We start from the raw sequence: 49,235 nt of genomic DNA on the forward strand, positions 1-49,235 counted from the left end.
CAGGGGTACCGCAAGGCCTCGCTGCGCGAGATCTCGGAGGAGGTCGGCCTGACGCAGGCGGGGCTGCTGCACTACTTCGACTCGAAGGAGGAGCTCTTCGCCGAGGTCCTCCGCAAGCGCGACGACACGGACCGCGCCGTCTACGACCTGGAGAAGAAGGGCGACCAGGCGATCGAGGAGGTCGTCAGGCTGATCCGGCACAACAGCGAGGTGCCCGGTCTCGTCCACCTCTACGCGACGCTCTCCGCCGACGCGACCGACGAGTCGCACCCCGCGCACGAGTTCTTCATCGAGCGCTACCGGACCGTCAACGAGGTCTTCGCCGCCCGGGTCCGCGAGGACCAGAGCGAGGGGCTCATCGCCGCCGACATCGATCCGGAGCTGGCCGGCAAGATGATCACGGCGCTGTCCGACGGACTGCAGGTGCAGTGGCTGCTCGACGACCGGGTCGACATGGGCTCGATCGTCGAGACCTTCTGGTCGCTGCTCAAGCGGGTCCGCTGAGATGCAGGACCGCACGCGCCCGTGAACGACGCTCTGACCGGCATCCTCGCCTTCGTCGTGAGCGTGCCGCCCGTCTGGCGGACCCTGCTGGCAGGCCTCGCCGTCTTCTTCGAGACGACGATCCTCGCCGGGCTGATCGTGCCGGGCGACACCATCGTGATCGTCAGCGCGACCGGCGTGACCTCTCCCCCGCAGTTCGTCGCGCTGGCGATCGCCGTGATCATCGGCGCGCTCTGCGGCGAGTCGGTCGGCTTCTACCTGGGCCGCTGGTTCGGACCGCGCATCCGCGGGTCGCGCCTCGGCCGCCGCCTCGGCGAGAAGAACTGGCTGCGGGCCGAGCGCTACCTCGCGCGCCGCGGCGGCATCGCCGTCTTCCTCTCGCGCTTCCTCCCGGTGCTGCACTCCCTCATCCCGCTCACCGTCGGGATGAGCGGCATGAGCTACCGGACCTTCATGGCCTGGACGACGCCCGCGTGCATCCTCTGGTCGTTCGCCTACGTCGGCGTCGGGGCCGCCGCGGCGGGCGGCTACCGCGAGCTGTCGGACAGCCTGCACTACGCGGGCTACCTCTTCGTCGGAGCGATCGTGGTCTTCGTGCTGGTCGTCCTCGGCGTGAAGAAGCTCCTCTCACGCGCGGAGGCGCGTCACCTCGACGAGTGACGCGCCTCCGGGCCTGAGCGGTTCGGGTCAGCCGAGGAGGCCGGCCGAGGTGAGCCACTCGGTCGCGATGGCCGCGGCCGACTTCTGCTCGTTGACGCTCTCGGAGTTCAGCGCGACGAGGTCGTCGGCGGTCAGCTTCGCGCTGACCCCGTTGATGATCTCGGCGGCGTCGTCGTCGACCTTGTCGGAGACGATCGGCACCACGTTGTCCGCGACGAACAGGCCGTCGGGGTCGGCGAGGGGCAGCAGGTCGTTCGACTCGATGTTCGGGTCGGCGGTGTAGATGTTCGCCATCTGGATCTGGTTGCTGGCCAGCGCGTCGACGGTCGTCGATCCGCCGCTGTCCTCGATCGCCTGGAACGTCGTGGCGATGCCGTACTTCGACTGCAGAGCGTCGGGCCCGTAGGGACGGGTCTGCAGCTCGGAGTTGCCGCCGAGCACGATCGGGTCGGTGACGTTCTTCAGCGAGGCGATGTCGGTCAGGTTCCACTGGTCGGCGAAGGCCTGGGTGACCGTGTAGGAGTTCTGGTCGCTCGCGTCCGCGGCGTCGAGCGCGCGAAGTCCGTCGGGCAGGGCGTCGGTGAGCGCCGAGTAGACGTCGTCGGCCGTGGTCGCGGTCGTGTCCGGCTCCAGCGCCTGCAGGAGGCTGCCGCCGTACTCGGGGAACACGTCGATCGAGCCGCTCTCGATCTCGGGCAGGTAGATCTCGCGCTGACCGATGCGGAAGTCGCGCTGCACGGTCATCCCCCCGTCCTCGAGGGCCTGCGCGTAGATCTCGGCGATGATCTCGTTCGAGTAGTAGTCCTGCGAGCCGATGACGATGGTGTCGCCGCCGGCGGTCGCTCCCGATCCTTCGTCGAGCGGATCGCTGGACGAGCACCCTGCCAGCGCCACCACGGCGCCGACCGCGAGTGCGCTGAGAACGACACGGCCCTTCTTGGTTGCTGTGAACATCTCTTATTTCCCTTCGTCGATGGGGATTCCCACCACCGCGCGGCGTCGGAGTGACGACGCGCGGAAACCTGAGCGCTCGGTCCTGGCGCGGCCGAGGCCGAGCACGACGCCGCGGGGCACGGCGATCCGCTGGAGGACCGCGAACAGCACCTCGCTGAGCAGCGTGAGCACGATCACGATGATCGAGCCCGCGAGCATCTGCGGGTAGTCGCCCGCCTTGACGCCCTGGAAGATGTAGCGGCCGAGACCGCCGGCGCCGATGTAGTCGGCGAGCGTCGCCGTGGCGATGATCTGCAGCGCCGCGACGCGGAGACCGCCGATCAGCAGCGGCAGGCCGAGCGGGATCTCGACCTTCGCCAGGATCTGCCACTCCGTCATGCCGACGGAGCGCGCGGCGTCGACGGTGCGGCGGTCGACCGCCTCGAGCCCGGAGTAGGCGCCCGCGAGGATCGACGGGATCGCCAAGATCACCAGCGCGATCAGCGGGGCGCCCAGGCCGAGGCCGAGGCTCATCGCCGCGAGCACCAGCACGCCCAGGGTGGGCAGCGCGCGGAGGCCGCCGGCGACGGGCACCGCGATGCCCTTGCCCTTGCCGGTGTGGCCGATGAGGTAGCCGAGCGGGATGGCGATGGCCGCGGCGATCACCAGCACGATGAGGCTGATGCCGAGGTGCTGTGCGACGCGGGTCGGGACGCCGTAGATGCCCTCCCAGTGCGTCGGGTCGCCGATCCAGGCGAAGGCCTGGGCGATGAGGTTCACGCGGTCACCGCCTTCGCGCTCGCGGCGCTCCTGCGGCGGGAGCGGCTCCGGTCGAGGGTGGTCCACGGCATCAGCAGTCGCCCGAGCAGGACGAGGAGTCCGTCGAGCACGAGGGCCAGCACGATCGTGAGCACGATGCCGGTGATGATCTCGCCCTGGATGCCGCGCTGGAAGCCGTCCGTGAAGAGCAGGCCGAGGCTCTGGATGCCCAGCACCGCGCCGACCGTCACGAGACTGACCGTGCTCACCGTGACGACGCGCAGGCCCGAGAGCAGGACGGGACCGGCGAGCGGGAACTCGACCTTCCAGAACCGCGCCCAGGCCGAGTAGCCCATCGCCGTCGCCGACTGGGTGACGTCCTCCGACACCGCCGAGAGCGCGTCGGAGGTGGTCCGCACCATCAGCGCGATGCCGTAGAGCGTGAGGCCGATGATGACGTTCGCCGTGGAGCGCAGCGGGATGCCGAGCAGCGCTGGCAGCAGGATGAACATGGCCAGCGACGGGATGGCGTAGAGCACGCCGAGCCCGGTGAGCAGCGTGCCGCGGCTCCAGCGGTAGCGGTTGGCGATCCAGCCGAAGGGCAGCGAGATCACGAAGCTGAGCAGGATCGGCGGGACCGAGAGCGCGAGGTGCGCCAGCAGGTTCGCGACGATCTGATCGGTGTTGTTGACGACCCAGTTCACGCGCCGACGCCGTCCTGCGCGCGCAGGACGCCGGTCGGCCGTCCGTCGCCGTCGACGACGATCCGGGCGCCGTCGCGCTCCTCGATCGAGAGCGAGCGCTTGCCGCGGTCGGCTCCGACGAAGCCGGCGACGAACTCGCTGGCGGGGTTCGCGAGGATCTCGGCGGGCGAGCCCTTCTGCGCGATCCGGCCGCCCTTCTCGAGGATGACGACCTGATCGCCGAGCAGGAAGGCCTCGTCGATGTCGTGGGTGACGAAGACGACCGTCTTGTCGAGCTCGCGCTGCAGGCGGAGCGTCTCGCGCTGGAGGTCGGCGCGCACGAGCGGATCGACGGCGCCGAACGGCTCGTCCATCAGCAGGATGTTGGGGTCGACGGCGAGACCGCGCGCGACTCCGACGCGCTGCTGCTGACCGCCGGAGAGCTGGCTCGGGTACCGGGTCGCGAGGGAGCGGTCGAGCCCGACGGTGTCCATCAGCTCGAGCGCGCGGTCGTGGGCGGGCTTCTTCGCCACGCCGTTCAGCCGCGGCACGGTCGCGATGTTGTCGATCACCCGGCGGTGCGGCAGGAGGCCCGAGTTCTGCATGACGTAGCCGATGCGGCGGCGCAGCGACACGGCGGGGAGCCGCGAGATGTCCTCGCCGTCGATCTCGATCGTGCCGCCGGTCGGCTCGATCATGCGGTTGATCATCCGCAGGATCGTCGTCTTGCCGCAGCCGGACGAGCCGACGAAGACGGTCGTCTGCCGGGAGGGCAGCACGAGCGAGAAGTCGTCCACCGCCCGCGTGCCGTCCGGATACTGCTTGCTCACTCCGCGGAATTCGATCACGGTCCTGCTCTTCCCTGTCCCGTGGTCCCGGTCAGAACCTGGCGATCAGCAAAACATCATTCGGAGACGCGTGCCAACCCGGATGGCGCAGTGTTGCACCGGAGCGTGGAAAGAGCTAGGCCGCCGGCGGCCGTCGCGGTCAGGGCTCGATCGGCCCGTAGTGCATCGAGAGGTAGTTGCGCAGCAGCGCCCGGGCCTCGTCGATGAAGCGCTGGTCGCCGGCCGGGTCGATGAGGAAGGCGCGGGTGAGCATCGCGTCCGCGACCTCGATCACGACCTCGAGGCGGAACGACAGCTGGGCGCCGCCGGGCAGGCCGTACTCGGAGGCGAGGATCTCGGCGAAGCGGCGGGCGAAGAAGCCGGCCTCGAACGCCTCCCCCGCGACCTCGGGGGCGTGGATCGTGTCGACGAAGCGGATCGAGCGGAAGCCGGCCTCGGTGCGGTGCATGTCGCAGAACGCATCGACCGCGCAGTCGACGGCGCCCCACCAGTCCGCCGGGTGCTTCTCGCGGATGTCGGTGATGACCTTCTTGCGGAAGCGCTCGAGCGCGCGCTCGCGCAGCGCCTGGAGCACGGCGATGCGGTCGGGGAAGTAGCGGTAGACGGTGCCGATCGCGGCGCCCGCGCGCTCGGCCACCATCGCGGTGGTCAGGCGGTCGAAGCCGACCTCGTCGACCACGGCCGCGGCGGCGTCGAGGAGGGAGGCCAGCCGGGCCGCGCTGCGGACCTGGACGGGCTCGTTGCGGACCTGAGGCGACTCTCCGAAAGGTCGATCGACGAGGTTTCCAAGCGGCACGGCGAAGCTCCTTCGGTATCGGTTTCTACAATCGTACGCACGCGGACGTGCCGTTCGCGTCGAATCACCGAATGTCTCTCGCTTTCTTCGCCCCGCGTAGGGTGGGCGCGCAGCGGCACCCCAGGAGGACCCATGTGCGGACGCTTCGTCCTCTCGCAGACCAGCGCCGACCTGGTCGCGCTCTTCGACATCGACGAGCCCGGCGCGGATCTTCCGGGCCCGTCCTGGAACATCGCGCCGACGCAGCGGATCGCCGTCGTCGCGGAGTCGATGAAGGGCGTCGAGGAGGGCGAGCCGCCGCGCCGCCGCCTGGCCGGCGCGCGCTGGGGCCTGGTGCCCCGCTCGGCCGCGGATCCGTCCGGTGCGCCGCTCTTCAACGCGCGGATCGAGTCGGTCGCCGAGAAGCCCTCCTTCCGCGAGTCCTTCGCCGCGCGACGGGCGATCGTGCCGGCCTCCGGCTGGTACGAGTGGCGGGTCGGCGCCGACGGCGCGAAGGCCCCCGTGTTCGTCTCCCCGGGCGGCGGGGCACTCGTGCTGTTCGCCGGGCTGTACGAGTGGTGGCGCTCGGCGGAGCCCGGGGCGCCGTGGCTGCTGTCGGCGACGATCCTGACGCGCCCGTCCGCGGGCGCGGTGGCCGAGGTGCACGAGCGGATGCCCGTGCTGCTGCAGCCGGAGCTGATCGAGGACTGGCTCGACCCGCTCACCCCGGGCGACGGCTCGCTGCTGCGCGCGGCGTCCGACGGCGCGGCCGAGCTGGCCGAGGAGCTCGACGTGCACCGCGTCGGCGCCGCGGTCGGCAAGGTGGGCAGCAACGGGCCGGAGCTGATCGAGCCCGTCGAGGACTGAGCCGGACCGGCGTCCCTCCTCCGGCGCAGCGCGGCGCCCGCCGGACGGGGGCGTCCGGCCGTCGGGGCCGTCTGGCACACTGGGCGGATGCCGCTGACGCCTGAGAGCAAACCGATGAGCGCCGGGGCGGCCGAGGTCCTGCACCGCGCCGCACGCATCGAGGACCGGATCCACGCGCTGCGCATGCGCCGGGTGACGCGCAAGGGCTACGTGCCGCGGATCATCCCCTACACCGGCTACGGCACCACCGAGCAGCTCCGCGTGCTCGCGCGCGTCCTCTACACCCGGCCCACCCCGCCCGGGGCGGAGGAGGTCCAGCCCGTGGAGAGCGTCCGCGGCTGGCGCAGCTTCACGAGTCTCTACATCAGCGGCGCGGTCGTCTCGGTCTCGGTCGACGGGCAGAGCCACCGGATGGTCGCGGACCGCGGCGGCGTGATCGACACCGACATCCCGATCACGCTCGAGCCGGGCTGGCACCGCATCACCCTCACCGTCGAGGGCGGCGCGCCGGTCGAGGCCCCCGTCTTCATCGTGCGGCCGGAGGCGAGGATCGGCGTCGTGTCCGACGTCGACGACACGGTCATGGTCACGGCGCTCCCCCGGCCCTTCGTCGCCGCCTGGAACACCTTCGTGCTCGACGAGCACGCGCGGATGCCCACGCCGGGGATGGCCGTCTTCCTCGACCGCTTCTCCCGCCAGAACCAGGGCTCGCCCGTCATCTACCTCTCCACCGGCGCCTGGAACGTGGCGCCGGCGCTGACGCGGTTCCTGTCGCGGCACCTCTACCCGGCGGGCGCGCTGCTCCTGACCGACTGGGGGCCGACGCACGACCGCTGGTTCCGCAGCGGCAAGCAGCACAAGGAGGAGAACCTCCGCCGCCTCGCCATGGAGTTCCCGGACGTCCGCTGGCTGCTGGTCGGCGACGACGGGCAGCACGACGAGGAGATCTACTCCGACTTCGCGCACGAGCACCCCGAGAAGGTCGCGGCGATCGCGATCCGCCAGCTCTCGAACGGCGAGGCGGTGCTCGCGGGCGGTCGCTCGAAGGCGGCCGACCTCTCGGAGACGAGCGGCACCCCGTGGGTCTACGCCCCGGACGGCGCCGGCATCTCCGAGCAGCTGACCGAGCTCGGCATCCTCTAGCCCGGTGCGGCACGGCCGTGCCGACGCGCGGGTCTCGGGCATGCAGAGCCGGCCTCGGCACGCGGAGACCGTGCGGAACGACGAGCCGGACGTGGAATCGCGAGCCGCGACTCCCGCAGCCCGAGCTTCGGCTCGCGAAACTTGCCTGGGCACGCGAAAACCGCGCAGAACGACGAGCCGGAGCTGATTCCGCGAGCCGAAGCTGCTCGACGGCGAAGTCCGGCTCGCAGAATCCACCTCGGCACGCGGGAACCGTGAGGAACCGCGAGCCAGAGGTCGAATCACGAGCCGAAGATCCTCCCACCGGACCTCCGGCTCGCCGAACATTCCTCGGCATTCGGAAACCCCGCCAGACCACGAGCCGTACGCGTAATCGCGAGCCGAAGGCCTCGCCGCCCAAGCTCCGGCTCGCGAGAACCGCCCAGGCACGCGGAAACTGCGTAGAACGACGAGCCGAAGATCATTTCGCGAGCCGACCGTCGAATCGCAAACCGGAGGGCTTCCCACCCGAGGTTCGGCTCGCGAAAACCGCCCCGGCACGCGGAAACCCCGCAGAACCACGAGCCGGAGCTCGAATCACGAGCCGAAGCTCATCGCGCCTGACGTGTTCGGCTCGCGGAAACGTCCTCAGCACGCGGAAACCGCGCAGAACGACGAGCCGGAGATGATTTCGCGTGCCGAAGGTCCTCCCGCCGGAGGTTCGGCTCGCGAGAACCGTCTCGGCACGCCGGAACCCCGCAGAACTACGAGCCGTAGGCCGGATCACGAGCCGGAGGTCCTCCCGCCGGAGGTTCGGCTCGCGGAAACCGCCTCGGCACGGGGAACGGGGCGGAATCACGAGCCGGAGGTTCTCCCGCCAGAGGTTCGGCTCGCGGAAACCGTCGCGGCGCGCGGAAACGGGGCGGAATCGCGAGCCGGAGGGCGAATCACGAGCCGGAGGTTCGGCTCGCGGAGACCGCCTCGGCACGCGGGAACCGGCAGGAATCGCGAGCCGGAGGTGGTTTCGCGAGCCGGAGGTACCGGGGTGGCGGAGGGGTGGAGTGGCGGAGGGGTGGCCTGGAACGACGGAGGCCGCCCGCTCCCCGGTGGGGAGGGGCGGTCTCGGTCGTGGTGGGACGGACTACGCCTGGTGCGCGGCCTGGAGGTCGAGCGTGATGGTGACCTTCTCGCCGATGAGCACGCCACCGGTCTCGAGGGCGGCGTTGTAGGTGAGACCGAAGTCGGTGCGGTCGATGGTCGCCTTGGCGGTCAGACCGGCCTTGTAGTTGCCGTAGGGGTCGGAGCCGAAGCCGCCGAACTCGACCTCGAAGGTCACGGGCTTGGTGACGTCCTTGATGGTGAGCTCGCCGTCGACGAGGAAGTCGTCGCCGTTCGCGCGGACCGCGGTCGACACGAAGTGGATCGAGGGGTACTTCTCCGCCTCGAAGAAGTCGCCGGTGCGGAGGTGTCCGTCGCGGTTGGGCTCGTTGGTGTTGATGGAGGCGACCTCGGCGGTGGCCTCGACCTTGGAGTCCAGCGGGTTCTCGCCGGTGGTGAAGGTGGCGGTGAAGCGCTCGAACTTGCCCTTGACCTTGCTGATCATCAGGTGGCGGACGCTGAAGCCGACCTCGCTGTGCGTGGGGTCGATGACCCAGGTGCCGGCGCGGTATCCGGGGATGGTGGTGGTGTCGCTCATGGTTTCTCCTCGAGAGTGTGAATCGCGCGGGAAGCTCGTCCCCGTCCGATGTATGCAAGCGCATCGACGGATCGAGTATTCCATGTAGCGACAACCTTTTTCGACACGGGACCCCTGTCCGACGACTGATGGACACTTCCACGCCGCCTTCCACCCTCGGAAGGGGCACAGACGGTCGCCACGGCGCGGGCGAGTCCGCGCGGAGCACGACGAAGACTGAGGACGGCCCCGCAGCATCCGCGCGATCCCCGGCCAGAGCCGGCGCCCCTCCGGAGGCGCTCTTCGACAGGAGACACCGATGACCGACGCCCCCACCCCCGCCGACGCCCTCCGCCGCCGCACCGTGCTGGCCGGCGCCTGGGCCGCTCCCGTGGTCGGAGCCGCACTCGCCTCCCCCGGCGCCGCGGCCTCGACCACGGAGATCACCGGGACGATCGTCTTCACCCCCCGCCAGTACCGCGGGACCCGCGTCGGCGACCGGGTCGAGTTCCCGCCGCTGACCGGCACCGTCACCATCTCGCGCGGTCCGATGCCCTCGAAGGCCTTCGTGAACTTCTCGGACCCGAACGAGCGCGTCGACCTCCGCCGCGACGCGGGCCGGTTCACCCCGGTCGATCCGGTGACCGGCCGCTTCTCCTTCGACGGCGTCTACAACGCGATCGTCGACGGCGAGAACCCGTTCGGCTTCGCCTACGCCGGCATCGCGGAGGAGGACGCCGACGGCGCGATCTTCGGCTACGACGTCGCGGAGCTCGACGGCTGAGCCGTCCGGGGCGGCCGACCTGTCAGCGCGCGGCCGTCGGCTCCGCGTCGCGCATCGGGTTGCAGATGCCGAGCAGCGAGACCAGCCCGCCGAGGAAGAGCAGCACGGCGGTCGCGATCGCCGCGCGGCGGAAGCCCTCGGCGTCGAGCGTGTCGCCGACGATCAGGGTGGTGGCGGCGATCGCGACCAGCCCGGCGATCCGCGAGACCGCGTTGTTGATGGCGGAGCCGACTCCGCTGTGCCGGCTGTCGACCGCGCCGAGGATGGTGGAGGTGAGCGGGGCGACGGTGATCGCGAGGCCCAGCCCGAAGAGCAGGATGCCGGGCAGCAGCTGGGTGGCGTAGTCGGCCGGCGGACGGACGCCGGCCAGCAGCAGGAAGCCGACGCCGGCCACCAGCGGGCCGACGCCCATGAAGAGCCGCGGCCCGAACCGCGCCGTCAGCGAGCCGGCGACCTGCGAGAGCAGCAGGAGCAGGATCGTCGGCGGCAGCGTGGCGAGGCCGGCGAGCGTGGCCGAGAAGCCGAGTCCCTGCTGCAGGTAGAGACCGAGGGCGAAGAAGCCGAACGAGAGCGCCCCGTAGACGAACGCCGTCGAGACGTTGCCGACCGTGAAGTTGCGCGAGGCGAACAGCGAGAGCGGCAGCATCGGGTTCGGCGTCCGCCGCTCCCAGAGCACGAAGGCGACCAGGGCGGCCAGACCGCCGATCAGGGCCACGAGCACCAGCGGGTTCCCGAAGCCGAGCCGCTCCTGCTCGATCAGCGCGAACACCGGCCCGCCGAGGCCGATCACGCCGAGCACCGCGCCGACGCCGTCGATCGGCACCCGGGTGCCGGAGTCTACGTGGCCGAGCCGGCGCAGCAGCAGCAGCGTCACCGCGATCGGGAGGAGGTTGAGGGCGAAGACGTAGCGCCAGGAGCCGGCGTCCACCAGCAGCCCGCCGATCACCGGGCCCGCGATCGTCGCCGTGCCCGTCCACGCGGTCCACGCGCCGATGGTCTTCGCCTGCGCGGCGCCGTGGACCGTCGCGATGATCAGCGCGAGCGAGCTGGGCACGAGGATCGCCCCGGCGGCGCCCTGGAGCATCCGCGCGACGATCAGCACCTCCGCCGTCGGCGCGAGCGCGCAGAGCAGCGAGGTGACGCCGAAGCCGATCAGGCCGATCGTCATGCTGCGGGCGCGCCCGATCCGGTCGGCCAGCGAGCCGGCGACCAGGATCAGCGCGCCGAGGGTGATCAGGTAGCCGTCGACCACCCACTGCTGCACGGCGAGCCCGCCGCCGAGCTCGCGGGTGATCGCGGGCAGTGCCACGTTGACGACGGTGCCGTCGAGGAACGCCACGAAGGAGGCGAGGATCGCGACCACGAGGACCGCGCGCGGGCGGCTCGTCGCGGTGTCTGCGGGGGTGCTCATCGCTGCTGCCGGCTCATCCGCTCACCGTACTCCGAGCCGACGCGGCGCAGCGCGGCACCGCCGGTACAGACTCGTCGCCTACTCTCGTAGCCATGTCTGCGCAAGGAACCGCCCGCAGCGGCGTGCTCGCCCGCGTCCTCGGTGTCGTCGGAGCGAGCCTGGCCGGAGGGCTGCTGATCACCGTCGGCGTCACTCCCGCCCTCGCCGTCACCGGGCTCGCCGCCAACAACCCGATCGGCCTCTTCGAGACCGTGCCCGAGTACCTCGAGCTGGGCCAGCTGGCGCAGAAGACCGAGATCTACGCGAAGAACGCCGACGGGACCGACGGTCTCCTCGCCTCCTTCTACGCGCAGAACCGCGAGGAGGTGGCCTTCGACCAGGTCAGCCAGTTCGTGAAGGACGCGGCCGTCTCGACCGAGGACCCGCGCTTCTACGAGCACGGGGGCGTGGACCTGCAGGGCACGATCCGCGCGGTACTGAGCAACGTGGTCGGCGGCGATCTGCAGGGCGGGTCCTCGATCACGCAGCAGTACGTCAAGAACGTCCTCGTGCAGAAGGCCGAGGCGCTCAGCGACACCGACGCCGCCGCCTCGCAGGCCGCCTACGACGAGGCGACCGCCACGACGCCGGCGCGCAAGCTCAAGGAGATGAAGCTCGCCGTCGACCTCGAGAAGAAGTACAGCAAGGACGACATCCTGCTCGGCTACCTCAACATCGCCGGCTTCGGCGGGCAGGTCTACGGGATCCAGGCCGCGGCCGAGTACTACTTCTCCAGCACCGCGGCGACGCTCTCGCTCGCCCAGGCCGCCAGCCTGATCGCGACGGTGAACAACCCCAACGGCCTCCGGATCGACCAACCGGAGAACATCCCCGAGAACAAGGTCCGGCGCGACTACGTCCTGGACCGGATGCTCGAGGAGGGGAAGATCTCCCAGGCCGACCACGACGCGGCGGTGGCCGAGGAGGTCGTCCCCGCGATCAAGGAGACGCCCACGGGCTGCCAGCAGGCCGGCAACGCCGCCTTCTTCTGCGACTACGTGACCCGGGTGATCCAGAACGACCCCGCCTTCGGCGACGACGAGAACACCCGCTTCGCCAACTTCCAGCGCGGCGGCTACAAGATCTACACGACGCTCGACCGCGAGCTCCAGGACGTCGCGACGGCGGCCACGAACGCCGCAGTGCCGAAGGTGCCCACGAACGACGTCAACATCGGCAGCTCGACCGTCTCGATGGAGGTGGGCACGGGCCGCGTCCTGGCGATGGTGCAGAACAAGGACTACGACGCCGCCGGCTCCGTGAACGGAGCGAACTTCTCGGCGATCAACTTCAACACCGACACGGCCTACGGCGGTTCCGCCGGCTTCCAGGTGGGGTCGACCTACAAGGTCTTCACCCTCGCGCAGTGGCTCGCCAACGGGCACACGCTCTATGAGACGGTGAACGGCCGCGAGCGCGGCTTCTCCGGTTTCACGGCGAGCTGCGACCCGAACGGCGGCGAGGACCTGTCCTATCCCGCCGTCGGCAACGACGACAACGAGAACGGCACCTACAGCGTCCTCGAGGGCACGATGCGCTCGATCAACACCGTCTTCGTCTCCATGGCGCAGCAGCTCGATCTCTGCGCGATCCGCGACCAGGCGGTCGCCTTCGGAGTGAAGGCGGCGGACGGCGGCGTGATCGACTACAAGCCGTCCTCGATCCTCGGCTCCGACACCCTGATCTCGCCGATCTCGATGGTCACCGCCTTCGCCGGATTCGCGAACAACGGCTCCGCCTGCTCGGCCATCGCGATCGACTCCATCACGGATGCGACCGGAGTCGGCGTGCAGCCGCCGACGTCGACCTGCAACCAGGCACTCTCGCCCGAGCTGACCGCCGTGGCGAACTACGCGCTCCAGCGCGTCGTCACGTCCGGTACGGCCGCCCAGTCGGATCCCGATGACGGGATCGAGCACATCGGCAAGACCGGAACCACCGACAACGCCGAATCCACCTGGATCGACGGCGCGAGCTCTCGCGTCGCGACCGTCGTCTGGGTCGGCAACATCGACGGCCACGTCTCGATGCGCGAGGTGCGCTTCCCGAACTCGGACCTGGAGTCGCGGCCCTACGCATCGAACATCCGCCACTACATCTGGAACAGGGTGATGACGGCCGCCGACGAGAAGTACGGCGGAGACGACTTCGCCGAGCCGAGCAGCGCGCTGCTGAACGGCCGGCAGATCGCCGTGCCGAACGTCGCCGGGCAGTCCGTCGACGACGCGACCGAGGTCCTCGAGGACCTCGGCTTCGACGTCGAGGAGGGCGCCACCGTCGACGCCGCGACGCCCGCCGGAACCGTCGCCGGCACCGACCCGGGCGCCGGGACGACGATCGCCCGCTACTCCAGCATCACGCTGCTGGTGAGCAACGGCGCCCTGGTGCCCGCTCCCGCGACGCAGGCGCCCGCTCCGACGGCGACCACGGCTCCGACCGCCACGGCCGAGCCCACCGCGGAGCCGACCGCGACTCCGACGCCGCCGCCGACCGCGACGCCCACCGTCACCCCGACGGCGGAGGTCGACCAGTGAGCGGCTTCGATCCCGGCTTCCTCGGCGCCCCGCTGGCGGCGCCCCGTCCCTCCGGCGACCGCGTGGTGCGGCAGCTGCCGTACACGCACTTCGAGGTGCTCCTCGACCCGGAGCGCCGGCTCGCGCTCTCGACCGCGGTGAACATCGACGGGGCGCGGCTGCTCGACCTCGGCCGCGGCGACGACTGGCATCTCGACGAGCGCGTGCCAGCGAGCGAGCAGACCGGGCCGGAGGTGTACGCGCGGAACGACTTCGACCGCGGCCACCTCGTCCGCCGCCGCGACCCCGTCTGGGGCGACCCGGCCGAGGCGCGCGCCGGCAACGTGGACAGCTTCTGCTACACGAACGCGGCGCCGCAGGCGAGCGGCTTCAACCAGTCCAAGGAGCTGTGGCTCGGCCTCGAGGACCTCGTCCTCGTTTACGCGCAGGCGAACCGCGCCCGGATCGACGTCTTCACCGGCCCGGTGCTGGCCGAGGGCGACCCGGTCTACCGCAGCATCGGCATCCCGCTGCGGTTCTGGAAGATCGCGGCCTGGAGCCCCGACGGCACGACCCTCGCGGCGACCGCGTACCTGCTCGACCAGACCGCGCTGGTGCGCCGGATCGTCGACGGCGAGGACCGCGAGGGCCTCGCCCCGCTCGGCGCCTACCGGACCTTCCAGGTCGCGGTGTCGAGTCTGGCCGGGCCGACGGGTCTGGACCTCGACGCCCTCGCCGCCGTCGACGTCCTCGGCGCGGCCGGAGCGCGGGCGGAGTCGCCGCGCGAGCTGCTCACGGCCGAGGACGTGGCGCGCGGTCTGACCGCCCGCTGAGCCGCACGCCGCGCCGCCCCGCGGTCCAGGATGGGGGCATGACCTCCCCCGTCCTCGTCGAGATCGACGACTCCGGCACTCCCCTGCTCCGCGATCCCGGGGCCGGCCTCGTCCGCGTCGACGAGCCGGGCTATCTGCGCGGCGACGGCGTCTTCGAGACACTGGCAGTGATCCGCGGCCGTGCCCGCGGGCAGGAGGAGCACCTGGCGCGCCTCGCGGCCTCCTCCGCGGCCGTCGGGCTCGAGATCCCGTCCGCCGAGGTGTGGTCCGCGGCGATCGCCCTCGCGGTCACCGAGCACGACGCGGTCGAGGACCTCAGCATCCGGCTGGTCGCGGGCTACCGGGACACCACGACGGCGCGGGCGACGGTCCGCGCGGAGCCGACCACCGACTCCTCGGAGCTGCGTGACCGGGGCGCCGCCGTCGCCGTGCTCGACCGCGGCTACCCGCACGGGGTGCAGGAGGAGGCCCCCTGGCTGCTCAGCGGCGTCAAGACAACCTCCGGCGCCGTCACCCGCGCCGCACTGCGCGAGGCGAAGCGGCGGGGCGCCGACGACGTGGTCTGGCGCACGAGCGACGGCCTCCTGCTCGAGGGCGCGACCTCGAGTCTCGTCCTGCTCGCGGACGGGGTGCTCGTGACGCCCGCCGCCGGCGCCGGGATCCTCGACGGGACGACGGTGGCGAGAGTGCTGGCGATCGGCGAGGGGCGCGGCCTCTCCTCCGCGCGGCGGGACCTGCCCGTCGCGGCGCTGGCCGGCGCCGACGCGGCCTGGCTGGTGTCGAGCACCCGGCGCGCCGTGCCGATCCGCTCGGTGGACGGAGAGCCGCTCACCGTGGACCGTGCACTGACCTCGGCCCTCGAGCAGGGACTGCTCGCCGACTGACGTGTCCCGGGCGCTCAGGCCGCGTCGGCGAGCTCGCGCGCCGTCCAGGCGCCGACCCCGACCGACTCCGCGTGGCGCAGGTCGTCGACGGTGTCGACGTCCAGCCGAAGCGTCGAGGACTCGGGCAGGCCGAGCACGCGGTAGCCGGCAGCGACGTGCTTCTCCCGCGAGTCGAGACCGAAGGCCGGCTCCGGGCCGGCCCCGCCGGGCAGGAGCAGCGCGGTCGTGCCGCTGCCGGCGCGATCGCCGACCATCGCCGGGGTGTCGCCGGCGGCGGCGAGCGCGGCGTCGAGATCCGCGGCGGTGAGCGCGGGCAGGTCGGCGGTCAGCGCGATCACCGGCGAGCCGGGGCGGTGGTCCTGCGCCGCCGCGATGCCAGCGGCGACGGCGGGATTGAGCTGTCCGGGATCGCCGACGACGTGCAGGCCGGGGTGCTCGAGCGCGGCCCGCTCCGCCGCGGACATGTCGGAGGTGATGAGGACGACGGCGCCCACGGCCTCCGCCGCGCCGACCGCGGCCAGGGTGTCGAGGAGGAACGCCTCGGCGAGGGCGGAGCGCGCGACGAGCTCGAGGCGGGTCTTGGAGGTGCCGCGGCCCCGGTAGACGACGACGGCGGTCCAGGCGCCGCTCACGACGCGACCCGCCCGGCCGCTGCCGCGAGCCCGGCCGCGTGGCCCTCGGCGTAGCCCTCCGCGTGCGCCTCGTCGGCGCCGACGCGGAACATGTCGTCCGGACCGGTGCGGGTCAGCGTGCGGGCGCCCGGTGCATCGAGGCCGCTGACGAAGCGGTCGAGGCCGCGGACGACGGCGACGGGGTGCCCGGTCGCCTTGCCCTTCACCAGGTCGCCGAGCGCGGCGATCTCGTCGGCGACCGCGGGCATGGTCACCGCGAGCGTCCGGCCGAGCGCGTCGACGGCGCCGCGCAGGTCGTCGATCACCAGCAGGCCGGCCGCGCCGATCGCGGCGTCGGTCTGGCCGACCCGCCAGGCACGTCCGAGCGTGTCGCTCACGACGACGCCGACGCGCGCACCGAGCCGCTCGCGCAGACCGGCGCAGAGCGCGCGGGCCGAGGCGTCCGGATCCTCGGGCAGCAGCAGGACGGTGCCTTCGGCGACGTTGCTGGAGTCGACCCCCGCGGCGGCCTGGACGATGCCGAGGCGGTTCTCCACGATCCGGGTGACCCCGTGCGCGTGCGCGCGGGTGGCGACGACGCGGACGGTCTCGGCGGTGATGGCGTCCTCGCGGTCGTCGGCCGCGACGACCCGGCCCTCGGCCTTCGAGACCACCTTGCTGGTCACCACGAGGACGTCGCCGTCGACGGGACGGTCGGTTTCGGGAGCGGCCGCGACCGCCGCGAGGATCAGCTCGAGCAGGTCGTCCCCCGGGACCACCTCGGGGATGCCCTCGAGGACCCAGGCCGCCACGCGCATCGCACTCATTCCGCCATTGTCCCAGGCGCCGGAGACGCGGAGCGCACGCCCCCGGGGCGCTTGCGGCCCGGGCCCGGACCATGCGAGCGGGCGGTCAGGAGGCGAGGTACGCCGCGACGGCCGGCGGCACGTAGGGCGAGACGTCGCCGCCCAGTCCCGACACCTGGCGCACCAGCGAGGAGGAGACGTGGGCGTGCGCGGGGTCCGGCAGGAGGAAGACGGTCTCGACGTGCGCGAGGTTGCGGTTCACGATGGCCATCGGCGTCTCGTAGGCCACGTCGACCTGCGAGCGGATGCCCTTCACCAGGATGCTCGCGCCGACGTCGGTGCAGTAGTCGACGAGCAGTCCCATGCTCCAGGAGGCGACGACGATCGACCCCTCGATGCCGGCCTCGGCGATCGACTGCTCGATCAGCGCCACGCGCTGCGCGATCGGCAGCAGCGCGGTCTTGGACGGGTTGTGCACGACGACGACGTGCAGCTCGTCGACGAGGCGCGCGGCGCGCTCGATGACGTCGAGATGCCCGAGGGTGACGGGGTCGAACGAGCCGGGGACGACGGCGATGCGGGCCATGCCCCCAGCGTATCGGGCGCCCCGGCGGGCCGGCCGGGCCCCGACCACCCCGTCGGGGGTCAGCTCTTGCCGAGGAATTCGCGGTCGCGCTCCTGCACGCGCCGCTCGAGCGCGGCGCGCAGGCGGTCGTGCGTCGCGAGCACCGGATCGGTCTCGAGCAGCCGCTCGGCCAGCACCCGCGCCTCGAGGATGAGCCAGGAGTCCTGCACGACACGCAGCAGGCGCAGGGAGGAGCGCCCGCCGGACTGCGAGTCGCCCAGCACGTCGCCCTCGCGGCGCAGCTCGAGGTCGGCCTCGGCCAGCTCGAAGCCGTCGAGGGTCGCCGCGACGGTCTCGACCCGCTCGCGCGCGGTCGTGCCGGCCTCGGCCGCGGTGACGAAGAGGCAGACGCCGGGCACGCCGCCGCGCCCGATCCGGCCGCGCAGCTGGTGCAGCTGCGAGACGCCGAACCGCTCGGCGTCGAGGACGATCATCATCGACGCGTTCGGCACGTCGACGCCGACCTCGATGACCGTCGTCGAGACGAGGACGTCGATCTCGCCGGCCGCGAAGGCCCGCATGACGGCGTCCTTCTCCTCCGCCGTCATCCGGCCGTGCAGGGCGGCCGAGCGCCGCTTCCCGAGCAGGGCGTGCCCGCGGACGCCCTCGATCGTCTCCGACACCGTCGACAGCGGGGTGGCCGCGGGCTCGTCCTCACCGGCGAGCGGACCCTCCGCGGCCTCCCCCGGCTCGATCGCCGGGCAGACGAGGTAGACCTGGTGGCCCTTGCGGATCTCCTCCTCGGCCCGCTCCCAGGCCCGGGCGATCCAGGCGGGGTGATCGGCCAGCGGCACCACGTGGCTGGTGATGCCCGGTCGGCCGGCCGGCAGCTCGCGGATCGTCGAGACGTCCAGGTCGCCGAAGACGGTCATCGCGACCGTCCGCGGGATGGGCGTCGCGGTCAGCACGAGCACGTGCGGCGGCTGCGCCCCCTTCCGCCGCAGCGCGTCGCGCTGATCGACGCCGAAGCGGTGCTGCTCGTCGATCACCACCAGACCGAGGTCGTAGAACGAGACCTTGTCGCCGAGCAGGGCGTGCGTGCCGACCACGATCTTCGCGGTGCCCGAGACGATCCGCAGCAGGGCCGCGCGCCGGGCCGCGGCGCCGAGGCCGCCGGTCAGGAGGGTCGGCGAGAGCTCCGCCGCCAGCTCGGGCCCGAGGGTGCGCACGATCGAGCGCAGGTGCTGACCGGCGAGGACCTCGGTGGGTGCGAGCAGCGCGGACTGCCCGCCGCTCTCGGCCGTCGCGAGCATCGCCCGCAGCGCGACCAGGGTCTTGCCCGAGCCGACCTCGCCCTGCACGAGCCGCGACATCGGCGACTCGGCCGCGAGGTCGCCGGCGATCTCCCGGCCGACCGTCCTCTGGTCGTCGGTCAGCGTGAACGGCAGCGCGGCGTCGAAGCGCTCGAGCAGACCGCCGGGCTCGGCGACCCGCCGGGTGCCCGGGGTCGAGCGCGCCGCCGCCCGCCGCTCGAGCAGGGCCAGCTGCAGCAGGAACGCCTCGTGGAAGCGCAGGGTGTCGCGCGCCGGGACCTCCTCGCCCTCACGCTGCGGCCGGTGGATCAGCTCGAGCGCGGCGCCGAGGTCGAGCAGCTTGCGGTCCGCGCGCACCTCGGCGGGGATCGGGTCCTGCACGTACTTCAGGTCGTCGAGCACCACGTCGATCGCCGCCTGTAGCTGCCAGCTCGCGATCGTGCTGGTCGCGGGGTAGATCGGGATCGGCCGCTCGGTCCAGTCCTTCGTGAGCGCCGACTTCGCGATCGGGCCGTGCGCCGTGACCTCCTCGTCGTCGAAGAGCCGGTAGTCGGGGTGGGTGAGCTGCTTCGTCTCGCGGAACATCGACACGGTTCCGGCGAAGATGCCGCGCACGCCCCGGCGCAGCTGCGCGGCGCGCCAGGGCTGGCCGAAGAACGTCAGCGAGAGTGTGCCCGTGCCGTCCGAGATGATCACCTCGAGCAGTCCGCCGCGGCGGTTCTTCATCTCGCGCGAGCGCACCTCGCGGACCTCGGCGACGATCGTCACGTTCTCGCCCACCGGCAGCCGCGACACGTCGGTCAGCTCGCCGCGCTTGGCGTAGCGGCGCGGGTAGTGGCCGAGGAGCTCGCCGACCGTGCGGTAGCCGAACGCCTTCTCGATCGGCTTGGCCGTGCGCGGGCCGATCAGCGGCGCGAGCGAGGCGTCGAGGGGGTCCGGGATCACCCGACGATCATAGGTCGGACCTCGGACGCCGGACCCGCGCGAGGCCCGGGAGGACCGATCGCGGCGCGACGGCCGCGCTCAGGCGGCGGCCGGTGCCGACGGAGGAGCGCAGTCCGGCGACCACCGTCGTCGCCGCGCGCCAGCCCGCGGACTGCTCCGCGAGCACCGGCGCGTAGCGGACGCGCTCGACCCCCTGCCGGAGCTCCCGCAGGGCCGACCGTGCGCCCTCGTCCTCGCCGAGGGCGGCGCCGATCAGAGCCTCCTGGGCTCGTGGCGACTCGCCGTCCTCGACCGGGACACCGAGGTCGCGCGCGCTCGCCACCAGCTCGGCCCAGGCCGGCTCGAGCGAGCCGTCGGCCGCCCGGCGCCGGCGGACGGCGCGCTGGACGACGCGCAGGAGCCAGGGCACGAGCAGCAGCAGGACCAGCAGCGACCAGAGCGTGACGACCGGGGCGGTGGACGCCGTGGAGCCGCCGAGGGCCCCGGGCGTCGCCGTCGCGGTGGACGCCGTGGGAGTCGGCGTCGCGGTCTCGCCGGGCGCCGCGCCGGGCGCGGCACTCGCTGCGGCCCCGGGAGTCGTCGACGGGGCGGAGGTCGTCGCGCTCGGCAGCGTGTACGAGGCCGGGGCACCGCGGCTCGGCGTCGGCTCGAACGGCAGCCAGCCGACGCCCTCGAAGTACAGCTCCGGCCAGGCGTGCAGGTCGGACGACTGCACGCGGTAGCTGGTCAGCTCGGTGCCCGGCGAGGGCACGACCGAGCCGGGCTGGTAGCCGATGGCGAGCCGGGAGGGGATGCCGAGCTCCCGCGCCATCACGGCCATCGCCGAGGCGAAGTGCACGCAGTAGCCCTCGCGGACCTCGAGGAAGGAGGCGAGCACGCCGACGCCGTCGCCGTCGTAGCCCTCCTCGGCGGGGGTGTCCTCGGAGTAGCGGAACTCGGACGAGCGGAAGAAGGTCTGCAGCGCGCGGGCCCGGTCGTAGGCGGTGACCTCGTCCGCCGTGACCTCCGTCGCCGTGCTGCGGACGATCTCCGGCACGTCCTCCGGGAGCGAGAGGTAGCGCTCGAACCCGGTGGGCACGGGCGCGTCGAGGAGCTGCTGGGGATCGGGCTCGAGGCGCAGCGCCTGCACCTGGTACTCGTCGCCCGCGCGGGTGGTGGCGTCGCCGCGGATCGAGCCGTCCTGCACGTCCTGCAGCCAGCCGTCGCCGACGCCGCTGAGCTCGGAGACCGGGTAGGGCACCGGCAGCCAGCGGCTGCGGAGGGTCTCGACCGAGACGTCGACCTCCTCGGTCTCGCGCGGAACGGCCTCGCCGAGACCGGCGGGAGCGATAGGAGCGGCGATGTCCGCGGTCTCCTCGGTGTCGCTCGGCGCCCAGTCCTCGCCCTCGAAGTCCGAGACCGTGAGCACGCGGAGGTAGACCGGCAGGTCGGAGTCGGTCGAATAGCGCAGCACCGTCACCGGGTTGGGGCGGCGGAGGTCGGCGCCGAGGGCGACGACCGGGTCGATGGAGCCGTTGAAGAGCGTGCCCGAGACGCCGGACGGCGTGGAGACGCGGGTGAAGCCGCCCGCGGAGCCGGCGACGAGCCCGGCGGCGATCACGACGACCCCGGCCATCGCGATCGACGGCACGGCGGCGCCGAGCGAGCCCCCGCGCGGTGCGCGGCGCTCGGGACGGGCGCTGACCGCGAGGATCCCGAGATAGACCAGCGCCGTGAGCAGCAGGCTCGGCCAGGAGACGTCGGCCGGGTCGATGACGGCCGGCACCGCCAGCAGGGTGGCGGGGAAGAGACCGGCGAGCGCGGGCAGCCGCACCGAGAAGGCGAAGAGGTCGGCGGCCCAGGCCAGCACGACCACACCGCCGACGAGGAGGAAGGCGATGCCGTTGTCGGCGACCGCCGGCAGGCCCTGCTCGGCGATCGAGGTGAAGCCGGCCTGGGCGAGTGTCTGCGCGTCGGCGATCGCTCCCGGCGTCGGGACGAGGAAGAGCAGCGCCCGCCCGGGCACGAACATCGCGGTGAGCACGCCGACGGCGGCCAGGGTGCCGAGGATCGGCGGGACGACCGGGTGCGCGCGGACGGCGCGCGCGGCGGCCGGGACGGCGAGGACGACGCCGACCGCGACGGCCAGCTGGACGAGCCAGCCGATGCCCTCGAGCAGGCGGCCGATGCCGGAGGACGCGGTGACGAGCGAGAGCCAGAGCAGGACGGAGAGCAGGACCGAGCCCGAGCGGGCGTCGCGCCCGCGGCGGCTCACGCGACCACCCGGAGCGCGAGGGCCTGGGCCCACGCCTCCTCGACGGCGGTGCGCGGGGTGACCGGGACGGGGTACCAGCCGAGGGAGGCCAGCGCGGCCTCCTCCTCGGGCGTGCCGCCGACGAGGAAGGCGACGGCCGGGCGGGCATGGGCGGCGAGGGAGGCGAGTGCGGCGAGGTCCTCCTCGTGCAGCCGGGAGAGGACGGCGAAGACCGGGCGGCTGCCGCCCGCATCGCGCATCTCGGCGGCGATGCGGCCGACCGCCTCGACCGACTCGGCGGCGGGGGCGAGCTCGGCCAGGCGCAGCAGCACGTCGTGCGCGGCCTCGCGCTCGTCCTCGGAGCGGACGGGCTGGTCGGGCGCGCCGGTCTCGATCAGGTGCGTCTCGAAGCCGCGCTCGAGCAGGTGCACCGCGAGCGAGGCGGTCATCGAGACCGCCCACTCCAGGCGGTCGTCGCCGCCGCGCTCGTCGAGGATGCGCGCGGCCCGCGTCTCCAGCAGGATCCAGGCGTGCGGGTCGGTGTTCTGCTCGTCCTGGCGGACCTTGAGCTCGCCCGAGCGGGCGCTCGCCCGCCAGTGCACGCGGCGCATGGCGTCGCCGGGGCGGTAGTCGCGCGGGATCACGTCGTCGGTCCCGGCCCCGGCGGTGGCGTGGGCGACCGGGCTGGAGCCGCCGGCGCCGTGGGCGTCGAGCACGTCGCTCTGCAGCGGGACGGCCCGCGGAGTGACCACGAAGGGCTGCGCCGCACCCGCGATCGTCTCGCGCACGGCCAGGCCGAAGAGGTCGCCGCGGAGGAGCCGCAGCGGACCGATGCGGTGGATGCCGCGCCGCCCCGCGGGGAGGCGGTAGCGGGCGCGGACCCGGCTCGAGCCGCTCCCCCGCTGCGCGACCGCCGGCAGGGTGAAGGCGCCGCGGGCCACGGTGCGGCCGGAGACGAGACCGCGCTCGACCCGGTCGAGCCGGTCCTCCGCTCGGGCACCGGCCCGCAGGGCCGCGCCGCGGTTGTCGAGGACGACGTCGACGTCGACCACGTCGCCGACCGCGACGACCTGCGGGGCGAAGCGCCGCTGCACCTGCAGCACGGGCGTCACGGCGAGCAGCGCGAGGACGGCGGCGACGGGCAGGCCGAGGAGGACGATCCCGACGAAGAGCAGCTCGCGGAACTCGATGATCGGCGCGACGACGATCCCGAGCGCGCCGAGAACGACCAGGGCCCAACCGCGCAGGGTGAGCGCGACCCCGCGGACGGCCGGGAGCGCGCCGATGCGCCGCGCCGGCCGCTCCGCGCCGCGCCGCCGGGGCTCACGGGACCGGGGTGCGCCGGAGCGGGGACCGCCCGGCTCAGTCGGCACGGCCGCTGAACGGGACGGGGGTGGCGGCGACGATGCGCTGGACGATCTCGGTGACGGAGTGCGAGGCGCCGGTGCCGGAGCGGCCGGGGAGCCGGGTCGCCGGGAGCAGCCGGTGGCCGAGCACCGGCACCGCGAGCACGTCGATGTCGTCCGGGACGACGAAGTCGCGGTCGTTGATCGCGGCGAGCGCCTTCGCCGCGGCGATCAGCTGCAGAGTCGCGCGCGGGCTGCCGCCGAGGCGCAGCTCGGGATCGATGCGGGTCGCCTGCATGATCGCCACCACGTACTCCTGCACCGGCGGGGCGACGTAGATCGACTGGACGTAGTCCATCATCCGGGTGAGCTGATCGTGGCCGACGACCTGGCGCAGCTCCTCCAGCGGGCTCGCGGCGTCGCGGGTGCGGATCATCTCGAGCTCGGCGCGCTCGTCGGGGTAGCCGAGCGAGAGCCGCGCCATGAAGCGGTCGCGCTGCGCCTCGGGGAGGCTGTAGGTGCCCTCCATCTCGACCGGGTTCTGCGTCGCCACCACGGCGAACGGCCGCGGCAGGACGTGCGTCACGCCGTCGACCGAGACCTGGCGCTCCTCCATGCACTCCAGCAGCGCCGACTGGGTCTTGGGCGAGGCGCGGTTGATCTCGTCGCCGATCACCACGTTCGCGAACACCGGGCCGGGCTTGAACTCGAAGTCGCGGGTGGCCTGGTTGAAGACGGAGACGCCGGTGACGTCGGAGGGCAGGAGGTCCGGGGTGAACTGGATCCGCGAGACGGTGCCGCCGACGGAGACCGCCAGCGACTTCGCCAGCACGGTCTTGCCGGTGCCGGGGACGTCCTCCATCAGCAGGTGGCCGCCCGCCAGGAACACGGTCAGGGCCATCGAGACCTCGGCGTCCTTGCCGTCGATCACGCTGCACAGGTTCTTCAGGATCGCGGCGCAGTGGGCGCTGAACTCCTCGCGGGTCATCGCCGACCCGGGAGCCGCACCGCGGTCCGATGCCGTGCCGACTGCGGAGCGGGTCTCATCGAGGGACGTCATAACTGGTGATTCTCGCAGTGCGAACCGGAAAACGGCTCAGGCTTCCGGGGGGCTCCCAGCCCTCGGCTCGAGTCCTATGCTCGGAACGGTGACCAGGATCATCGCCGGCTTCGCCGGATCGCTCACCCTGCGGGTCCCCCGCGCCGGCACGCGACCCACGAGCGACCGGGTGCGCGAGGCGATCTTCTCGGCGCTCGAGGCGCGCGACGCCCTCGACGGCGCGACGGTCATCGACCTCTACGCGGGCTCCGGGGCGCTCGGCCTCGAATCGGCCAGCCGCGGCGCCGCGTCCGTGCTGCTGGTGGAGCGCGATCCGAAGGCCGCGAAGACCGCCGGCGAGAACGCCCGCGCGATCGCGACGGCCGCGGCCTCGAACAAGCGCCCGAAGCCCCGGATCGAGGTCGTGATCGCCTCCGTGCGCTCGTTCCTCGACGGCTCCCCCGCGGTCAACGCCGACACGGTCTTCCTCGACCCGCCCTACGACCTCCCCGAGGACGAGCTGGCCGCCGACCTCGCCGGTGTCCTCCCGCTGCTCGCCGAGCACTCCGTCGTCGTCGTCGAGCGGAGCTCGCGCAGCCCGGAGCCGCGCTGGCCCGCCGGGCTCGAGCGTGACCGGCGGAAGGACTACGGCGAGACGACGATCTGGTGGGCGTCGCCGGCGGCGAGCCAGTAGCCGAGCCGCCCGCCGCCGCGGATCAGCCCGTGGCGCCGTCCCAGCCCAGGTAGGGGTCCCAGCCGCCGCGCTCGTCCAGCGCGACTCCGCCGAGCCGAACTTCCGGCGCGCCCTCGCGCACCGTGCCCAGGGCGGTGAACCCCGGCGGCAGCGCAGTGCCGGGCGGGAAGCAGGCGAGCATCGCGTGGTCCTCGCCGCCGCCGAGAACGAGCGCGCGGGCGAGTGCCGCGTCGATCCCCTCCACGGCCGTCAGCGGGCCGGCGTGGGCGTCGACGGCGTCAGGATCGAGATCGAGCACGACCCCGCTCGCCCGGGCCATCCGCCGCGCGTCGAGGACGACGCCGTCGGAGACGTCCATCATCGCCGTGGCGACGCCGCCCGCCGCGATGCCGGCCGCGATCGGCGGTGTCGGCCGCAGCTGCGCGTCGAGCACCTCCGGATGCTCGGAGCGGAGCGCCTGGGCGAGGGCCGCGTCGGGCTCGCCGCCCGTCCGGGCACGCTCGAAGAGCAGCCGGAGGCCGAGCCCGGAGACGCCGAGCGGCCCGGCGGTCGCGATCACGTCGCCCGGGCGCGCGCCGCTCCTCAGCACCGGCGGCCGGCCGTCGAGCGAGCCGAAAGCCGTGATCGCCAGGGTCAGCGTCGCGGAGGCGGACAGGTCGCCGCCGACCACGCCGCAGCCGGGAGCCATCGCCGCGCAGCCCGCTGCGAGACCGTCCGCGATCCCCTCGAGCACGTCGACGCCGAGCCGCTGCGGCGCCGCGATGGCGACCACCAGCGCGGTCGGGCGCGCGCCCATCGCGGCGACGTCGGAGAGGTTCGACGCGGCGGCCTTCCAGCCGAGATCGAACGGCGTGGACCAGGCGAGCCGGAAGTCCGGGCCGTGCACCATCATGTCGGTGGTGACCACGAAGCGGCCGTCCGGCGCCCGCAGCACGGCGGAGTCGTCGCCCGGCCCGACCAGCGTCTCGGCACCGCCGCCGAGCCTCGGCAGGATCCGCGCGAGGACCTCGCCTTCGCTGAGCTCGGCCAGGGTGGGGCTCGGATCCGGTGCCATGGTTCACACGCTAGCGTTGCCGTCGATGTCCTCCCGCCTCCTCCGCACCTCCCTGGTCGCCGCCTCCGCCGTCCTGCTCCTGAGCGGCTGCTCGGCCGCCGTGGCGCTGCAGCCGGCCGACGACGCGACGAACGAGGGCTGCGCCGAGGTCTCGGTGCGCCTGCCCGACGTCGTCGCCGAGCTGCCCGAGCGCGAGACGAACGCGCAGGGCACGGCGGCCTGGGGCACCCCCGCCGCCGTCATCCTGCACTGCGGTGTCACTCCCCCCGGCCCCACCACCGAGCTCTGCGTCTCGGTCAGCGGCGTCGACTGGATCATCGACGAGTCGCAGGCCGCCGACGACGTCTACACGCTGACCACCTACGGCCGCGATCCGGCGGTCGAGATCACCGTCGACCAGAGCCGCGCCTCCGGCACCTCGGCCGTCGTCGACCTCGCGAACGCCGTCTCCTACCTGCCGCAGGAGCGCGCCTGCACGAACGTCTCCGACACGGACACCCTCGACCCGCCGAGCACGCCCGCGGGCTGATCTCGGACGTCCGATCTGCAGGTTCCATGCCACGGAGAAGGCTTTCCGCGGGACAGGCTCCCGTCGACGTCCGCGGATCGCCTGCATATCGAACGCGAGCGCCCCGTCAGTCCGGCCCGCGGAGGGCCGCGGCCGCGACCTGCAGCGCCCGCTCCGGCGTCGCTCCGAGCGCCCGGGCCCGCGCCGCGTACGCGCCGGCCGCCAACTGCAGCTCGTGCTCGACCGAGTCGACGCCACCGGACACGACCGTCCCGGCGCGCCCCCGCGTCTCCACGATCCCCGCGGCCTCGAGCTCCTTGTACGCCCGCGCGACGGTCCCCGGAGCGACGCCCAGCTCCTCGGCGAGGGTCCGCACCGCAGGAAGCCGCGTGCCGACCAGGAGCGACCCCGCGGCGACCTGCGCGGTGATCCCCTCGCGGATCTGCTCGAACGGCGCCCGCGGGCCCGGCTCGAGCCGGAGCCCGAGGCCCGCCGCGGTCATCGGACCGCGGCCGGGACGCGCTCGAGCGCCAGGTCGAGCAGCTCGCTGATCAGGTCGGGGTAGTCGACGCCGCTCGCGCCCCACATCCGCGGGAACATCGAGATCGGCGTGAAGCCGGGCATCGTGTTGATCTCGTTGATGACGAACCCGTCGGCCGTGAGGAAGAAGTCGACCCGCGCGAGGCCCTCGGCCCCGATCGCGGTGAAGGCGCTGACCGCGAGGGCCCGCATCTCGGCGAGCTCGTCCTCGGTGAGCTCGGCCGGGCAGACCAGCTCCACGCCCTTCATGCCGAGGTACTTCGCCTCGAAGTCGTAGAAGCCGCCGCCACTGACGACGACCTCGCCGGCCACGGACGCCCGCGGGGACTCCCCCCGGCGCGCGCCGAGCACGCCGATCTCGACCTCCCGGCCGACGATCGCGGACTCGATCAGCACCCGGGAGTCGTGGGAGAACGCCTCCTCGAGCGCGGCGTCGAGCTGCGAGCGCTCGTCGACCCGGCTCACGCCCACGCTCGATCCGGCACGGGCCGGCTTGACGAAGGCGGGCAGGCCGAGCTCGTCGAGGGCCGACGCGGCGTCGCTCGGGTCCTCACGCCACTCCGCCTCGGTCACGGTGTACCAGGGGGCGACCGCGATGCCCGCGGCGCGGAAGACGGTCTTGGTGAAGTGCTTGTCCATCCCGAGCGCCGAGGCGAGCACGCCCGACCCGACGTAGGGCAGACCGACCAGCTCGAGCATCCCCTGGACCGTGCCGTCCTCGCCCCACGGGCCGTGCAGGATCGGCAGGACGACGTCCACGTCGCCCAGCGAGCGGACGGAGCCGTCGGCCGCGGTGACGGTCAGCTCGCGGGAGAGCGCCGACTCCGGCCAGCGCACGCGCGTCCCGTTGTCCTCGACCCGCGGCAGGGCGCTCGCGTCGAGCGCGAACTTCTCCGGCCGGTCCTCCTCGAGCACGAACGCGCCGTCAGCGGTGATCCCGACCGGGATCACGTCGAAGCGGTCACGATCGATCGCCCGCAGCACCCCCGCCGCCGTTGCGCAGCTGATCGAGTGCTCGCTTGAACGCCCCCCGAACAGAACGGCCACTGCGAGCTTGCTGGTCATCGAGGTTCCTCTCACCCTGGGGCTCGTCCGAATCCGTGGTCAGGTGCGGCGCGATGTCCTTCGGATCGAGCGTACCGGCGAGCACCTGCGACACCTGCTCGACGATGGGCATGTCGACTCCGCGGGCCCGGGCGAGCTCGAGGATCGGCGCGACCGAGGAGAGCCCCTCCGCCGTCTGCTGCATCGACTTCACGACGTCGCCGAAGCTGTAGCCCTGGCCGAGCAGGCGCCCGGCCGTGTTGTTGCGGGAGAGCGACGAGCTCGACGTCGCGATGAGATCGCCGAGGCCGGCCAGCCCGGACATCGTCTCGGGCCGCCCGCCGTAGGCGACGGCGAAGTCGGTCATCTCTGCGAGGCCGCGGGTGATGATCGACGCCTTGGTGTTCTCGCCGTAGCCGACGCCGTCGACGATGCCGATCGCGACGGCGATCAGGTTCTTCAGCACGCCGCCGAACTCGGTCCCGATCACGTCGGTGTTGACGTAGGAGCGGAAGTAGCGGTTGGTCGCGGCGAGCGCGACCTCCTGCGCGGTGACGAGGCTCTCCGAGGCGATGACCGCCGCGGTCGGCTGCTCCTTCGCGATCTCGAGCGCGAGGTTCGGCCCGGAGGCGACCGCGATCCGGCTCGGATCGATCGGCAGCACCTGCGAGATCACCTCGCTCATCCGCTGGCCGGTGCCCTTCTCGACGCCCTTCATCAGGCTGACGAGGACGGTCCGCTCGGTGAGGAACGGCGTGATCGCCTCGAGGTTCCCGCGCAGGGTCTGCGACGGGATGGAGAGGTAGACGTGGTCGGCCCCCTCGAGCGCCTCCTCGATCCGCGGGGTCGCCCGGATGTTGCGCGGCAGGTTGATGCCGGGGAGGTAGTCGCTGTTGCGCTTGGCCTCGGTGATCTCGCGGGCGAGCTCGGCCCGCCGCGCCCACATCACGACGTCGGAGCCGCCGTCGGCGAGGATCTTGGCGAAGGTGGTCCCCCAGCTGCCGGCGCCGAGGACGGCGACACGGCGCGGCACGGGGATCGGCGCCTTCTCGGCCCTACTGCCCCTGCTCAAAGCGTCCCGTGCCCTTCTGATTGTGCTCGGCCGGGTTCCAGCGCTTCTCCGGTGCCGTCTCGCCTCGCAGCTCCTCGAGCAGGCGGGTGATCGCGGCCATCACGACGGTCGACGCCTCGTTGAGGGTCGCGGAGTCGAGGCTGCGCCCGCGGAACGCCGACAGGTCGACGGGATCGCCGACCAGGACGTCGACGCGCTTGCGGCGGAAGAGGGTGATCTTCTTGGAGTAGCGGCCCATGACCTGCTGGGTGCCCCAGTGCGCGACGGGCACGACGGGCAGTCCGTACTGCAGCGCCATCCGCACCGCGCCGGTCTTGCCGCGCATCGGCCAGAGCTCGGGGTCGCGGGTGAGCGTGCCCTCCGGGTAGATCAGGACGGAGCCGCCCCGGTCGACCAGCTCCTTCGCCGCCTTCAGCGGCTCGCTGCCGCGCACGGAGCCGGCCCGCTCGACCGGGATCTGCCCCGAGGCGCGCAGGATCGCTCCGGCGACGGGGATCTTGAACAGCGACGCCTTCGCCAGGAAGCGCGGCGCGCGCCCGGCCCGCCACAGCACCCAGCCCGTGATGAACGGGTCGATCTCGCTGTAGTGGTTCGGCGCGAACACGAACGCGCCCTTGCGCGGGATCTTGTCGATGTCGCGGACCCGGAGGTCCACGGAGGCGGTGAGCGTCGGGATCACCAACGCCGCGAGGAGCCAGAAGATGGACGGGCGGCTTCGTTCAGACACCCGCCCATCCTCGCATCCCGGCTCCGCCGCCCCCGCCGCCCACGCCAACGGGCGGCGCGGTGCACGCGCCGACGCTGGTCGAGCAGCCCCGCAGGGGCGTGTCGAGACCCGGCGGAAGCGACTCCGGCTCGCGGGATCTGACTCGGCTCGCGGGATCCGGCCGATCCGACAAGCCGGAGACGGTTCCGCGAGCCGGAGGTGAGCCGACCAGCAGCGACGAGACGTCGGGCACGTATAAACGGCTCCGGCTCGCAGGATCGGGGGGATTCTGCGAGCTGGAGCCGGTGTCACGTGCCGGAGGTGCTCCGGCGCCGCAGGCTACGCGTCGAGCGAGAAGTCGGCGCCGAGCAGCTCGAGCTTGGTGAGGAAGTTCTCGTAGCCGCGGCTGATGATGCCGACGTTCGAGACCGAGGAGGTGCCCTCGGCCGAGAGCGCCGCGATCAGGTGCGAGAAGCCGCCGCGCAGGTCGGGCACGACGATGTCGGCGCCGTGCAGCTTCGACGGGCCGGAGATGACCGCGGAGTGCATGAAGTTGCGCTGACCGAAGCGACAGGCCTGGCCGCCGAGGCACTCACGGTGGATCTGGATGGTCGCGCCCATCTCGACCAGCGCGTCGACGAAGCCGAAGCGCTGCTCGTAGACGGTCTCGTGCACGATCGACACGCCCTTGGCCTTGGTCAGCGCCACGACGAGCGGCTGCTGCCAGTCGGTCATGAAGCCGGGGTGCACGTCGGTCTCGATGATGACCGGCTTGAGCTCGCCGCCGGGGTGGTAGAAGCGGATGCCGTCCTCGGCGATCTCGAACGCGCCGCCGACCTTGCGGAAGACGTTGAGGAAGGTCGTCATCTCCTGCTGGCGAGCGCCGCCGACGAAGATGTCGCCGTCGGTCGCGAGGGCCGCGGCGGCCCAGGAGGCGGCCTCGTTGCGGTCGAAGAGCGCGCGGTGGGTGTAGCCCTCCAGGCGGTCGACGCCCTCGATGCGGATCACGCGGTCGGTGTCGACCGAGATGATCGCGCCCATCTTCTGCAGGATGTTGATGAGATCCATGATCTCGGGCTCGATCGCCGCACCCGACAGCTCGGTGATGCCCGACGCGCGGACCGCGGTGAGCAGCACCTGCTCGGTCGCGCCGACGCTCGGGTAGGGCAGCGACACCTTGGCGCCGTGCAGGCCCTCGGGCGCCGACATCCGGATGCCGGAGGGCAGCTTCTCGACGATGGCGCCGAAGTTGCGGAGCACCTCGAGGTGGTAGTCGATCGGGCGGTCGCCGATGCGGCAGCCGCCGAGGTCGGGGATGAACGCCTCGCCGAGGCGGTGCAGCAGCGGTCCGCAGAAGAGGATCGGGATGCGGCTCGAGCCCGCGTGGGCGTCGATGTCGGCGAAGTGCGCGGACTCGACGTTGGAGGGGTCGAGGATCAGCTCGCCCACCTCCGGGCCCTGCTTCACCTTGACGCCGTGCACCTCGAGGAGGCCCTTGACGACGCGGACGTCGCTGATGTCGGGGACGTCGCGCAGGGTGGACGCGGTCTCACCGAGGAGCGCGGCGACCATCGCCTTGGTGACGAGGTTCTTCGCGCCCTTGAGCTCGATCCGGCCCTTCAGCGGCCGCCCGCCGTGGATGGTGATCCGCTCGGTGGTCATCCCCACACGGGCTCCCGCCGCCTTCGCATCCTGTGCTCCCGCCGCCTTGGCGTCCTGAAGAAGTGTGTTCACGCTATTTCACCGGCAATGTCTTGGGCCGCCAGCTCGCGCGACGGGTCTCGAATTCGGAAATGAGCGCTTCGTCGCGCAGGGTCAGGCCGATGTCGTCCAGCCCTTCGATCAGGCGCCAACGAGTGTAGTCGTCGACCTCGAAAGGGAAGGTCTCGCCACCGGCGGTGACCGTACGACCAACCAGATCGACGGTCGCTTCTATTCCCGGCGTCGCATCGATCAGCTCCCAGAGCCGGTCGATGTCGCTCTCCGCCAGGGCCGCCGCGAGCAGCCCCTGCTTGCCGGAGTTGCCGCGGAAGATGTCGCCGAAGCGGGACGACAGCACGACGCGGAAGCCGAAGTCGCGCAGCGCCCAGACGGCGTGCTCGCGGCTGGAGCCGGTGCCGAAGTCGGGGCCCGCGACGAGGATCTGCGCGCCCTGGAAGGCCGGCTGGTTGAGCACGAACTCCGGGTCCTGGCGCCAGCCGTGGAAGAGCGCGTCCTCGAAGCCGGTCTTGGTGACCCGCTTGAGGAAGACGGCGGGGATGATCTGGTCGGTGTCGACGTTGCTGCGCTTCAGCGGCGCGGCGATGCCGGTGACGGTCTCGAACTTCTCCATGATCAGGCCTCCACCAGCTCGCGGACGGGCTCCAGGTCCGACGGACTGGAGAGAGTGCCGCGGACGGCGGTCGCGGCGGCGACCAGTGGCGACACCAGGTGGGTGCGGCCGCCCTTGCCCTGCCGGCCCTCGAAGTTGCGGTTCGAGGTGGAGGCGCATCGCTCCCCCGGGGCGAGCTGGTCCGGGTTCATGCCGAGGCACATCGAGCAGCCGGCGAAGCGCCACTCGGCGCCGAACGCGGTGATCACCTTGTCCAGGCCCTCGGCCTCGGCCTCGATCCGCACGCGGGCGGAGCCGGGGACGACCATCACCCGGACGCCGGGCGCCTTGGTGCGGCCGGCGATGATCGACGCGAAGGCGCGGAGGTCCTCGATGCGGGAGTTGGTGCAGGAGCCCATGAAGACCGCGTCGACCGGGATCTCCTTCATCGGGGTGCCGGCCTCGAGGTCCATGTACTCCAGCGCGCGGCGGGCGTTGGAGCGCTCGTTCGGGTCGGCGATCGCGTCGGGGTCGGGCACGGCCTGGGAGAGCGAGACGCCCTGGCCGGGGTTGGTGCCCCAGGTGACGAACGGCTCGAGCGCGTCCGCGTCGAGGACGACCTCGGCGTCGAAGACGGCGCCCTCGTCGCTCGGCAGCGTCCGCCAGTAGGCGACCGCGTCGTCCCAGTCCTGGCCCTCGGGGGCGTGCGGGCGGCCCTGGAGATAGGCGAAGGTCGTCTCGTCCGGCGCGACCATGCCGGCGCGGGCGCCCGCCTCGATCGACATGTTGCAGATCGTCATCCGGCCCTCCATCGAGAGCGCGCGGATCGCCGAGCCGCGGTACTCGAGCACGTAGCCCTGACCGCCGCCGGTGCCGATCTTCGCGATCACGGCGAGGATGATGTCCTTCGCCGTGACGCCCTCGCGCAGCTCGCCCTCGACGGTGATCGCCATGGTCTTGAAGGGCTTGAGCGGCAGGGTCTGCGTGGCCATCACGTGCTCGACCTCGCTGGTGCCGATGCCGAACGCCATCGCGCCGAACGCGCCGTGGGTCGAGGTGTGCGAGTCGCCACAGACGACCGTGATGCCGGGCATGGTCAGTCCGAGCTGCGGGCCGACGACGTGCACGATGCCCTGCTCGATGTCGCCGAGGGAGTGCAGGCGGACGCCGAACTCGGCGGCGTTGCGACGCAGGGTCTCGATCTGGGTGCGGCTGGTGAGGTCGGCGATCGGCTTGTCGATGCCGACGGTCGGGGTGTTGTGGTCCTCGGTCGCGATCGTCAGATCGGGGCGGCGGACGGGTCGGCCGGCCTGGCGGAGGCCGTCGAAGGCCTGCGGGCTGGTCACCTCGTGCACCAGGTGCAGGTCGATGTAGATCAGGTCGGGCGTGCCGTCCTCGCCCTTGGCGACGAGGTGGTCGTCCCAGACCTTCTCGGCCAGGGTGCGCGGGCGCTCGGCGGCCGGGGTCTCGGCGGCCGAGGGCGCGGCGGTGTCGGGGGAACTGTCGTTCATGACGGGTTTCTCTTCCTCAGGAATGTGGTCAGCCCGCGAGAGACACCGCGACGAGGGAGGCCTGTCAGATCGAGGTCTCGTCGCGGCGGAGAAGGAGGAGCCGGCCGAACAGCATTGACCGAGGATAGCACCGCGCCGACGAGCGGCAGGGAGGCACGGCCCGAGCGGATCGGGAGGGCGGCAGCGGCCGTCAGGGCGCGACGAGCATCGCGATGAGCACCGCGGGGACCACCAGCAGAGCGGCCGCGCCGACCACCACGCCGCCGACGACGAAGACCGCGGCGACCGCGGCGCCGACCATCCCGACGAAACCGGAGCGCCGCTTCACCGGCACGGCCTCGTGCTCGAACCAGTCGCCGTCGAGCGGATCGGGCGACTCCTGCTCGAACCGCTCGGCCTCGTCGATCCGGGCCGGCAGCTCTGCGAGCATCATCGCGGCGTGCGGCGACTCGGCCGCGAGCTCGAGCGGACGCACCAGGGCCCGCTCCGCGAACTCGAACGGGTCCTCGTCGGTGCGCACCAGGGCGCGCTCGAACGCCCGGCGCTCCTCGGGAGCGGCGCAGTTCTCGATCAGGTAGCCCCAGCGGCCGGCCTCGATGAGGTCGCCGGACCTCCGGTAGAGCTCGGACAGGAGGACGCGGGGGTCGATCCAGACGGGGTCGGCCTCGACGCAGCGCTCGAGCAGCGAGACGGCCCCTCGGACGTCGCCCTCCGCGAAGCGCGTCTTCGCGCGATCGAGAGCCTCGACGGTGTCCATCCCTCCAGTATGCCCATCGACAGCCCGGCTCTGCAGTTCGGAGCCGGAGTCGCTGCCACCTGTTCGAGGGGCGTGGCCCGTGGGGTCAGGCCTCGGCGTCCGGTCGGGGGGCGAGCACGGCCTCCACGACGACGACCGTCACGTTGTCCCGCCCGCCGGCGTCGACCGCGGCGCGCACGAGCTCCTCGGCGAGATCGCCGCCGTGCAGGTCCCCCGCGTCGCGGCGGGCGAAGAGCTCGGCGATCCGGGCGTCGGAGAGCTCCTTGGTGAGGCCGTCGGAGCAGAGCAGGTAGGTCGCCCGGGGCACGATCGGCAGGGTCCAGACGTCCGTCTCTACCTCGTCGTCGGCGCCGAGCGCCCGGGTGACGATGTTGCGGTCGGGGTGCGACTCCGCCGCCTCCCGGCTGAGCAGTCCGGCCGAGACCAGCTCCTGCACCGCCGAGTGGTCGACGGTCAGCTGCTGGATCCCCGCGCCGTCCCAGCGGTAGACCCGGGAGTCGCCGACGTTGAACAGGCCCCAGGAGGCGGGTCCGCCGTCGTCGGGCCGGACGAGGGTGAGACCGGTGAGCGTCGTCCCGCAGAGGGCGCTGCCGACGTCGAGGTCGCGGACCGCGGCATTGGCCGTCTCGACGACGGCGAAGACGTCCGAGACCGGGCCGATCGCCTCGGCCGCGCTCGCCCGCAGGCTCTCGACGGCGGTCGAGCTGGCCAGGTCGCCGCGGGCGTGCCCGCCCATGCCGTCGGCGACGGCGACCAGCGTCGGCGAGACCAGGAGGGCGTCCTCGTTCACCCGCCGGACGGCGCCGACATCGGTGCTGCTCGACACCGTCAGGTGCAGGACGCCCTGGGGCAGATCGATGCTGGTCGTGCTCGTCGTCGCAGTCACGGGACCGGGCTCACTTCTTCTCGGCGCGGTCCTGCCCGTCGGCGTCGGCGACGACCTCCGGGTGGCCGTCGTGCAGCTCGATGTGGGAGTGCTCGCGGCGCATCTTGACCAGGCTCGCGACCGTGGCGACGGTCATGCTGACGACGATGACGGCGAGCGAGGTGATCGTGTCGATGTCCCAGACCGGCAGCGGCTCGCCGCCGTTGAGGAACGGGAGGTCGTTCTCGTGCAGGGCGTGCAGCACGAGCTTCACGCCGATGAAGGCGAGGATGAACGCGATGCCGTACTTGAGGTACTCGAGCTTGTCGATCAGGCCGCCGAGCAGGAAGTAGAGCTGGCGCAGGCCCATCAGGGCGAAGATGTTCGCGGTGAAGACGATGAACGGGCTCTCGGTGATGCCGAAGATCGCCGGGATCGAGTCGAGCGCGAAGAGCAGGTCGGTCGAGCCGATCGCGAGGAACACGATCAGCATCGGCGTGAAGTACTTCTTCCCGTCCTTCACGGTGCGGATCTTCGACCCGTCGAACTCGTCCGAGATCTTCACGCGCTTGCGCAGCAGACGGATGAGGAGGTTGTCGGTGCCCTCGTTCTCGTCCTCCTTGCCGAACGCCTGGTTCCAGGCGGTGTAGACGAGGAAGGCGCCGAAGAGGTAGAAGATCCAGCTGAAGCTCTCGATCAGCTGCGCGCCCAGCAGGATGAACACCCCGCGGAAGATCAGCGCGATGATGATGCCCACCATCAGCACTTCCTGCTGGTACTTCGGCGGCACCGCGAAGCGGCCCATGATGATCACGAAGACGAACAGGTTGTCGATCGACAGGCTGTACTCGGTCAGCCAGCCCGCGACGAACTGGCCGGCGACCTCTCCCCCGCCCAGCAGCAGCATCACCAGGGCGAAGATCAGCGCGAGCGTGACGTAGAAGCCGACCCAGAGGCCGGACTCCTTGAGGCTCGGCACGTGCGGGCGCTTGTAGACCAGCAGCAGGTCCGCGGCCAGGATCAGGCTCAGGACGACGAACGAGCCGGTCACGAACCAGACGGGCAGCTCTTGCATGGGGACCTTCCGGGGGTCAGTGGATTCCGACGGTCTCTCCCCGGGGAGCGGGCCGTTAAACGAGAAGAACCCCCGGCCATGACCGGGGGTTCTTCTCGTGTTGCCGTGGTGACCCCAGCGGGATTTGAACCCGCGTTACCGCCGTGAGAGGGCGACGTCCTAGGCCGCTAAACGATGGGGCCGCGTTTTTGCAACTCGAAGAGTGTTGCACACGGATCCGCACCGGTGCAAATCGAGCGGGCGGACGGCGCGCTCCCCGGGACCGTCTTGCACCGCGGTCGCCCCCGCGAGAGGCTCGGAGCATGCGACTGACCAAGCTCGAGCACGCCACCGTCCTCGTCGAGGAGGCGGGCTCGCGGCTCGTCCTCGACCCCGGCTCCTTCACGCGGCCCCTTGAGGGCTCGGCCGACACCGTCGCGGTCGTGATCACCCATGAGCACGCCGATCACTGGACGGCGGAGCAGCTGGAGCGGCTGCGCACCGCGAACCCGGCGCTGCGGATCCTCGGGCCGGCCGGTGTCGCCGCGGCGGCCGAGGGCTTCGACGTCGAGACGATCGCCGAGGGCGACGTGGTCGAGGTCGGGCCGTTCGAGCTGCGCTTCTTCGGCTCCCGGCACGCGGTGATCCACTCCTCCATCCCGGTGATCGACAACGTCGGTGTGCTGGTGAACGGCCGGTTCTACTACGCGGGCGACTCCTTCACCGTCCCCGCCGGCGTCGACGTCGAGGTGCTGGCCGCCCCCAGCGGCGCACCCTGGATGAAGATCGCGGAGTCGATCGACTACGTCCTCGAGCTCGCACCGCGGCACGCCTTCGCAACGCACGAGCGCGTGCTGTCCGAGGCGGGCCAGAAGCTCGGCCACGACCGCCTCGGCTGGGCGACCCGCGAGGGCGGCGGCGAGTACCACGCCCTCGAGCCGGGCGACGTGCTCGAGCTCTAACCGGCCGTCGGAGTGCGCGCCGTCGTCAGAGGACGCGGGCGTCGAGGACCTCGGCCTGATCGAGGTCGGTCCCCGCGGGCAGCACCCCGATCTGGACGAGTGCGCCCTCCGGAACGGTGCCGTCGGGCGTGACGATCGAGGCGCCGTCGATGTTGGACTTCGACGCGTACAGCGAGACGTCGTCGAGCACCTCGGCCCGGTAGACGCCGTCGACCCAGACCACGACCCGCCTCCCGGAGTTCACCAGCGCGCGACTCATCGTCACCGCGACCCGGTCACCGGTCCGCTGGACGCTGTCGACGCCGGTGAGCGTCGACTGGAAGAGCAGGTCGGCCGCAGCGACGTCCACGCCCGAGGCCAGCTCGCCGACCTGGACGAGGTCGCCGTCCTTCACGGGCGTGGTGGGCACGATCTTCGTGCCGCCCGGGACGTCGTACTTCCACGCGTACCAGCCCCTGCCCTCGTTGTAGTCACCCGCGTAGCGGCCGTTCACCCAGACGACGACCCGCTTCCCGGAGCGGACCAGCCCCTCGCTCATCGTCGCCTCCACGTACCCGCGGACGACCGAGACCTCGGTGATGCCCGCCGCCGCGTCCGAGGCCGCCTCCCGGGGGGATCGGTCGCGCCCCTGCAGCTGCTTCAGCTTCTCCACTGCCGGTCGCACATCGGTGTACCCCATCATCGGCACCCGCTCACCGGGGAGGGTCGTCCCGTAGAACACCCCGACGAGGTTCCCGTTCACGATCAGCGGCCCGCCCGAGTCGCCGGTCTCGCCGATCTGCTCGGTGCTGCCGGTCGTCGCTGTCGAGTGGAAGCCGATGAGACCGTTCGGCATCCGTCCCACCCTCCTGATCCAGACCTTCTCGGTCCTCTGCGTGGGGAACATGTCCGGACCCAGCCCGTAGAGGTGGCCGACCGAGCCGACCCGGTAGCCGCCCGGCACCAGTCGCGGGTAGTGCGGCAGCGCGTGCGGGCGGGAGAGGTGGAGGAGCTTCATGTCCGCGGGGGCGAGCGAGATCGACTCCGCCACCGGAACCACTTCCGTCACCTCGTCCTCCGTCGGCGACGGGGCGTAGCGGTAGTAGACGTGACTCACGGGGCAGTGGTCCACGGTGAGCACCCAGTCGGCGGCGATCGCCGTGCCGGTGCAGGTGTTGGTCTGGATTCCCACGATCTTGTCGTAGACCTGCACCACCCAGGGCTCGTTCGACTTCGTCCCCGATGTCAGCGCCGCCGCGGGCGCCGTCGTGAGCGCACCGATGCCCAGCAGGGTCGTCAGCACGACCAGCGCAGCCGCCGTCCTCCGCAGGAGGCGAGTCCTCATCGCCGTCACCTCTTCCTCAGCGCGGGGCTCACCCGGGGCCGGGCTCCCTCTCCGCCCGAGAACGATCGACGAATCACCGGGAACGCGTCAAAGATCTGGCGCCGAAGCGACCGGACGGCGGGATCAGGACCGATCGACGACGTGCTCGAGGTCGGCGCCGAACTCGAACGTGCGGTCGACCACGGCGCCGGAGTTCAGCACCGCGGGGAGCCAGAAGCGCGCGTCGTCCCACATCAGGCCGTACGGGACCTCGTCGAGTGGGACGAAGGCTGCGGCGAGCTCGCCCGAGGCGACCACCTCGCCCGACCAGCGGCGGCAGACGAAGACGTGCGAGCGCTGGCTCCACGCGGGGCGGTGCGGGAAGAAGTAGTCGAGGGAGCCGCGGGGCTCGAGGTCGCGAGGATCTGCGCGCAGGCCGACCTCCTCCGCCAGCTCGCGGACGGCCGCGTCGGCGGGCGACTCCCCCGGCTCGAGCTTGCCGCCGGGAGCGACGACCCGGCCCTCGCCGAGACCGCGGAGCTTCCGCCCGAGCAGCACCTCGGTCCCGCGGGGCGACTCGCGGAGGACGTAGACCACGCAGACCTCGGGCAGCGGATCGGTCGGCGGCCGCACGCCCATGCCGCACCTCCGCTCGCCGGGTCCGGGGGGTCGGGACCGCCGTCGTAGGCTAGCCCGGTGACGACGACCGCGCTCGAGCGCTTCCAGGCCCTGCTGCGGGTCGACACGGTGTCGCACTCCGACGAGTCCGACACCGACTGGAGCCGGTTCCGCGTCTTCCAGGAGCTGCTCGAGCAGTTCTACCCCGCCCTGCACGCCGCCCTCGAACGCGAGACCGTGGCCGGTCACTCCCTGGTCTGGCGCTGGCGCGGCACCGAGGACGGCGAGCCGTCGGTCCTGATGGCGCACTACGACGTGGTCAGCGTCACCCCCGACGACTGGTCGATCGCGCCGTTCGCGGCCGATACGGTCCTCCGCCCGGACGGCCGCACCGCGGTCGTGGGGCGCGGCGCGCTCGACGACAAGGGCTCCCTCGTCGCCCTGCTTGAGGCCGTCGAGGCGGCCGTCCTGCGGGGAGAGCGTCCTCGCCGCGACGTCTACCTGGTCTCCACGCACAACGAGGAGACGGCGGGGGACGGCGCACCGTCGATCGTCGCGCTGCTCGGGGCGCGCGGCGTGCGCCCCCGCTTCGTGCTCGACGAGGGCGGCAACGTCCGCCGCGGCATCGTGCCCGGAGTGACCACGCCGATCGCCGTCATCGGCGTCACCGAGCGCGGCATCATGAACCTCGAGCTGACCTGCCGCGACGCGGGCGGGCACGCCTCCGCCCCGCCGCCCCTGCCCGGCATGCTCGCCACGCAGCGGCTCGCGCGGGCGATCCACCGCCTCACCGAGAACCCGTTCCCCTCGACCCTTCCGGAGCCGATCGCCGAGCTGGTGCGCGCCGCCGCGCCCCGAGCCGACGCCGCGCACGCGGTCTGGTACGCGAAGCCGCACGAGCACCCGGACGCCGTCGTCGCGGCCCTGGCCGCGCACTCCAACCGCTCCGCCGCGATGCTGCGGACGACCGTGGCGATCACGCAGCTGCGCGGCAGCACCGGGGCGAACGTCCTCGCGTCGACCGCCAGCGCGGTCGCCAACGTGCGGATCAACCCGGGCGGCACCGTCGCCGGCGTCGTCGAGCGGATCCGCGCGGTGATCGACGACCCCGAGGTCGAGATCGAGGTGCGCGTCGCGCACGAGCCCTCCCCCGTCTCCCCCACCGGCGAGCCCGGCGACGGCGGCCCGTACGACGTGCTCCGCCGCGTGGTGCAGGAGGTCTTCCCCGAGGCGATCGTCGCGCCCTACGTGCAGACCGGCGGCAGCGACGCCCGCCACTTCCACGCGATCAGCGACGGTGTCTACCGCTTCATCCCGTTCGAGATCAGCCCGCAGCAGCAGCTCGGCATCCACGGCGCCGACGAGTCGGTCGAGGTCGACCAGTTCGAGCGCGCGATCGCCTTCTACGCGCGGCTCCTGCTCGAGCTCTGACGACTCCCTCTGCGACGCCGATGCGGGGCGTGGGCGATCGGTGTGCGTCGAGTGCGCACCCGGTGAGCGGTTCCTGAGGGCGGAGCCACTGTCCGCCGCCGAATCTGGGAAAACCGTTCGATGACGCGCCGGGCCTCGTTGGCCCGCCGTTCACCCCGCGATGATGGACTGAGCCTCGCGGGAGCAGTTCCCAGCCCGCGGACCAGCAGTACAGCACCATGCGACATCCCGTACCGACGCCGACTCGATCGAGCCGGCCCCACCGATCGTGGAACCCGAGGATCATGACTGTCCGCCAGGCCGAGTACCCCCGGCCGAACCACTTCATCCTTCACCTCAGCGACACCCACTTCATCGCAGGAGACGGCGGGCTGTACGGCTCCGACGTCGACAGCGAGGCCCAGCTCCGCCGCCTGTTCGACGAGCTGGAGGCCTCGGGCGGTCGCCCGGAGGCCGTGGTCATCACCGGCGATCTGGCGGACAAGGGCGAGCCCGAGGCGTACGCCAAGCTCCGCGCCGTCGTCGAGCCGGCCGCCGCCCGCCTCGGTGCCGAGGTGATCTGGGTGATGGGCAACCACGACGACCGCGGTGCCTTCCGCTCCGGGCTGCTCGACCAGCTGCCCACCACGCAGCCGATCGACCGGGTGCACGACGTGAACGGGTTGCGCATCATCGCGCTGGACTCGACCGTCCCGGGCGCGCACTACGGCGAGATCTCGGACGCCCAGCTCGACTGGCTCGCGGAGGAGCTCTCCAGCCCCGCACCGCACGGCACGATCCTGGCGCTGCACCACCCGCCGGTCCCGAGCGTCCTCGACCTCTCGGTGCTCGTCGAGCTCCGCGACCAGCCCGCGCTCGCGGAGGTGCTCGAGGGCTCGGACGTCCGCAGCATCATCGCCGGCCACCTGCACTACTCCTCGACGGCGACGTTCGCCGGCATCCCCGTCTCCGTCGCGTCGGCCACCTGCTACACGCAGGACCTCAACGTGCCGGTCGGCGGCACCCGCGCCCGCAACTCGGCGCAGGCCTTCAATCTCATCCACGTCTACGACGGCACGGTGCTGCACTCGGTGGTGCCGATCGGCGCCTCGACCGAGGTGTCCTACGTCTCGGCGAACGAGACCGAGCGGATCCTCGCCTCGCACGGCGTCGAGATCGCGCCGGCCACGGCCGCACCGCTCGAGCAGGTCGAGGCGCTCTACCCGCCCGTCGCGGAGCCCGTCAGCGTCAGCGCCTAGGGGACTGCGTCCGGTCTGCAGGCGATCCGCGCCGAGAGACGATCCCGTCCGCGGGACCGAGGCTCCGGAGCCGCGGATCGCCTGCAGAACGGACGTCAGCGCTTGGGACGACTGCGGTCGAGGGCGAACAGGTGCCCGGCGAAGGCGAGGGCCGCGCCGAGCGCGATCCCGACGCCGATGCCCGCGCCGACCCCGATGCCCGGGAAGACGAGTGCGCTGGCGAGCCCGAGCAGCAGCCCGAGGACCCCTCCGCCGATCGCCCAGGCCATGCTCAGTCCACCCGCTCCCAGGGCGCCGGGATCGGGTAGTACTCCTCGAGGAAGTCGATCACGGCGCGGGTGCGCGCCTCCGCCGAGATCTCGGGGAAGCTGCCGTCGTTGAGGCAGAAGAAGTCGACGCCGCGGTTCTTCAGCAGCTTCTTCATGTCCTTCAGGCCCTGGTGCATCGTCGTGTCGACGTACTTGACCGAGGCGTTCTCCTGCACCACCGCGCGGCCGGTCATCAGCGCGTAGTAGTGGTACAGCGAGTTGGTGACGGAGACGTCGCTCGCCGAGCGGAAGCGGCTCGCGGCGGTCGCGGTGAACTCCGGCTCGAACTCGGTCTCGAGCTCGGCCATCACGCTCTTGCGGAGCGGCGTGGCGGCGTGCTCGAGATGGCGGGTCGTCATCGCGCCGAAGCGCTCGCGGAGCAGCCGGCGGTTCACCCGGGCGGCGTTCTCGAAGCCGCTCCGGGAGGCGTTGGAGTCGCCCATCCCGATGCGGGTGGTCGCCTCGATGAACTTGGTGATCCCGCCGGGCGAGAAGAAGATCGACGGGTCGACGGGGCGGCCGAAGAACATGTCGTCGTTGGAGTAGAGGAAGTGCTCCGCGAGGCCCGGGATGCGGTGCAGCTGGCTCTCGACCGCGTGCGAGTTGTGCGTGGGCAGCACCGAGAGGTCGCGGAAGTGGTCCTCGCTGCGGACCAGGGTGACGTCGGGGTGCTCGTCGAGCCAGCGCGGGCGCGGCGAGTCGGTGACGATGTAGATGTGCCGGACCCACGGCGCGTACATGTAGACGCTGCGGAGGGCGTACTTGAGCTCGTCGATCTGACGGAAGCGCGCGGGGGCGTCGTCGCCCTCACCCACGACGTAGCTGGCCATCCGGGCGGCGCGGGCGCGCTGGAACTCCAGGTCCGTCCCGTCGACCCAGGAGAAGACGATGTCGACGTCGAAGCGGATGTCGCTGACGAGCGGCTCGAACATGCCCTCGAAGGTTGGCCAGGTGCGGCCGTAGGCCTCGACGTGCGCGTCGATCGCCTCGGCGACCGGGAGGCTGCTGCGCATCAGCGCGTTCTCGGCGGGAGTGGTGATCTCCTCCTCGCCGACCTTCCAGAACTCCAGGCGGACGCCGCTGCGGGCGCCGTAGCGGAGCGAGCCGCTCGAGGAGACGCGGGGGCGGAAGAGCGAGAAGACCGCGGCGCGCGGGTAGGGGGCGATCGCGCCCTCGGCCAGGAGCAGCGGCGGGGTGCCGCGCTTGTCGAGCGTCTTCACGTAGAACGGCTCGGTCGCGAAGGCGCGCGCGAGCAGCGTGGCCAGCTCGGCGCCGAGCGAGCGGTCGATCGCGAGGAAGGGCGCGCCCTTCGTGCCGCGGATGAGGCGGTAGGGGAACTCCGCCTCGTCGAGCACCTCGCCGAGCGCGATCAGGTCCTCGGTCCAGGCCGCCTGCGGGGTCGTACTCGAGTTGACCAGCGAGAACAGACCGGCATGGACGACCACGTCGTCACGGTCGAAATGGCGCGGACGCAGGAGGGCTGACGGCAGAGGACGGACGGAAGGCATGATTCACATTATCCGCCGCCCGTTTCGTGCGGATGACCGTCCTGCTCAGCTTGACAGGGAGTGCAGCCGCTCCAGGGCCGCGTCCCCGGCTCGCGCGGCCTCGTGAGCCCGGCTCTCCTCGCGGGCGGAGGCGACGCCGAGGGCGAACGCCGGCTCGCCGCGGCGGGCCGCCACGAGTGCGTGCGCGCGGAGCACGTCGCGGGCGGCGAGGGCGTCGCGCTCCTCCCCCAGCGCGTCGGCGACGGCCTTCGCCGCCTTCGCGATCTGTCGCTGCTTCGCGCCGACGGCGTCCGGAACGACTGCGCTCCAGGCCTCGACGACGTAGCGCAGGCGCTTCGCGGCCTTGCGCAGCTCGTGCCGGGCCTCGACGTCGTCTCCACCCGTGCGGGCCGCATCGACGCGCGAGACCTCCTTCGCGAGGGAGCGGCGGACGAGCTTCTTCGCGCTCGCGCCGGCCTTCGCCGTCCGCGGCGGGTCGGCCAGCAGGGCGTCGAGCGCGGCGAGCAGGGCGAGGTAGCGGGCGCCGCGCAGGGTCTTGGCGACCCGCTGCAGGGCGATCGCGTGCCGGCGCTCGATCGCGTCGAAGAGGGTGGTGCCGGCGACGGCCTTCGCGGGCAGTCCCTCCCCCGCCTCGTCGACGGCGGTGCGGAGCCGGGCCGCGAGGACCTCCTCGTCGCGGGCGGCGCCGAGGACGCCGGCGAGCCAGCGCAGCTCGTCGCGCAGCGGATCGAGGGCCTCGCGCTCCAGCACCGAGCGGGAGGCGGCGAGGACGCTGCGCAGGCGGCGGGTGTGCAGGCGCATCCGGTGCAGCGCGTCGTCGGCCTCGAGGCGCACCCGCGGATCGACGGCGCGCAGGCCGGTGAGGAGCTCGCGGATCGCGGCGAGCGCCGCCTCCCCGCCGTCCTGGGGTGCGGGGTGCGCGTCCTCGATCGGACCGCCGGTGGCCCGGGCCAGCTTCGAGGCGTTCTCGGCGGGGCGGGCGCCGGCGGCGAGCAGTCGCTCCTCGATCGCGTCGAGCACCGCCTCGCCCTCGGGGCCGTGGACGTCGACGAGCTCGACCTCCCACTCCCGCCAGCGCCGCTCGACGCCCGAGCGCTGGTCGTGCGCGATGACCAGGTCGTCCGCGATCTCGGCGAGGCGGCGGCCGGCGGCGTCGGCGACGCGGATGATCGAGCGGACGGTCTCGAGGGTGGCGAGCGGCTCGAGCCGCGAGCGGCCGACGTGGCCGAGCACCGGCTCCCGGACCTCGGCCGGCACGGTGCGGGAGGCTGTCAGCGCGGCGTGGATCTCGGTGCGGCCGGCCGAACCGGGGAGCTTGACGTGCCAGCCCTCGTCCTCGCCGCCCTCGCGACGGCGGAGGGTGATCCGGCCGCGGGACAGGGCGCGGCCGGCGGTGTCGAAGTACTGGGCCCGGAGGCGGACGGGCTCCTCGGCGAGCGCCGTGGCGACGGTGCCTGCGCCGATCAGGTCCGGCAGGGCGGTGTCCGCGTCGACGTCGTACTTCCGCTCCACCTCGGTCTGCACGCGCCGCGGCGCCTCCGCCTTCGTCCGGTCCGCACGCTGAGCCATGGTCCATTGTGCGCACGCGGACGGCGCTCCCGGCGGCAGGCCCGCGGCGGGGCGCGAGGTCGGCCTAGGCTGGAGCGATGACCGCGCCCGTCCCTCCCGTCGCCCGCCGTGTCCCGCTCGAACGCCGTCACCACGGCGATCTGGTGGTCGATCAGTACGAGTGGCTGCGGCAGAAGGAGGAGCCCGAGGTGATCGCGCACCTCGAGGCCGAGAACGCCTACACCGACGCGCTCCTCGCTCCCCTCGCCCCGCTCCGCGAGCGGCTCTTCGACGAGATCCGCTCGCGCACGAAGGAGACCGATCTCTCGGTCCCCGTCCGCGAGGGCGCCTGGTGGTACTTCTCCCGCTCCTACGAGGGCCGCCAGTACGGCGTGCACTGCCGCGCGCCGATCTCCGGCCCGGACGACTGGACCCCGCCCTCCATCGCCGAGGGCGGACCGCTCGAGGGCGAGCAGGTCGTGCTCGACGGCAACATCGAGGCCGAGGGCCACGACTTCTTCTCGCTCGGCAGCTTCGACGTGTCCAGCGACGGGCGCTTCCTGCTCTTCGGCACCGACGTCGAGGGCGACGAGCGCTACACCCTGCGCATCCGCGACCTCAGCACCGGCGAGGACCTCCCGGACATCGTCGAGGGCACCGGCGGCGGCGCGACCTTCGGCGCCGACGCCCGCTTCGTCTTCTACCCCACGGTCGACGAGTCCTGGCGGCCGGACACGATCTGGCGGCACACCGTCGGCACCGAGTCGACCGCCGACGAGGTCGTCTTCTCCGAGCCCGACGAGCGCTACTGGATCGGCGTGGGGCTCACCCGCAGCCGCCGCTTCCTCGTCATCGAGATCGGCAGCAAGATCACCAGCGAGTGCCTGCTGCTCGACGCGGAGGACCCGGCCGGCGAGTTCCGCTCGGTCTGGCCGCGCCGCGAGGGCGTCGAGTACGAGGTCGACCACGCCGTCGTCGACGGCCGCGACCGCCTGCTGATCGTGCACAACGACGGCGCGCTCGACTTCGAGATCGTCGAGGAGCCGGCCGACCTCGCGCTCTCCCCCGAGGAGCGGGCGGCCGAGCGCCGCGTCCTCGTCCCGCACACCCCGGGCCGGCGGATCGAGGGCGTCGACGCCTTCGCGCGGCACGTCGTCGTCTCCTACCGCGAGGCGGGGGCGACCCGCCTCGGCCTCCTGATCGACGGCGACGGCGGCGCGCGCCTGGACGAGATCGTCTTCGACGAGCCGCTGTACGACGCGGGCCTCGCCGGCAACCCGGAGTGGGAGCAGCCCGCGCTGCGGCTCGCCTACACCTCGTTCGTCACCCCCTCCACGGTGCTCACCCTCGACGTGGCGACCGGCGAGCGGACCGTGCTCAAGCAGCAGCCGGTGCTCGGCGACTACGACCCCGCCCGCTACGAGCAGCGCCGCGAGTGGGCGACCGCCGGGGACGGCACGCGCATCCCGCTGTCGCTGGTCTGGCGGAAGGATGCGGCGGCGCCCGACGAGGCCCCCGCGCCGCTCCTGCTCTACGGCTACGGCTCCTACGAGGCGAGCATCGACCCGGGCTTCTCGATCGCCCGGCTCTCGCTGCTCGACCGCGGCGTGGTCTTCGCCATCGCGCACGTCCGCGGCGGCGGCGAGATGGGCCGCTCCTGGTACGAGGAGGGCAAGACCCTCGCCAAGCGCACCACCTTCACCGACTTCGTCGACTCCGCGCGTCACCTCGTCGAGGCGGGCTTCACCACGCCCGAGCGCCTCGTCGCGCAGGGCGGCTCGGCCGGCGGCCTGCTGATGGGCGCGGTCGCGAACCTCGCCCCGGAGGCCTTCGCCGGGATCCTGGCGCAGGTGCCGTTCGTGGACGCGCTGACCTCGATCCTCGACCCGTCGCTGCCGCTGACCGTGATCGAGTGGGACGAGTGGGGCGACCCGCTGCACGACCCCGAGGTCTACGCCTACATGAAGTCGTACTCGCCCTACGAGAACGTGCGGGAGGGCGTGCAGTACCCGCGGATCCTCGCGACAACGAGCCTCAACGACACCCGCGTGCTCTATGTGGAGCCGGCCAAGTGGGTCGCACGGCTGCGCGAGGTCGGCGCGCCGGCACTGCTGAAGATCGAGATGACGGCCGGGCACGGCGGCGTGAGCGGGCGCTACGAGCGCTGGCGCGAGGTGGCGTTCGAGTACGCCTGGATCCTGGACGTGCTCAGGCTGGCGGAGGAGACCCGCGACTCCTGAGCCGGGGATCCGGATCGGGTGGGCGCGCCGCAAGCCCCACCGGAGCGTCGATCGCGCCGCGTAAGGTTCGGGGTGCCGACCGAGGGGAAGTGCAGAGATGAGCGCAGGACTGTCGATCGACCGGGCCGCGGCCTGGGTCGCCGATCAGCGGTGGTACGCGAGTAAGGGGCGCCGCCCCGAGCTGGAGATCCGGGGCGAGTGGCGCCTGGAGCGCGCCGACGGCGACGTCGTCGTGCACCTCGTCATCGACCGGGCCGGCTCGAGCCCGGTGCTCTACCAGGTGCCGGTGACGGTGCGCTCGGCGCCCGTCGCGGGCCTCGAGGACGCGCTGATCGAGAGCGACGGCACCCGCTTCGTCTACGACGGGCCCCGCGACCCGCTGTTCGCGCGGGCGCTCTTCGAGCTCATCGCCGACGGCGGCTCCTCCGACGCGCAGGGTGCTCTGGGCGGCGCCCGCGCCGAGGGACACCGCCAGCCCGGTGCCGTGATCGGCGCATTCGCGTCGTCGCGGATCCTCAGCGGCGAGCAGTCGAACACCTCGATCATCGTGCAGACCACCGCGGAGGACGGCTCGGCCGGCACCCCCGTGATCGTCAAGGTCTTCCGCGCGCTGCACCACGGCGAGAACCCGGACGTCACCGTGCAGTCGGCGCTGAACGCGGCGGGCAGCACGCTCGTCCCGCCGGTGATCGGCAACGTCACCGGCGAGTGGGACGACCGCGGCGAGCCGACCGGCCGCGCCTTCGGTCACCTCGCCTTCGCGCAGGAGTTCCTGCCGGGCGTCGAGGACGCCTGGCGCGTCGCGCTCGAAGCCGTCGCCGGCGACACCGACTTCACCGGGCCGGCGCGTGAGCTGGGCCTGGCGACCGCGCAGGTGCACTACACCCTCGCCGAGGTGATGCCGACCGAGGACGCGACGCCCGAGGTCGTGCAGCGGATGATCGCGACCATGCGCCGCCGGCTGCGGATCGCCTCCTCCGAGGTGCCCGTCATCGCCGAGGACGCCGACGCGATCGACGCGGTCTTCCAGGCGGCCGAGCAGGCCCCGTGGCCGCGGCTGCAACGCATCCACGGCGACTACCACCTCGGCCAGGTTCTGGCCGTGCCCGGCCGCGGCTGGGTCCTGCTGGACTTCGAGGGCGAGCCGCTGCGGCCGATGCACGAGCGGCTGCTGCCGGACATCGCACTGCGCGACGTGGCCGGGATGCTCCGCTCCTTCGACTACGCGGCGGGCGCGCACGAGCAGGCGTCCCCGGGCGACTCCCGGGCCACCTGGGCGCTGGCCAGCCGCCGCGCCTTCCTCGAGGGCTACACCGAGGAGGCGGGCGACGCGGTCACCGCGCACCGCGCCGTCCTGGACGCCTTCGAGCTCGACAAGGCCATCTACGAGGCGATCTACGAGGCGCGCAACCGCCCGGAGTGGCTGTCGATCCCGGTGACCGCGGTGCAGCGGCTCGTCGGACGCTCGTAGGGTGCAGGTATGACCGCACGCGACGAGACCAGCGACGCCCCCGACTCCGCCAGCCACGAGGACGGGCCGCTCGACCCCCTGAGCGACTTCAGCATCCCCGGCGACACCGACCTGCACGTGGACGGCGACGCCTCCGGCGCCGACGGCCGGAAGGTCGCCGAGCCCTCCGAGGACGACTCGGCCGAGTAGCTCCGCAAGGGGCGTATCGGGGCCCGCCCTCACCCCATGCTGGTCGAGTAGCCCCGCAGGGGCGTATCGAGCGGCGAAGCCGCTTCGCGTCTCGGTGGTGAGGGAAAACTGCTTGTGGCTGGGCGGGTGTGGTTCGAAGATGGTGGTGTCGTGGT

46 protein-coding genes and 1 tRNA gene (1 of these 47 cut by a window edge) are annotated in these 49,235 nt (G+C 72.4%); 16 read left to right on the forward strand and 31 right to left on the reverse strand.

Features of this window, described 5'->3' with window-relative positions:
• Together EDF43_RS20640 and EDF43_RS20645 are read left to right on the forward strand one after the other, a co-directional pair.
• Positions 1-504, forward strand: the 3' portion of a protein-coding gene (locus EDF43_RS20640) for a TetR/AcrR family transcriptional regulator (RefSeq protein ID WP_123732086.1). 81 nt of this gene lie to the left of the window's left edge; the window shows 504 of its 585 coding nt (coding positions 82-585); the start codon falls outside the window, past its left edge; the stop codon is at positions 502-504.
• A gap of 21 nt (positions 505-525) precedes the next feature.
• Complete coding sequence (locus EDF43_RS20645; RefSeq protein WP_132438344.1) at positions 526-1,164, forward strand: DedA family protein; 639 nt, start codon at positions 526-528, stop codon at positions 1,162-1,164.
• Between the two features lie 27 nt (positions 1,165-1,191).
• Here the strand turns inward: EDF43_RS20645 and EDF43_RS20650 are convergent, their stop codons facing one another.
• The 5 genes from EDF43_RS20650 to EDF43_RS20670 form a co-directional block, all read right to left on the reverse strand.
• The gene (locus EDF43_RS20650; RefSeq protein ID WP_132438345.1) at positions 1,192-2,118 is read right to left on the reverse strand and encodes an ABC transporter substrate-binding protein; all 927 of its coding nucleotides are present in this window, start codon (positions 2,116-2,118) and stop codon (positions 1,192-1,194) included.
• A 3-nt stretch (positions 2,119-2,121) separates the two neighbouring features.
• The gene (locus EDF43_RS20655) at positions 2,122-2,877 is read right to left on the reverse strand and encodes an ABC transporter permease (RefSeq protein WP_132438346.1); all 756 of its coding nucleotides are present in this window, start codon (positions 2,875-2,877) and stop codon (positions 2,122-2,124) included.
• Entirely contained in the window at positions 2,874-3,560 is a 687-nt protein-coding gene (locus EDF43_RS20660) for an ABC transporter permease subunit (RefSeq protein ID WP_132438347.1), read from the reverse strand. Before EDF43_RS20660 ends, EDF43_RS20655 begins: the two co-directional genes overlap by 4 nt.
• Complete coding sequence (locus EDF43_RS20665; protein ID WP_123445589.1) at positions 3,557-4,387, reverse strand: ATP-binding cassette domain-containing protein; 831 nt, start codon at positions 4,385-4,387, stop codon at positions 3,557-3,559. Before EDF43_RS20665 ends, EDF43_RS20660 begins: the two co-directional genes overlap by 4 nt.
• 139 nt (positions 4,388-4,526) lie before the next feature.
• Positions 4,527-5,183 carry a TetR family transcriptional regulator gene (locus EDF43_RS20670; protein ID WP_132438348.1) on the reverse strand — a complete coding sequence of 219 codons (657 nt, stop codon included), beginning with the start codon at positions 5,181-5,183 and terminating at the stop codon, positions 4,527-4,529.
• A 132-nt stretch (positions 5,184-5,315) separates the two neighbouring features.
• Between EDF43_RS20670 and EDF43_RS20675 the strand changes: the two genes are divergently transcribed.
• On the forward strand, positions 5,316-6,029 hold the full coding sequence (locus EDF43_RS20675) for an SOS response-associated peptidase (RefSeq protein ID WP_132438349.1): 714 nt from the start codon (positions 5,316-5,318) through the stop codon (positions 6,027-6,029).
• A 114-nt stretch (positions 6,030-6,143) separates the two neighbouring features.
• Complete coding sequence (locus EDF43_RS20680) at positions 6,144-7,172, forward strand: phosphatase domain-containing protein (RefSeq protein ID WP_243581799.1); 1,029 nt, start codon at positions 6,144-6,146, stop codon at positions 7,170-7,172.
• Between the two features lie 1,120 nt (positions 7,173-8,292).
• Here the strand turns inward: EDF43_RS20680 and EDF43_RS20685 are convergent.
• Positions 8,293-8,847, reverse strand: coding sequence for a YceI family protein (locus tag EDF43_RS20685; RefSeq protein WP_123445585.1), 555 nt, complete (start codon positions 8,845-8,847; stop codon positions 8,293-8,295).
• 298 nt (positions 8,848-9,145) lie between these two features.
• Between EDF43_RS20685 and EDF43_RS20690 the strand changes: the two genes are divergently transcribed.
• On the forward strand, positions 9,146-9,610 hold the full coding sequence (locus EDF43_RS20690; RefSeq protein ID WP_123445584.1) for a hypothetical protein: 465 nt from the start codon (positions 9,146-9,148) through the stop codon (positions 9,608-9,610).
• Positions 9,611-9,632: 22 nt separating this feature from the next.
• On the opposite strand, the gene EDF43_RS20695 is transcribed toward EDF43_RS20690, so the two are convergent.
• Positions 9,633-11,021, reverse strand: a complete 1,389-nt coding sequence (locus EDF43_RS20695) for a DHA2 family efflux MFS transporter permease subunit (RefSeq protein ID WP_132438350.1) — start codon at positions 11,019-11,021, stop codon at positions 9,633-9,635.
• A 92-nt stretch (positions 11,022-11,113) separates the two neighbouring features.
• Here EDF43_RS20695 and EDF43_RS20700 point away from each other — a divergent pair, with 92 nt between their 5' ends.
• The 3 genes from EDF43_RS20700 to EDF43_RS20710 are packed head-to-tail and all read left to right on the forward strand — an operon-like array spanning position 11,114 to position 15,290.
• Entirely contained in the window at positions 11,114-13,594 is a 2,481-nt protein-coding gene (locus tag EDF43_RS20700) for a transglycosylase domain-containing protein (RefSeq protein WP_132438351.1), read from the forward strand.
• On the forward strand, positions 13,591-14,406 hold the full coding sequence (locus EDF43_RS20705; RefSeq protein WP_132438352.1) for a DNA/RNA non-specific endonuclease: 816 nt from the start codon (positions 13,591-13,593) through the stop codon (positions 14,404-14,406). Before EDF43_RS20700 ends, EDF43_RS20705 begins: the two co-directional genes overlap by 4 nt.
• Before the next feature lie 38 nt (positions 14,407-14,444).
• A complete protein-coding gene (locus EDF43_RS20710; RefSeq protein WP_132438353.1) occupies positions 14,445-15,290 on the forward strand; it encodes an aminotransferase class IV in 846 nt (281 codons plus the stop codon).
• Between the two features lie 14 nt (positions 15,291-15,304).
• Here EDF43_RS20710 and cofC read toward each other — a convergent pair whose 3' ends face one another.
• The 7 genes from cofC to EDF43_RS20745 all read right to left on the reverse strand — a co-directional run bounded on the left by cofC (position 15,305) and on the right by EDF43_RS20745 (position 24,097).
• Positions 15,305-15,922: a 2-phospho-L-lactate guanylyltransferase gene (gene cofC / locus EDF43_RS20715; RefSeq protein ID WP_132438354.1), complete on the reverse strand. Its 618-nt coding sequence runs from the start codon at positions 15,920-15,922 to the stop codon at positions 15,305-15,307.
• Entirely contained in the window at positions 15,919-16,719 is an 801-nt protein-coding gene (gene cofE, locus EDF43_RS20720) for a coenzyme F420-0:L-glutamate ligase (RefSeq protein ID WP_123735415.1), read from the reverse strand. Before cofE ends, cofC begins: the two co-directional genes overlap by 4 nt.
• A gap of 94 nt (positions 16,720-16,813) precedes the next feature.
• A complete protein-coding gene (gene coaD, locus EDF43_RS20725; protein ID WP_123445577.1) occupies positions 16,814-17,293 on the reverse strand; it encodes a pantetheine-phosphate adenylyltransferase in 480 nt (159 codons plus the stop codon).
• Positions 17,294-17,352: 59 nt separating this feature from the next.
• Positions 17,353-19,530, reverse strand: a complete 2,178-nt coding sequence (locus EDF43_RS20730) for an ATP-dependent DNA helicase RecG (protein WP_243646390.1) — start codon at positions 19,528-19,530, stop codon at positions 17,353-17,355.
• Between the two features lie 7 nt (positions 19,531-19,537).
• Positions 19,538-21,784: a DUF3488 and transglutaminase-like domain-containing protein gene (locus EDF43_RS20735; protein WP_132438355.1), complete on the reverse strand. Its 2,247-nt coding sequence runs from the start codon at positions 21,782-21,784 to the stop codon at positions 19,538-19,540.
• Positions 21,781-23,136 (reverse strand): DUF58 domain-containing protein, encoded by a 1,356-nt coding sequence (locus EDF43_RS20740; protein ID WP_132438356.1) that lies wholly within the window; start codon positions 23,134-23,136, stop codon positions 21,781-21,783. The genes EDF43_RS20735 and EDF43_RS20740 overlap by 4 nt, the downstream gene beginning before the upstream one ends.
• On the reverse strand, positions 23,126-24,097 hold the full coding sequence (locus EDF43_RS20745; RefSeq protein ID WP_243581849.1) for a MoxR family ATPase: 972 nt from the start codon (positions 24,095-24,097) through the stop codon (positions 23,126-23,128). The genes EDF43_RS20740 and EDF43_RS20745 overlap by 11 nt, the downstream gene beginning before the upstream one ends.
• A gap of 160 nt (positions 24,098-24,257) precedes the next feature.
• On the opposite strand from EDF43_RS20745, the gene EDF43_RS20750 reads away from it, so the two are divergent.
• Positions 24,258-24,842: an RsmD family RNA methyltransferase gene (locus EDF43_RS20750; protein WP_132438357.1), complete on the forward strand. Its 585-nt coding sequence runs from the start codon at positions 24,258-24,260 to the stop codon at positions 24,840-24,842.
• 22 nt (positions 24,843-24,864) lie between these two features.
• On the opposite strand, the gene thiL is transcribed toward EDF43_RS20750, so the two are convergent.
• Complete coding sequence (thiL, locus tag EDF43_RS20755) at positions 24,865-25,896, reverse strand: thiamine-phosphate kinase (protein ID WP_132438358.1); 1,032 nt, start codon at positions 25,894-25,896, stop codon at positions 24,865-24,867.
• Between the two features lie 25 nt (positions 25,897-25,921).
• On the opposite strand from thiL, the gene EDF43_RS20760 reads away from it, so the two are divergent.
• Complete coding sequence (locus tag EDF43_RS20760; RefSeq protein ID WP_132438359.1) at positions 25,922-26,425, forward strand: DUF3515 domain-containing protein; 504 nt, start codon at positions 25,922-25,924, stop codon at positions 26,423-26,425.
• A 106-nt stretch (positions 26,426-26,531) separates the two neighbouring features.
• On the opposite strand, the gene EDF43_RS20765 is transcribed toward EDF43_RS20760, so the two are convergent.
• The 11 genes from EDF43_RS20765 to EDF43_RS20815 form a co-directional block, all read right to left on the reverse strand.
• Entirely contained in the window at positions 26,532-26,906 is a 375-nt protein-coding gene (locus EDF43_RS20765; protein WP_123735409.1) for a GntR family transcriptional regulator, read from the reverse strand.
• Positions 26,903-28,009: a D-alanine--D-alanine ligase family protein gene (locus EDF43_RS20770; RefSeq protein ID WP_132438360.1), complete on the reverse strand. Its 1,107-nt coding sequence runs from the start codon at positions 28,007-28,009 to the stop codon at positions 26,903-26,905. The genes EDF43_RS20765 and EDF43_RS20770 overlap by 4 nt, the downstream gene beginning before the upstream one ends.
• Positions 27,906-29,021, reverse strand: a complete 1,116-nt coding sequence (locus tag EDF43_RS20775) for an NAD(P)H-dependent glycerol-3-phosphate dehydrogenase (protein WP_173286025.1) — start codon at positions 29,019-29,021, stop codon at positions 27,906-27,908. The genes EDF43_RS20770 and EDF43_RS20775 overlap by 104 nt, the downstream gene beginning before the upstream one ends.
• Positions 29,022-29,043: 22 nt before the next feature.
• Positions 29,044-29,787: a lysophospholipid acyltransferase family protein gene (locus EDF43_RS20780; protein WP_243586551.1), complete on the reverse strand. Its 744-nt coding sequence runs from the start codon at positions 29,785-29,787 to the stop codon at positions 29,044-29,046.
• A 318-nt stretch (positions 29,788-30,105) separates the two neighbouring features.
• On the reverse strand, positions 30,106-31,428 hold the full coding sequence (gene murA, locus EDF43_RS20785) for a UDP-N-acetylglucosamine 1-carboxyvinyltransferase (protein WP_164874434.1): 1,323 nt from the start codon (positions 31,426-31,428) through the stop codon (positions 30,106-30,108).
• A 73-nt stretch (positions 31,429-31,501) separates the two neighbouring features.
• Positions 31,502-32,098: a 3-isopropylmalate dehydratase small subunit gene (gene leuD / locus EDF43_RS20790; protein WP_123445564.1), complete on the reverse strand. Its 597-nt coding sequence runs from the start codon at positions 32,096-32,098 to the stop codon at positions 31,502-31,504.
• A 2-nt stretch (positions 32,099-32,100) separates the two neighbouring features.
• The gene (gene leuC, locus EDF43_RS20795) at positions 32,101-33,588 is read right to left on the reverse strand and encodes a 3-isopropylmalate dehydratase large subunit (RefSeq protein ID WP_123735406.1); all 1,488 of its coding nucleotides are present in this window, start codon (positions 33,586-33,588) and stop codon (positions 32,101-32,103) included.
• 190 nt (positions 33,589-33,778) lie between these two features.
• A complete protein-coding gene (locus tag EDF43_RS20800) occupies positions 33,779-34,345 on the reverse strand; it encodes a DUF6584 family protein (protein WP_123735405.1) in 567 nt (188 codons plus the stop codon).
• Positions 34,346-34,430: 85 nt separating this feature from the next.
• The gene (locus EDF43_RS20805) at positions 34,431-35,231 is read right to left on the reverse strand and encodes a protein phosphatase 2C domain-containing protein (protein ID WP_243646391.1); all 801 of its coding nucleotides are present in this window, start codon (positions 35,229-35,231) and stop codon (positions 34,431-34,433) included.
• A gap of 10 nt (positions 35,232-35,241) precedes the next feature.
• Positions 35,242-36,285 (reverse strand): TerC family protein, encoded by a 1,044-nt coding sequence (locus EDF43_RS20810; RefSeq protein ID WP_132438361.1) that lies wholly within the window; start codon positions 36,283-36,285, stop codon positions 35,242-35,244.
• Positions 36,286-36,391: 106 nt separating this feature from the next.
• Positions 36,392-36,467, reverse strand: a tRNA-Glu gene (locus EDF43_RS20815).
• Between the two features lie 120 nt (positions 36,468-36,587).
• On the opposite strand from EDF43_RS20815, the gene EDF43_RS20820 reads away from it, so the two are divergent.
• The gene (locus EDF43_RS20820; RefSeq protein ID WP_132438362.1) at positions 36,588-37,226 is read left to right on the forward strand and encodes an MBL fold metallo-hydrolase; all 639 of its coding nucleotides are present in this window, start codon (positions 36,588-36,590) and stop codon (positions 37,224-37,226) included.
• Between the two features lie 25 nt (positions 37,227-37,251).
• Here EDF43_RS20820 and EDF43_RS20825 read toward each other — a convergent pair whose 3' ends face one another.
• On the reverse strand, positions 37,252-38,550 hold the full coding sequence (locus EDF43_RS20825; protein ID WP_132438363.1) for a trypsin-like serine protease: 1,299 nt from the start codon (positions 38,548-38,550) through the stop codon (positions 37,252-37,254).
• Positions 38,551-38,673: 123 nt separating this feature from the next.
• Positions 38,674-39,168 carry an NUDIX domain-containing protein gene (locus EDF43_RS20830; RefSeq protein WP_132438364.1) on the reverse strand — a complete coding sequence of 165 codons (495 nt, stop codon included), beginning with the start codon at positions 39,166-39,168 and terminating at the stop codon, positions 38,674-38,676.
• 57 nt (positions 39,169-39,225) lie between these two features.
• Between EDF43_RS20830 and EDF43_RS20835 the strand changes: the two genes are divergently transcribed.
• Entirely contained in the window at positions 39,226-40,578 is a 1,353-nt protein-coding gene (locus EDF43_RS20835; RefSeq protein ID WP_132438365.1) for a M20/M25/M40 family metallo-hydrolase, read from the forward strand.
• Positions 40,579-40,862: 284 nt separating this feature from the next.
• The gene (locus tag EDF43_RS20840; RefSeq protein ID WP_132438366.1) at positions 40,863-41,816 is read left to right on the forward strand and encodes a phosphodiesterase; all 954 of its coding nucleotides are present in this window, start codon (positions 40,863-40,865) and stop codon (positions 41,814-41,816) included.
• Positions 41,817-41,911: 95 nt separating this feature from the next.
• Here the strand turns inward: EDF43_RS20840 and EDF43_RS22050 are convergent, their stop codons facing one another.
• From EDF43_RS22050 to EDF43_RS20850, 3 genes are all read right to left on the reverse strand, one after another.
• Complete coding sequence (locus EDF43_RS22050) at positions 41,912-42,085, reverse strand: hypothetical protein (RefSeq protein WP_165909224.1); 174 nt, start codon at positions 42,083-42,085, stop codon at positions 41,912-41,914.
• A 2-nt stretch (positions 42,086-42,087) separates the two neighbouring features.
• A complete protein-coding gene (locus EDF43_RS20845) occupies positions 42,088-43,569 on the reverse strand; it encodes a stealth family protein (RefSeq protein ID WP_243646392.1) in 1,482 nt (493 codons plus the stop codon).
• A gap of 108 nt (positions 43,570-43,677) precedes the next feature.
• Complete coding sequence (locus tag EDF43_RS20850) at positions 43,678-45,201, reverse strand: CYTH and CHAD domain-containing protein (RefSeq protein ID WP_132438367.1); 1,524 nt, start codon at positions 45,199-45,201, stop codon at positions 43,678-43,680.
• A 77-nt stretch (positions 45,202-45,278) separates the two neighbouring features.
• Here EDF43_RS20850 and EDF43_RS20855 point away from each other — a divergent pair, with 77 nt between their 5' ends.
• From EDF43_RS20855 to EDF43_RS20865, 3 genes are all read left to right on the forward strand, one after another.
• Positions 45,279-47,420 carry a S9 family peptidase gene (locus EDF43_RS20855; protein WP_132438368.1) on the forward strand — a complete coding sequence of 714 codons (2,142 nt, stop codon included), beginning with the start codon at positions 45,279-45,281 and terminating at the stop codon, positions 47,418-47,420.
• 97 nt (positions 47,421-47,517) lie between these two features.
• Complete coding sequence (locus tag EDF43_RS20860) at positions 47,518-48,891, forward strand: phosphotransferase (RefSeq protein WP_132438369.1); 1,374 nt, start codon at positions 47,518-47,520, stop codon at positions 48,889-48,891.
• Positions 48,892-48,900: 9 nt separating this feature from the next.
• Positions 48,901-49,080, forward strand: a complete 180-nt coding sequence (locus EDF43_RS20865) for a hypothetical protein (RefSeq protein ID WP_123702986.1) — start codon at positions 48,901-48,903, stop codon at positions 49,078-49,080.
• Positions 49,081-49,235: the final 155 nt, after the last annotated feature.

The organism is Rathayibacter sp. PhB179, from assembly GCF_004345345.1.
Classification (GTDB): Bacteria; Actinomycetota; Actinomycetes; order Actinomycetales; family Microbacteriaceae; genus Rathayibacter; species Rathayibacter festucae.

Coding starts and splice junctions, on each gene's coding strand:
- EDF43_RS20650 (WP_132438345.1), bottom strand. CDS start 2,118: ATGTTCACAGCAACCAAGAAGGGCCGTGTCGTTCTCAGCGCACTCGCG.
- EDF43_RS20675 (WP_132438349.1), top strand. CDS start 5,316: ATGTGCGGACGCTTCGTCCTCTCGCAGACCAGCGCCGACCTGGTCGCG.
- EDF43_RS20680 (WP_243581799.1), top strand. CDS start 6,144: ATGAGCGCCGGGGCGGCCGAGGTCCTGCACCGCGCCGCACGCATCGAG.
- EDF43_RS20685 (WP_123445585.1), bottom strand. CDS start 8,847: ATGAGCGACACCACCACCATCCCCGGATACCGCGCCGGCACCTGGGTC.
- EDF43_RS20690 (WP_123445584.1), top strand. CDS start 9,146: ATGACCGACGCCCCCACCCCCGCCGACGCCCTCCGCCGCCGCACCGTG.
- EDF43_RS20695 (WP_132438350.1), bottom strand. CDS start 11,021: ATGAGCACCCCCGCAGACACCGCGACGAGCCGCCCGCGCGCGGTCCTC.
- EDF43_RS20700 (WP_132438351.1), top strand. CDS start 11,114: ATGTCTGCGCAAGGAACCGCCCGCAGCGGCGTGCTCGCCCGCGTCCTC.
- EDF43_RS20710 (WP_132438353.1), top strand. CDS start 14,445: ATGACCTCCCCCGTCCTCGTCGAGATCGACGACTCCGGCACTCCCCTG.
- cofE (WP_123735415.1), bottom strand. CDS start 16,719: ATGCGCGTGGCGGCCTGGGTCCTCGAGGGCATCCCCGAGGTGGTCCCG.
- coaD (WP_123445577.1), bottom strand. CDS start 17,293: ATGGCCCGCATCGCCGTCGTCCCCGGCTCGTTCGACCCCGTCACCCTC.
- EDF43_RS20745 (WP_243581849.1), bottom strand. CDS start 24,097: ATGACCCGCGAGGAGTTCAGCGCCCACTGCGCCGCGATCCTGAAGAAC.
- thiL (WP_132438358.1), bottom strand. CDS start 25,896: ATGGCACCGGATCCGAGCCCCACCCTGGCCGAGCTCAGCGAAGGCGAG.
- EDF43_RS20760 (WP_132438359.1), top strand. CDS start 25,922: ATGTCCTCCCGCCTCCTCCGCACCTCCCTGGTCGCCGCCTCCGCCGTC.
- EDF43_RS20765 (WP_123735409.1), bottom strand. CDS start 26,906: ATGACCGCGGCGGGCCTCGGGCTCCGGCTCGAGCCGGGCCCGCGGGCG.
- EDF43_RS20770 (WP_132438360.1), bottom strand. CDS start 28,009: ATGACCAGCAAGCTCGCAGTGGCCGTTCTGTTCGGGGGGCGTTCAAGC.
- murA (WP_164874434.1), bottom strand. CDS start 31,428: ATGACCACCGAGCGGATCACCATCCACGGCGGGCGGCCGCTGAAGGGC.
- leuD (WP_123445564.1), bottom strand. CDS start 32,098: ATGGAGAAGTTCGAGACCGTCACCGGCATCGCCGCGCCGCTGAAGCGC.
- leuC (WP_123735406.1), bottom strand. CDS start 33,588: ATGAACGACAGTTCCCCCGACACCGCCGCGCCCTCGGCCGCCGAGACC.
- EDF43_RS20800 (WP_123735405.1), bottom strand. CDS start 34,345: ATGGACACCGTCGAGGCTCTCGATCGCGCGAAGACGCGCTTCGCGGAG.
- EDF43_RS20810 (WP_132438361.1), bottom strand. CDS start 36,285: ATGCAAGAGCTGCCCGTCTGGTTCGTGACCGGCTCGTTCGTCGTCCTG.
- EDF43_RS20820 (WP_132438362.1), top strand. CDS start 36,588: ATGCGACTGACCAAGCTCGAGCACGCCACCGTCCTCGTCGAGGAGGCG.
- EDF43_RS20825 (WP_132438363.1), bottom strand. CDS start 38,550: ATGAGGACTCGCCTCCTGCGGAGGACGGCGGCTGCGCTGGTCGTGCTG.
- EDF43_RS20830 (WP_132438364.1), bottom strand. CDS start 39,168: ATGGGCGTGCGGCCGCCGACCGATCCGCTGCCCGAGGTCTGCGTGGTC.
- EDF43_RS20840 (WP_132438366.1), top strand. CDS start 40,863: ATGACTGTCCGCCAGGCCGAGTACCCCCGGCCGAACCACTTCATCCTT.
- EDF43_RS22050 (WP_165909224.1), bottom strand. CDS start 42,085: ATGGCCTGGGCGATCGGCGGAGGGGTCCTCGGGCTGCTGCTCGGGCTC.
- EDF43_RS20850 (WP_132438367.1), bottom strand. CDS start 45,201: ATGGCTCAGCGTGCGGACCGGACGAAGGCGGAGGCGCCGCGGCGCGTG.
- EDF43_RS20855 (WP_132438368.1), top strand. CDS start 45,279: ATGACCGCGCCCGTCCCTCCCGTCGCCCGCCGTGTCCCGCTCGAACGC.
- EDF43_RS20860 (WP_132438369.1), top strand. CDS start 47,518: ATGAGCGCAGGACTGTCGATCGACCGGGCCGCGGCCTGGGTCGCCGAT.
- EDF43_RS20865 (WP_123702986.1), top strand. CDS start 48,901: ATGACCGCACGCGACGAGACCAGCGACGCCCCCGACTCCGCCAGCCAC.